This window comes from Microbacterium galbum, from assembly GCF_032464915.1.
GTDB lineage: Bacteria > Actinomycetota > Actinomycetes > Actinomycetales > Microbacteriaceae > Microbacterium > Microbacterium galbum.
This window is the reverse complement of sequence record NZ_JAWDIS010000001.1, coordinates 841,949-899,619: the sequence shown is the minus strand read 5'-3', so window position 1 is coordinate 899,619 and position 57,671 is coordinate 841,949. Positions and strand designations below refer to the sequence as shown.

Below are 57,671 nucleotides of genomic sequence, written 5' to 3'. Positions count from 1 at the left end.
GCCTGCGCATCCAGGCGGCCGTGGCGGAGTACGTCGAGCCGCAGATCGCAGCGCTGCTCGACGACCTCACCCGCTCCCTCGACGCGCCGTTCGATCCGCGCGAGCCCGACGCCCCGGCATCCTGAGCGCGCTCGGTGTCCTGCGGTCACCTGTGCACAACGCGCAGGGCCGATGAAGACTGCTTTGTTAGCATCGACGGGTTGTGCGCTCGCTGAGGTGCGGGCGCGTCGTCCGGGGGAGGGGGCTCGATGCCGCAGCGGCTTCCGTCGTCGCCGCCCATCCTGCCCGGGCTGGCCTACATCCGTCCTCTGGGGTCGGGCGGTTTCGCCGACGTCTTCCTGTACGGGCAGGACATGCCCCGTCGCGACGTCGCGGTGAAGGTCCTCCCCAGCGACGTGCGCGACACCGACCTGCTGCGCATGTTCAACGCCGAGGCCGACGTGCTAGCGCACCTGTCGGCACACCCCTCGATCGTGACGGTCTACCAGGCGGGCATCTCGGCCGACGGGCGCCCGTACATCGTGATGGAGTTCTGCCCGGGCTCGCTCGCCCAGCGCTACCGCGTCGAGCGCATGCCGGTGGCCGAGGTGCTGTCGATCGGCGTGCACATGGCCGGAGCTCTCGAGTCGGCGCACCACGCGGGGCTCATCCACCGCGACGTCAAGCCCAGCAACATCCTCGTCACCACCTTCGGTGCCCCCGTGCTGGCCGACTTCGGCATCTCGTCGTCGCTCGTGCGCCAGGGGGCCGATGAGATGCTCGCCATGAGCGTGCCGTGGAGCGCCCCCGAAGTCGTCGCGGAGCAGACCGCCGGCACGATCGCGAGCGAGGTGTGGAGTCTGGGCGCCACCGTCTATTCGCTGCTGGCGGGGCAGAGTCCGTTCGAGCGGCGCGAGAAGGGGCAGAATTCGCGCGAGCAGCTGCGCCGCCGCATCGCTCGCGCCTCCTACACGGCCATCTCCCGGTCCGACGTCCCGCCGTCGGTGCAGAACGTCCTCGCGAAGGCCATGGCGCGCGACCCCGCCCAGCGCTACCCGAGCGCGCGCGCCTTCGGCGAGGCGCTGCAGGGGGTGCAGGCCGAGATGGGCGTGCCGGCGACCCCGCTCGAGGTCCCCGCGGCCGAGTGGGCACCCGCCGCCCGCTCCATCGACTTCGCCGACGGCACCGTCCGCGGCCCCGCACGCTCGCGCATCGAGCGCGAGATCTCGCGTAAGACGCGGGACTCCTCGGGCATCACCGGGTACGCACGTGACGAAGACACCGACATCCAGGCCCCGGTCTCGACCGCGTCGCGGGCGCTGCCCTGGGTGCTGGCCTCCGCGACCCTCGTCACCGCCGGCGCGGTCGTCGTCGCGGCGCTCTACGCCACGGGGGTGCTGCGATGAAACGCCGCACGCTGGTCGGGCTCGCCTCCACCCTCGTCGCCGCGACCCTCGTCGTGACCGCGAGTATCGTGTGGCCCGGCCTCGACGCGCAGCAGACCCCCGAGGTCGACACCTCGGTGTGGGCGCTGCAGACCGGTGAGGGGCAGCGCTACGCACGCGTGAACACGACGGTCGGCGAGCTCGACACGGTGCGCACCGCGGGCAATCCGAGTCAGGTGGCGCAGGCGCACGACGGTGCGTACCTGTTCACCGACAGCTACAGCAAGCTCACACGCATCGACGAGGCGCAGCCCGTCGACCTGGAGCAGGACCAGCTCGAGGCCGCCCCCGACACCCCGCCCGGCACCACCTCGGTCGCCACGGCGGGCGACTACGTCGTCTACCGCACCGACACGGGAGCCCTCTTCGCGGGGCGGCTGAGCCAAGCGGGTCAGCGCGCCGCCGAGCTCGACCCCTTCGGAACCGCCGGTGACGACGAGGCCGTGTCGTACACGGCGGATGCCATCGCCCTCGACGACCGGGGGATGCTCTTCGCCTACTCCTCGGTGGACCAGTCCGTGATCCGGTACGACATCGACGCCGACGAGGTGCGCGCGCGCGACGCCCTCGACGTGACGGTGACCGCTCCGGTGATCTCGGCGGCCGGCGACACCTGGGTGCTCGTGGATCCCGAGGCCGGCCGCGTGTGGATGCGCGGCACCGACCCGGTCGACCTCGACCTGGGGGACCAGGTCTCGGTCGGCGACGCCGACGCGGGAGCCGATGCCGTCTTCGTCGCCGACGATCAATCGCTCTGGACGATCCCGACCGACGGGTCCGGACCCCGGCGCGAGGTGGGCGGGGGAGGCAACATCCTCGGGCAGCCCGCGCGCCCGCTCACCCACCAGGGCGTCACCTACGCCGCCTGGCTCCTCCCGGGCGACAGTCGGGGCACCCTGTGGCGGTCGGACCAGGGCGAGACCGACCTCGCCTACGACGGAGCCACCATGCCCGACCAGCGGCGCCCGGTGTTCGTCGCGACCGATCACGCCGTCATCCTGAACGAGACGCGTACCGGCTGGGTGTGGACGGTGCCCGACGGCGCCCTCGTGGCATCCAGTCAGAACTGGTCGCTCGACGACCGCACCGAAGAGGCCGCCGTCCAGAGCGAGGAGCAGCTGAGCGTCGTCCTCGACCCCAAGCCGCCCATCGCCGAACCCGATGCCTTCGGGGTGCGGGCGGGGCGGCTCAACACCCTTCCGGTGCTGTTGAACGACCACGATCCGAACGAAGACGTGCTGAGCATCGTGCCCGAGAGCGTCACCGGGCTCGATCCCGGCTTCGGCAGGCTCTCGCTCATCGACTCCGGTCAGCGGCTGGCGGTGCGCGTCGAGCCGGGAGCAACCGGCACCGCGACGTTCAGCTACGCGGTGACCGACGGCACGACGGCCGACGGACTCACGTCGGCACCCACCACGGTCACCCTGACGGTCTCGCCGGCGGAGTCGAACGCCGCCCCCGTGTGGTGCGGCACCGACAAATGCCTGCAGCAGTGGCCGACCCCCGAGGTCGCGCGCGGCGGCACCCTCACGGTCCCCGTCATGCCCGGCTGGGTAGACCCCGACGGAGACCCGCTCCTGCTGCTCTCGGTCGACAACCCGAGCGGCGTCGGCACGGTCGCCGCCACCCCCGGCGGAGACGTCGTCTACCAGCATGCCGACGACGGGTCGGGCGGCGAACAGAGCATCCAGCTCGACGTCACGATCGCCGACACCGCAGGGGCCACCACGACCAAGCCCCTCGCCATCCGGGTGGCTCCCGATCCCACTCTCGCAGTGCAGTCCTTCGCCACCGTCGACACGGTCGGCACCTCCCTCGCCGTCGACGTCGGCCCGCACGTCACCGGCACCGCCGGGGAGATCTCCCTCGGCTCGGTCCGCGTCCTCGACGACGCCGCCGCGACCGCGACCGTGGTCGGCGGCAGCACGGTGTTCGACTTCACGGCATCCGAGCCCGGTGTGTACCGCGTCGACTTCACCGTCAACGCCGGGGGTCGCGACGCCACGGGGACGGCTCGCATCACGCTCCTGCCCGCCGACGCGCCCGCCCAGTTGTCGACCGCCCCCGTCGTGGCCTTCGTGCGCCCGCAGGAGGATGCGACCCTCGACGTGTTCAGCGCGGTGTCCAACCCCACCGGCCGCGTGCTGCTGCTCAGCGACGTGACGCCCGCGGCCGAGGAGGGGGCCTCCCTCACCGTCGACACCGTCGGGCAGAACGATCTGCGCGTCTCGGGCTCCACCGCCGACGGCGGCGCGGGGCTGCTCGGTACCGTCGACTACACCGTCAGCGACGGAACAGACGACGAGGGCTCCCGCGTGAGCGGCGAGGCGACCGTCTACCTTCTCCCGCCGGCTCCCGAGATCGCGCCGATCGCCGTCGACGACACCGTCACGGTGCGCGCGGGGGCGCAGATCGACATCCCGGTGCTCGACAACGACATCTCGCCGGCCGGAGGGCGACCGAGCCTCGACCCCTCCAGCGTGCAGGCTCAGCCGGCGAGCGACGCGCTCGCCTTCGCGTCGGGCGGCGTGCTGCGCTATCTGGCGCCGACCACGCCCGGCTCCTACGAGGTGACGTACCGCGTCTACACCACCGGTACGCCCGCCCTCTGGGACGAGGCGACCGTGCGCATCACGGTCCTCGGCGGCGAGGCCAATCGGGCGCCCCTCCCCGACGCCCTCCAGGGGCGCGTCCTCAGCGGAGGCACGACGACGATCGATTTCCAGGGATTCGGCGTCGACCCCGACGGTGACGCCGTCTCGCTCGACCGCATCGTCGCCCAGCCCGACCGGGGCACGGCATCCGTCTCCCCGGACGGGTCGTCGATCGTCTACTCGTCCGTGCCGGGCGATCGGGGGCAGGTGTCGTTCCGCTACCGCGTGGCCGACTCCTCGGGCGCCACGGGCGAGGGCACCGTGCGCATCGGAATCCTGGATGCCGAGGCCAACCCGAGTCCGATCACCTTCACCGACTACGTGCAGGTGCAGGCCGGGGGAGACCGCACGATCCGGGTCAGTCCGCTCGCGAACGACATCGATCCCACGCAGGGGCGACTGACGCTCACGGCGGTGCGGCCCGACCTTCCCGAGACGCTCGTCGACGGCAGCGCCAACCCGGAGTACGCGCGACTCGACGGGTTCGTCGACAGCGTCAGCGACACCGGCGTGGTCCTGCGCGCGGGCGACGAGCCCGGCACGATGTCGTTCCTGTACGACGTGGAGTCCGATTCCGGCAACACCGGGCGCGGACTCATCGTGGTCAAGGTGACGCGCGAGAGCGTGCCCGATTACCCCGTGGTGACCGACACCGTGCTCACGGTCGAGAACCGCGACGACTTCACCACCGGGGTCGACGTGATCGCGGGCCGCGCGACCTGGTCCGGCGGTGAGGTCGGCGACCTCGAGGTGGCGCTGTGGGGGCAGCCCACCGACGTGCGCCTCGACGGCCGGCGCATCTCGGGCGACCTGCCCGCGACCCGTCGCGTCATCCCGTTCGCGATCACGGGCCGTGTCGGCGACGCCGACGTCACGACCTACGCGTTCCTCCGCGTGCCGGGCGACGACGACCTGACCCTCGCGCTTCGCCCCGGGTCGGCGCAGCGGGTCGATGAGCTGGCCTCGGTGCAGTTCGACATGGCATCCCTCGTCGCCCTTCCCCGTCGGGCCGCGCTCGAGGTCGGCACCGACGTCTCGACCACCGGCGTCCGCGCCGAGGGACGCTGCTCCGTCACCGGGTCGGTCGTGCAGTACGACGCCGGGACGGGCTCGCCGTGGACAGACGCGTGCCAGGTGCCCGTGCGGGTGGCGGGGACGCAGGACTGGACCGTGCTCTCGGTGCCCATCGGGGTGGTCGCCCGCGATCCGCAGCCGGAGCTGCGCCCGGGTTCGCTCACGGTGGGCCCCGGTGAGACGGCCACTTTCGACCTGCGAAACATGACCTCGTGGCAGCTGGGGCGTGAGGACTGGGCCGGGATCCGGTACGCCCTCGACTACAGCGGCTCCGCGTTCCAGGTCTCGCTTGACGGATCGGTCGTGACGGTGGTCGGCGCCGACCGCTCCGTGCCCGGCACCGACAACGCCGCCGTCATCTCCGTCACCAGTCACAACGCCGTCGCCCCCGCGCGGCTCGTACTCCGCGTCGGCGCGGCGCCCTCGACGCTGCCCCAGGGCGGAACGACGTCGTCGCAGTGCTCGCAGGCTCAGGGCTCGAGCTGCTCGATCGACGTCATCGGCATCAGCGGTGAGGTCAACCCGCTGCCGCGGACCCCGCTCGAGGTCGTGGGCGTGCGGCCCACGGCGGCGTGCACGGGCGTGACCTTCGCGGTCGGCTCGGCGTCGAGCGTCGTCGCTTCGTGGACGGCCGACGCCCCCGGCGCCACCTGCAGCGCCAGCGTCACGCTCCGCGACGCCCAGGGGCGCTCGACCGCGTCCACGCGCGATGCCCGTGTCGTGCTCGACCTGCTCGGTTACCCCCGTTCGCCCGCGAGCGTGCGGCAGACGGCTTTCGCCGACGGCTCGCTGACGCTCCGCGTCGATCCGGGCGAGGCCCGTCGCGCCTACCCGGCGCTCAGCGGGTTCACGGTCCGCTCCGGCGGCGAGGTCGTCGCGCAGTGCGGCCCCGATGGCGGGTGCCCCGTGATCTCGGCCCCGAACGGCGAGCAGCGCGAGTACGTGGTGACGGCGGTGAACAGCGTCGGCGAGTCGCGTGGCGCCGTGCGCACGACGGCATGGGCCTACGCCTCCCCCGACAGGCCGAAGTCGGGCGACTTCGCGCCCGTGAACAACGGGGGTGACGGAGGCGTCGCGGATCTCGCCATCCGCGGCATCGACTCCGCCGAGACCGGCTCCCTCGAGATCGTCAGCGCCGCGGGGCAGAAGCGCACCGTCGACATCGGCCGCAATCAGGAGAACATCTCGGTCGACGCGTTCCCGGTCGGGAGCAACTCCTCCACGCAGATCACGGTCACCCCGATCTCGCGCTTCACCGTGCCGCCGGGGCTCGGCGGCTCGCAGAGCGGTCAGGCGCTCGTCTTCACCGCGCACGGCGTCGGCAAGCCGCAGCAGCTCGGCCTCACGCTCACGTCCGAACCCGAGGGCGGCGGCAAGGTGACGATCGTCGCCACCGGTTCGGCGTCGAAGAACGGCGACGGTTCCGAGGTGCGCTACGGCTTCGCCATCGACGGTTCGTGCCGCGTCGGTGACGACGGGCAGCGCCGCGAGTTCCCGGGGAAGGACGACGGGGTGACCTACACGGTCCGCATGTGCGTCGATTCGGTCTACGAGGGTAAGAGCTACGGCTCCGACCAGATCGAGCAGAGCATCGACGCCGCGCAGGACACCTCCGCCCCGCAGGGCTACACGTTCCGCGTGAACGCGCGGCCCGATGTGAGCGGCGACACCGCCCGATGGAAGATCACCCGCATCGAGGCGGGCGACAAGCCGCCGCGCAACAACTCGGTCGTCTACGACAACTGGGACAACGGCACATCGGTCTACGACAGCGACCCGAACATCGGCGTCTACTTCCAGCACAACCTCTGGCCGACGCGTTCCGACCGCGGCGTCGTGAAGCCGGCCTCCGGCAGCGCCCCGTACCAGGTGCAGGCGACGGCTCGTATCGACTCCTGCGTCGCCGGCAGCGAGCTCAAACTCGGGTGGAAGACCAGCAACGGCGAGGCGCGTACCTCCACCGACCGCTCCGGCGTCGTCTACTACGACAAGAGCGGCAAGAAGCTCGACGCGAGCGACCCGACCGTCGTCCCGAAGGGCGCCACCCGCGTCGAGAACGCGAAGGTCCAGGTCAGCTGGTCCGCCAAGGGCTGGGGTCTGGATGACGCCACGCTCGTCACGGGCGGCACCTGCGACCCCGGCAAGGCCGACCCCTCCGAGCCGCCGAAGGGCGACCCCTCGCAGCCGCCCCAGGGCAACGGCTGATCCCGGCATCCATCCATCCCCCACAGGAAGAACGCACCGACATGACGATCACCCAGGAGCAGGCCACCTGGTTCTCCCAGACCTTCTCGCAGATCGCCGACAACGTCGAGCGTGCGGTGCTCGGCAAGCGCCACGTCGTCGAGCTCGTGCTGACCGCGATGCTGAGCGACGGGCACGTGCTGCTCGAAGACGTCCCCGGCACCGGCAAGACCTCGCTCGCCCGCGCCGTCGCGCAGTCGGTGCAGGGGACGAACACCCGCATCCAGTTCACGCCCGACCTGCTCCCCGGTGACATCACGGGCATCACCGTCTACGACCAGAAGAGCGGCGCGTTCGAGTTCCACAGTGGGCCCATCTTCGCCAACATCGTGCTCGCCGACGAGATCAACCGCGCGAGCCCCAAGACGCAGTCGGCCCTGCTCGAGGTGATGGAGGAGGGCAAGGTCACCATCGACGGCGTCTCGCGCGAGGTGGGCGTGCCCTTCCTCGTGCTCGCCACGCAGAACCCCGTCGAGCAGGCCGGCACCTATCGCCTCCCCGAGGCCCAGCTCGACCGCTTCCTGCTGCGCACTTCCCTCGGCTACCCCGACCACGCGGCGACCGTGCGCATCCTCGACGGCGCCCCCGTCGCCACCGCCGACCTGCGCCCGATCATCACCCCCCAGGCGCTGGTGGGCATGGCCGATCTCGCGGCATCCGTCTACGTCGACGCGCTCGTCCTCGACTACATCGCCCGACTCGTGGATGCCACCCGCACGGCCGACGAGGTCCGCCTGGGCGTCAGCATCCGCGGCGCGCTCGCCCTCACGCGCGCCACGCGCGCGCGGGCCGCGTCGCAGGGCCGCACCTACGCGACGCCCGACGATGTGAAGGCGCTCGCCGTGCCCGTGCTCTCGCACCGGCTCATCCTGCACCCCGAGGCGGAGTTCGACGGGGTCACGCAGGAGGCCGTGGTCGGCCAGGTCCTGCTCGACACGCTCCCGCCGACGCAGCGCGAGAGCGCGTGACGCCCGTGCGCCGTGTCCGCACGGATCGGGGGGTGAGCCATGCCTGATCCAAACGTCACCGAGTCGCGGCTCACGCGCACCTCGGCCGCGACCGTGGCTACGGGCTCGCGCACGTCGATCACCTCGACCGCCACCCGCCGGCAGCGCCGTATCGTGCGCGCCGCGGTGCAGGCCGCCGAGACATGGCGCGTCATCACCGAGGCGGTCGCCGCGGCCCTGTCGTGGGCGGGGCGCACCGTCCGTCCCGCCGGCGCCGTCGTCGCGATCGCGGCCACAGTGGGCCTCGCGCTCGGCGTCGTCTTCGGCTGGGTCGAGTGGATGGTGGCGGGCTCGGCGGCGCTGCTGCTGCTGCTCATGAGCGTCCCGTTCCTCTTCGGCGCACGCGCCTACGACGTCGATCTGGCTCTCGAGCACGAGCGCGTCACCGCCGGGAACGGCGTCACGGGCGAGATCGTCGTCCGCAACGACAGCTCGCGGCCGGCGCTGCCGGGGCGTCTCGACATCCCCGTCGGTCGCGGTCTCGTCGAATTCGGGGTGCCGTTCCTGCGGCCGGGGCACAGCAGCACCGAGCCTCTCGAGATCCCGCCGCTGCCGCGCGGTGTCGTGCGCGTCGGGCCGGTGACCACCGTGCGCAGCGACCCGGTGGGACTGCTGCGACGCGAGCACGCCTTCGACGACGTCCACGACCTCTTCGTCCATCCGCGCACGGTCGGCCTGCCGTCCACGAGCGCCGGACTCGTCCGCGACCTCGAGGGCAACGCGACCCGGCGTCTCGTCGACGCGGACATGTCGTTCCACGCCATCCGCGAGTACGCTCCCGGCGACTCGCAGCGCCAGGTGCACTGGAAGTCCACGGCCAAGACCGGGCGCCTGATGGTCCGCCAGTACGAGGAGTCGCGCCGCTCGCGGATGGCGGTCGTGCTCGCCGCCGCGACCCAGGAGTACGCGGATGCCGACGAGTACGAGCTCGCCGTCTCGGCCGCCGCCTCGTTGGGTCTGCGTGCCGTGCGCGATGCGCGCGACATCGACATCGTCACGGGCTCGGAGATCCCCCGCGTGGTGAAGGGCCGGCTCCGGGCGATCCGTCACATCCCGGTGGTCTCCCCGCGGGCGATGCTGGACGGGTTCAGCGCCATCCAGCGCCACGAGAACACCATGCCCGTCGAAGACGTCTGCCGGCTGGCATCCGAGGCGAACGAGCGCCTGTCGATCGCGTTCCTCGTCACCGGCTCCCTCGTGCCCCTCGCCCGCCTGCGGCAGGCGGCGCTCGCGTTCCCCGCCGACACCGCGGTCGCCGCGGTCATCTGCGACGAACGCGCGCACCCGCGGATGCAGAGCGTGGCGGGCCTCACCGTGCTCACCATCGGCACCCTCGACGACCTCTCCGGTCTTCTCGTGCGGGGAGCCACCTCGTGAGCGGCTCGCGCGACCGCGTGCCCCGGCGTCGCCGTGAGGCGTCGTCGGCGCCGCGGTGGACCGCCGCCGCGCTGTACACCGCGGTGTCCGCGGCGCTCGCCGCGGTGGCGGCATGGCCCATCTACACGGCCGTGTCGTTCCTCGTCCTCGTCGTCGCGGCATCCCTCGCCGGGGCGGCCGTGGTGACGCTCGTCGCGTGGCGGCGCGGGAGCGGATGGGCTCTCGCCGCCGGGCTCGTCGCCGCCTTCACGCTCCTGGCCGTCCCTCTCGCCGTGCCGTCGCGCCTGACGTCGCCGCTGGACGTGCTGCGCGGGCTCGGCGAGTCCTATGCCGGCGTGGTCGTCGCCTGGAAAGACCTGGTCACCGTCGACCTGCCGGTCGGTGCGTACCGCAACCTCCTGATCCCCGCCCTCGTGGTCTTCCTCGTCGGCACCGCGCTCGCCCTCGCGCTCGCGGGGCGCACCGACCGATGGGCGGCCATCGCGGTCGTCCCCGGTCTCGGGATGAGCGGTTTCGGCCTGTTCTTCGGCCGCACGGCGACGAGCGCGCCGCTCACGATCGGACCCGTCGTCCTCGCCGCTCCCGTGGAGACGGTGGTGGGCCTGGCGGCGCTGCTGTCGGCCGTGCTGTGGCTGGCCTGGCGCGCCCACGACGAGCGTGCCCGCGCGCTCCGCCGCGCGAGCGAGGTCTCCGCCGCGCAGGTGGCCCCGGGGCGCTCTCGCACCGACCGCCGACGCGCCGCGCTCGGGGTGGCGATGGTCGCCCTCGCCGCGGTCGTCACGGTCGCCGTCGTGCCGTGGGTGTCGCGGGGAGCGGAGCGGGAGGTCCTCCGTTCCGCCGCCGGACCGCAGGAGCAGATCGCCGAGGCCGTGAGTCCCCTCGCGCAGTACCGCGCCATGTTCTCGGACGCCCGGGCCGACGAGGTGCTGTTCCGTGTGAGCGGCGAGGGGACCCTGCCCGAGCGCATCCGGTTGGCCACTCTCGATGCCTACGACGGAGAGATCTTCCGCGCCTCGGGCGAGGAGGGAGCGGGCTTCGTCCGCCTACCTTCGACCCGCGACGCCGGCGAGGGTCGCACGATCGCAGCCGAGGTGGAGATCGTCGATCTCGACGGGATCTGGATGCCGACCGCCGGCCGTCTCGCCTCGGCGACGTTCGAGGGCGATCGGCGCGGCGCTCTGGCCGACCGCTTCTACTACAGTGCTTCCGCCGAAGCGGGGGTGCAGACCTCCGATGGAGGCCTGCGCGTGGGGGACCGCTACGAGCTCTCGGGTGTGGAGCCCGCCCCCGTCGACCTCGGGTCCGTGACACCTCCGGGAGCGCCGCAGGGGGTGTCGGGCGGAGACAACCTGAAGAGGTGGGTCGAGGAGCACGCGACAGGCTCCGACGGCGCGGCCCTGCAGGCCCTCGTCCAGCTGCTCCGGGAGCGCGGTTATCTCAGCCACAGCCTGGCCGCGCCGGGCACCGCCGCTCCCGCGTGGACCGCCGACCTCCCCGGCTACCAGCTGCAGCCGAGCGCCTCGGGTCACTCCCTCGCGCGCATCGACCGCATGTTCGAGCGTCTCCTCGATCGCGAGGACGACCCGCGTGCGGAGGCGACCGGCAATTACGTCGCCGCCGTCGGCGACGACGAGCAGTTCGCGGTCGCGACGGCGCTCATCGCCCGCGAACTGGGCTTCCCCGCCCGCGTCGTCGTCGGCACGCGGTTGGAGACCGCCGACCCGACCCTGTCGGCGTGCGACGCGGGGGAGTGCCGACCGCGCGACCTCACCGCGTGGACGGAGGTCCAGGGCGCCGACGGTCGGTGGGCGGCCGTCGACGTCACCCCGCAGTGGGAGCAGTCGCCGAGCCTCGAGGTCACCCAGCAGCAGGACCCCGAGAACGTCACCGAGGTGCGTCCCGACACCGTCGAAGAGGTCGTCCCGCCCGAGCCCGTGCAGGAGGACGACTCCCGCGACGACGACTCCCGCGCCGACGAGGGCATCGATCTCGCGTGGCTCTGGCCGCTGCTGCGCACCGCGGGCATCGCCGTGCTCGTCGTGCTGGTGCTGTTCGGGCCGTTCCTGGCCGTGCTCATCGCCAAGGCGCTGCGCCGCCGCGGCCGTCGACGCGACCCCGATCCGAGGGGAGCGATCGCCGGCGGGTGGGACGAGTACGTCGACGCCGGACTCGACGCGGGGCGTTCCGTGCCGCGTGCATCGACCCGTCGCGAGGTCGCTGACGCGTTCGCGACGCCCTCCGGCATCCGCCTGGCCGCCGATGCCGATCGCGCCGTGTTCGCCGCCGACCGGATCACCCCCGACGAGGTCACCGCCTTCTGGCGCATCGTCGACGACGAACGTCGCGTCCTCACCCGTCAGCGCGGCTTCTGGCGCCGAGTGCGCGCGGCCGTATCGTTGAGATCGTTCCTGCGGTTCCTCGCCCCCCGGCCTTCTCGGCGGGGGTCGCCGCATCGCGACGAGAGGGGGAAGCGTTCCGCCACGGCGGCGGGGCGCGACACGACATGACCGATTCGACGACGCTGGTCCTGGGAGCGAGCTCGCTCGCCCTGGTCGTGGTGCTGTACGTCTGGCTCGCCCTCGCCCTGGCCGCGATGTTCCGCAAGATCGGCGAGCCGGTCTGGAAGGCGTGGGTGCCGGTGGTCAACGTCGCCACCGTGCTGAAGCTCGGCGGGTTCTCGCCGTGGCTCGTGCTGATCAACCTCGTGCCCCTCTTCGGCTTCATCGCCTTCTACGTGGTCCTCGTCGTGGCGGTCCACCGCATCACCGTCGGATTCGGCGCGGGCGGCGGCCTCACCGTGCTGGGCGCCGTCTTCCTCGTCGTCTGGGCCAGCGTCCTCGGCTTCGGCTCCGCACGGTGGGAGGGCGACGCCGCCCGCGGTGCCGACGAGGACTCCGCCCCCGTTCGCCGCGGACGCGACTTCCAGGGCCCGTACGTCCCGCTGATCGGCGGGTGGACGCCCGAGGCCGAGCCCGCCCCGGACGACCGCCCCGCAGCCGACCGCCCCGCAGCCGACCGCTTCGTCGACGCGGCGCCGCCGGTGTCGGAGCCGGTCGTGCAGCCCTTCGCCGCCCCCGCCGGTTCGTTGGCCGATGCGGTCCCGTCCCCGAGCGACTGGGCCCCGCCGACCGATCTCGCGCCGGCCCGTCTCGACGGACACCGCTCGACGGACCGGTCCGTTCCCGCCGCATCCGGATCGGTCTTCGAGGTGCTCGACGCGCTGCGCGACGGCGCGCCCGCGGGGGCCGACGGGGCCGCGCCGCGAGATCGGGCCGATCAGCAGGCCGGGCGCGCCGACGTCGACAAGAAGCCGGATGCCGAGCAGTCCCCGGCGGGGTGGGTCCCGCGTTTCGCCGAGCCGCCGGCTGAGCCCGATGCCGACGCCCTCGCGACCCGCGCGCTGCTGCTGCCCGGAGCTCCCACCCGTGGCGCGTCACCGGCCGCGCGGCGCACGAGTGATCCCACCGATGTCGAGTCGGCCATCCCCTCGGCGGCATCGGCGTCCCCCTCGGCGGATGCGGCACCCGACCATCCCGTCGACGACGGCCCGTCGCCGTGGGCTGCTCCCGCGCGCCGCGAGGCGGAGGAGCTGGACGAGGCGCCCGCGATCATCCCGGAGGCACCGCTCACGCGGCCCGCGCCGACGCCGGTTTCCGCTCCCCGCGTCTCCCGGACCCCCGCCGACGAGTTCCCCGAGCTCTCCGAAGCGGTCTCGGCCGTACCCGACGCCCCCGACGCGGGCGCTCCGCGCTCGGCCCGCACGTCGGTGTCGGCGTTGTACACGCGCCCGGAGGTCCCGTCGGATGACGACTTCGACGCTCTCGAGCGCACGGTCGTGGCGCGGCGCAAGCGCATCCCATGGGCGCTGATCGCCCCCAACGGCGAGACGGTCGATCTGACGTCGTCGGTCGTCATCCTCGGCCGTCGTCCCGGCCCGGATGCCGCGCACCCCGACGCTCAGCTCGTCCCGATCGTCGACGAGACGCGGACGGTCTCGAAGACGCACGCGCGCCTCGAGCTGCGCGGCGACACCTGGTACGTCACCGACCTGGAGTCGACGAACGGCGTGCTGTTCGCCACGCTCATGGGCACCGAGGTGGAAGCTCCCCCCGGCGAGGAGATCGAGGCGGGCGAACGGTTCTTCCTCGGCGACGCGGAGGTGCGCCTCACGCGGAGGAACGTGTGAGCGGCCCGTTCGACCGAGCCGACGATCCCGACGAGGTCACGCTGTGGGCGGGCCGACTGCGGCCCTGGCCGGCGAATCCGCCGGCCGCGGCCGACGGCGGCTCACCCGCGGCCGCCGACGCAGACGACCCCGACGACGCCACCGTGCGGTCCCACGCGGACGACCTCGACGACGCCACCGTGCGCTCCGACGTGCGGGAGCCGGACGACGCGACGGTGATCGCTCGTCGTGCGGATGCCGTGGGGGAGCCGGACGACGCGGCGGCCGCCGCTCGTGGCGTCGATGCTGCGGCGCAGCGGGATGAACCGACGGCGATCGCCCGTCGTGCGGATGCCGTTGCGGAGCCGGACGACGAGACGGTGATCGCCCGGCGCGTCGACACCGCAGCGGACGCCGACGATCGCACCGTGGTCGCGCGGCCCGCCGCTCCGGAGGCGGAGCTCGACGACGCGACCGTGCGTCGTGCCCCGGTGCAGGAGCGCACGGCGCGCAGCCCGGAACTTCTCCCCGTCGACGACACCGAGCCGGGGCTCCGTGCCCGGCGCTCGTCCGCGCCCGCCGTCGACGAGTCACCCGACGACAGCACTCGACCGCGTCGCGCGCCCGACGGAGTCGGCGACACCCAGGCGGGTGCGCGACGCGCGCGTCGTGCCGATGCGGCCGATGCCTCCGCGAGCCGACGGTCGGCGGACGCGGGACCGCAGGCCGTCGACGGGGCGGTGCGTGAGGCGCGGGTGCCCGCCGCCCTGGGGCGCGAGATCTACGATCCGCGGGTCGATGCGCCGATCCGGGTGGCGCGTTCCGTGCCGCCTGCGCGGTCCGGGCTCCGCGACGATCCCGCCCTCGTGCGGCCGCGGCCGGCTCGACGGGGCGCCTGGCGAGCACTGCTGATCGGTACCGCGGTGGTCCTGCTGCTGGCCGCCGGCGCGGCGGCGGCGGTGCTGCTCCTGGGCTGAGCGGGCGGCATCCTGACCGTCGGCTGGGGGAGACGCGTGCACGTTTGCCCGTCCTCCGGGGAACGCGTATCATTGAGCGGGTGTGCGTTCACGCGCGCCGTGCGTCGTGCCTTCGGGTAGGTCGTGCGGATCAACGCTCGCACCATCTCAGGGACTGGCCTGCGAACAGGTCACCCCCACGGCATATCCACCACAACCGCGTCCGATCATTCTGACGCGCGGTGGATCACACGTGAGCCCGACACGTCACGAATCGCAAGATGAGCGACATGACGGGGGAGACACGACCGCTGTCACCGTGCAGCACCCCGGGCGGCCCGAGAGGAACCGCCCGGCCAATCAAGGAGAGAACGTGCCAACCATTCAGCAGTTGGTTCGCAAGGGCCGCTCGCCGAAGGTCTCGAAGACCAAGGCTCCCGCGCTGAAGTCGAACCCCCAGCAGGCCGGCGTGTGCACCCGCGTGTACACGACGACCCCCAAGAAGCCGAACTCGGCCATGCGCAAGGTCGCCCGCGTCAAGCTGCGCAACGGCACCGAGGTCACCGCGTACATCCCCGGTGAGGGTCACAACCTCCAGGAGCACTCGCTCGTGCTCGTCCGTGGTGGTCGTGTGAAGGACCTCCCCGGTGTCCGCTACAAGATCGTCCGCGGTGCGCTCGACACCCAGGCTGTCAAGAACCGTAAGCAGGCTCGTAGCCGCTACGGCGCGAAGAAGGGCTGAGAACCATGCCTCGTAAGGGTCCCGCCCCGAAGCGTCCCGTCGTCAACGACCCGGTGTACGGCGCCCCCGTCGTCACCCAGCTGGTCAACAAGATCCTCGTCGACGGCAAGAAGTCCATCGCCGAGTCGATCGTCTACGACGCCCTCAAGGGTGTCGAGGCGAAGAACAGCCAGGACGCCGTCGCCACGCTGAAGAAGGCGCTCGACAACGTCCGTCCCACCCTCGAGGTCAAGAGCCGCCGCGTCGGTGGCTCGACCTACCAGGTTCCCGTCGAGGTCAAGCCGCACCGAGCCAACACGCTCGCGCTGCGCTGGCTCGTGAGCTACGCGAAGGGTCGTCGTGAGAAGACGATGACCGAGCGTCTGCAGAACGAGATCCTCGATGCCTCGAACGGCCTCGGTGCCGCGGTCAAGCGCCGCGAAGACACCCACAAGATGGCCGAGTCGAACCGCGCCTTCGCGCACTACCGCTGGTAAAACCCGCGGAGGGTCCGTGATCGAACCCCGGTCGCGGACCCTCCGATGGGCCCGGCATCAACCTCCCAACAGGTAAGGAAGACACCCGTGGCACAAGACGTGCTCACCGACCTCCACAAGGTCCGCAACATCGGCATCATGGCGCACATCGATGCCGGCAAGACGACGACGACCGAGCGCATCCTGTTCTACACGGGCGTCAACCACAAGATCGGCGAGACGCACGACGGTGCGGCCACGACCGACTGGATGGAGCAGGAGCAGGAGCGTGGCATCACGATCACCTCCGCTGCTGTGACGTGCTTCTGGGAAAAGAACCAGATCAACATCATCGACACCCCCGGTCACGTCGACTTCACCGTCGAGGTGGAGCGTTCGCTCCGCGTGCTCGACGGTGCCGTCGCCGTCTTCGACGGCAAGGAGGGCGTCGAGCCCCAGTCCGAGACCGTGTGGCGTCAGGCCGACAAGTACGACGTCCCCCGCATCTGCTTCGTCAACAAGATGGACAAGCTGGGCGCCGACTTCTACTTCACGGTCGACACCATCGTCAACCGTCTGAAGGCCAAGCCCCTGGTGCTCCAGATCCCGATCGGTGCCGAGAACGACTTCGTCGGCGTCGTCGACCTGGTCTACATGCGTGCCCTGGTCTGGCCCGGCGACGCCAAGGGTGATGTCACCATGGGCGCCAAGTACGAGATCCAGGAGATCCCGGCCGACCTCGTCGAGAAGGCGCAGGAGTACCGCGAGAAGCTCCTCGAGACCGTCGCCGAGTCCGACGACGCCCTGCTCGAAAAGTACTTCGGTGGCGAAGAGCTCACCCACGAGGAGATCAAGGGCGCCATCCGCAAGATGACGATCGCCAGCGAGGTCTACCCCGTGCTGTGCGGTTCGGCGTTCAAGAACCGCGGCGTGCAGCCCATGCTCGACGCCGTGGTCGACTACCTCCCCTCGCCCCTGGACGTGCCCGCCATCGAGGCGCACGACCCCAAGGACGAAGAGGTCGTCATCGAGCGTCACGCCGACCGCGAGGAGCCCTTCGCGGCGCTCGCGTTCAAGATCGTGACGCACCCGTTCTTCGGTCGCCTCACCTACATCCGCGTGTACTCGGGTCACCTCGACTCCGGTGCCCAGGTCGTCAACGCGACCAAGGGCAAGAAGGAGCGCATCGGGAAGATCTTCCAGATGCACGCCAACAAGGAGATGCCGGTCGACTCCGTCACCGCCGGTCACATCTACGCGGTCATCGGTCTGAAGGACACAACCACCGGTGACACCCTCTGCGACCCGCAGAACCAGGTCGTCCTCGAGTCGATGACGTTCCCGGAGCCGGTCATCGAGGTCGCCATCGAGCCCAAGACCAAGGCCGACCAGGAGAAGCTGGGTGTCGCCATCCAGAAGCTCGCCGAAGAAGACCCGACGTTCCGCGTCGAGCAGAACGCCGAGACCGGTCAGACCGTCATCAAGGGCATGGGCGAGCTCCACCTCGACATCCTGGTCGACCGCATGAAGCGCGAGTTCAAGGTCGAGGCCAACGTCGGAAAGCCCCAGGTGGCGTACCGCGAGACCATCCGCAAGGCGGTCGAGCGTCACGACTACACCCACAAGAAGCAGACCGGTGGTTCGGGTCAGTTCGCGAAGATCCAGTTCGCGATCGAGCCCCTCGAGGTCACGGCCGACAAGACCTACGAGTTCGAGAACAAGGTCACCGGTGGTCGTATCCCGCGCGAGTACATCTCGCCGACCGACCAGGGCTTCCAGGACGCCATGAACGTCGGCGTGCTCGCCGGCTACCCCATGGTGGGTGTCAAGGCGATCCTCCTCGACGGTGCTTCGCACGACGTCGACTCGTCGGAAATGGCGTTCAAGATCGCCGGCTCGATGGGCTTCAAGGAGGCCGTCCGCAAGGCGAACCCCACCATCCTCGAGCCGATCATGGCCGTCGAGGTGCGTACTCCCGAGGAGTACATGGGCGACGTCATCGGCGACCTGAACTCGCGTCGTGGCCAGATCCAGTCGATGGAAGACGCCGCCGGCGTCAAGGTCGTCCGGGCCAACGTGCCGCTGTCCGAGATGTTCGGCTACATCGGTGACCTCCGCTCGAAGACCTCGGGCCGTGCCGTCTACTCGATGGAGTTCGACAGCTACGCCGACGTCCCGAAGGCCGTGGCCGACGAGATCGTCCAGAAGAACAAGGGCGAGTAACACCGCTCTCACGGATGCCGGGAATCCCGGGTTCTGCTCGGGTTCCCGGCATCCGCACAAACTGAATACCGACTCTCTAGTAATCTGAGAACCATCCCCGCGAAGAATCGGTCGCAATCCAGCGCCCGAGACCTCGCAACCAACGTCCTGAGGAGGACCCAGTGGCTAAGGCCAAGTTCGAGCGGACCAAGCCGCACGTGAACATCGGAACGATCGGTCACGTCGACCACGGCAAGACCACGCTCACCGCTGCCATCTCGAAGGTGCTCGCCGACAAGTTCCCGTCGGCCACCAACGTTCAGCGTGACTTCGCGTCGATCGACTCCGCGCCCGAAGAGCGTCAGCGCGGCATCACGATCAACATCTCGCACGTCGAGTACGAGACCCCCAAGCGTCACTACGCTCACGTCGACGCCCCCGGTCACGCCGACTACATCAAGAACATGATCACCGGTGCCGCTCAGATGGACGGCGCGATCCTCGTGGTCGCCGCCACCGACGGCCCGATGGCTCAGACCCGCGAGCACGTCCTGCTCGCCAAGCAGGTCGGCGTGCCCTACCTGCTCGTCGCGCTGAACAAGAGCGACATGGTCGACGACGAGGAGATCCTGGAGCTCGTCGAGCTCGAGGTCCGCGAGCTCCTGTCGTCGCAGGACTTCGACGGCGACAACGCCCCCGTCGTGCGCGTCTCGGGCCTGAAGGCTCTCGAGGGTGACGAGCAGTGGGTCAACTCGATCGTCGAGCTCATGGAGGCCGTCGACTCCTCCATCCCCGACCCGGTGCGTGACAAGGACAAGCCCTTCCTCATGCCCATCGAGGACGTCTTCACCATCACCGGTCGTGGAACGGTCGTCACGGGTCGCGCCGAGCGCGGTACCCTCGCGATCAACTCCGAGGTCGAGATCGTCGGCATCCGCCCGACGCAGAAGACCACGGTCACGGGTATCGAGATGTTCCACAAGCAGCTCGACGAGGCCTGGGCCGGCGAGAACTGTGGTCTGCTCCTCCGCGGCACCAAGCGTGACGACGTCGAGCGCGGCCAGGTCGTCGTGAAGCCCGGTTCGGTCACCCCGCACACCAACTTCGAGGGCACGGCGTACATCCTGTCCAAGGAAGAGGGCGGCCGCCACAACCCGTTCTTCACGAACTACCGCCCGCAGTTCTACTTCCGCACCACCGACGTGACCGGCGTCATCACGCTGCCCGAGGGCACCGAGATGGTCATGCCCGGTGACACCACGGAGATGTCGGTCGAGCTCATCCAGCCGATCGCCATGGAAGAGGGCCTCGGCTACGCGATCCGTGAGGGTGGCCGCACCGTCGGTGCCGGTACCGTCACCAAGATCCTCAAGTAAGTCCTTCCAGACTTCACTCGGCACAGGCCGGGCCTTCGGGCCCGGCCTTTGTCGTTTCCGGATGCCGTTGACGGCGTCCGTTTCCGACATTCAGGCGCCGTTCGCGGCGCCTGTTTCGCATTTCCCGACCGGTCACTTTCGGACCTTTCGCGGCCGTGATGAGACCTTACCGATGCCGACCAGTAGCCCCCCTCGCGACGATCGCGTGGCGGGTTCGACCGGTTCCCGCTTTTTCGCAAAAGGGGAGAATCGATGTTGGAAGAGCTGTCATCGGACAAGGCGACGATTGCGACGGGTGCGGCGCGGGGGATCGAGCGGCGTACCGTTCTGAAGGGCGCCGCGTGGTCGGTTCCGGTGATCGCGGCCGCTGTCGCGGCTCCTGCGGCCTCCGCGTCGGTGAACAACGCCGCCGTGGCCCTCACGGACGACGTGACGAGCCTGCTGACCCTCAATGTCCTCGACTCGGCGTCTACGGCGACCGCCGGGGTGGCGATCACGGTGCCGACGACGCTCCGGGTCACCAACGGCGCCGGCGCGCTGTCGGGAACCGCGACCGTGACGATCACGGTGCAGCGCCCCGTCGGGATCAACGTCTCCGTCGGACGCGCTCGCGGATTCGGGGTCTATCGGTTCGACAGCACGCTGACGACGCCCGGCCAGCGGACCGCGGTGTACCAGAGCGCGCTCGGATCGCAGTACGGATTCCCGCAGACGTCGTTCACCACGTCGAAGAATTTCAGCGTCGGGTCGAACGGGACCCTCGACATCCCCGTGGTGTGGGGCCTCGCAGGCGTCAGCACGGGCGTCGGGATCAATGCGTTGGCGTCGTTCCCCGTCACCGCGACCATCGTGTTCCCGGGACGCACGCTCGTGGCGTCGTCTTCGATCCTGGTCCCGGTCGGAGCCGGCATCCTCTGACGTCCGCGCCGGATACCGGGGGCTACGGAGGATCGCCGGCGGAGGGCCTGCCGACTACCGACGCGACTACTGACCTGTCTACCGGTATCCGCCAGGGCGGCTGACTGTCGGAAGAAGCTGGCCGCTACCGTGCGGTGGAGGATCACGGCGCCCCGTCTCCCGAATGTAAGGGGGCGGGGGCGGGGCGCCGTGGTGCGGTCGTGCGCAGTGCTGCTCACACCGTCTATCCGTGCAACCACACCCCCTGACAAGCAACGCTGCGATCGAGGCTGGGGGGTCGAATGAGCAGCATCGCATCGTCGACCCTGGCGGTCGATCCGGACGCGGATCGTGCCCCGATCCGTGCGCTGTTGCGGGACCACCTGCGGATGTCGCGCATTCCGCATCCGGCCGGTGTCACCTCAGCCGGGCGCGCCGCGATCACGTTGCACGCGGTCGATCACGGTGATCTGTGGCTGTGGTCGGAGGCCGGCGATACCGGCTACATCGGGATCGTCTTCCCCGTGGACGAGGCGCAGGCGACCGTCGAGGGCGACACCCCGCGCGAGGGGGTGGACCGCGCGCCGATCGTCCTTCGCCACGGATTCCCTCTGCGCCTGGTCTGGAGCCGGGGAGCGGCGGCGACGCTGTGGCTTCCGCGGGCGGCGGTGGAGGACCTCGGCCTCGACATTGATCGCGTCTCGAGTCGGCCGTCCCTCACGACGGCCGCCCTGGCGGCGCGGGCATACGTGACGACGGTCGCGGGAATGCGGCCGTCATTGAGCATGGTCGAAGCGATGGTCATGGAGAGGACGCTCCTCGACATCGCGTTCGCGTTGTTCTTCTCCGCGGGGGAGCGCGAGGTGGTCGCGGCGGCGCGGACCTCGACGTTCAATCGCGTGCGGTTGCTGTTCGAGTCGAGGTTCACCGATCCGCGATTCTCGGTGGCGGCCGCCGCGGCGGAGCTGCACGTGTCGTCGCGACACCTCCACCGCCTCTTCGAGAAACGCGGGACGTCGCCGTCGACGTATCTCCGTTCGCTCCGCGTCGATTTCGCCCGTGCCCTCCTCGAGGTCCGAGCGGATTCGGGAATGACCGTGCAGCGCATTGCGCGGCAGAGCGGATTCGCATCGGAGCGGACAATGCGACGTGCTCTGTCCGAGACGTCGTCCGCCTCGGCATGACGTCGGTCGACGCCGACCTTCTCCGGACGCTAAGAATGAGAGTGTGAATGCGCTCGTTCGTGTTCACGGAGACGCGCGGGCGGGTTCTAGAATCATGTGCCCGAGGCATTCCTCGGAATTCGCGCTGAGACGCCCGGGGGGGCGAGGCTGTCGCGATGACGGCGTGAAAGGGAGTGTGTCCGGTGGAGTTGCAGACGTACCTGCGCATCATCCGAGTGGGCTGGGTGTGGCTGCTTCTCGGCACTCTCCTCGGCATCGGGGCCGCCGCGGGCTGGGTCGCCCTGCAGAAGCCCGTCTACACCGCGGATGCCAGCGGCTTCGTCGCCGTGACGGGCCAGGGTGAAGACACCGGATCCGCGCTCATCGCCGACAACCTCGCGAAGTCCAAGGTCAAGTCGTACATCGATCTGGGCACGTGGCGGTCGGTCGCGGAAGACGTCATCACTCAGCTGGGGCTCGACACCCGCCCGGAGACGCTCGTCGATCAGGTGCGCGTGAGCAATCCCGTCGACACAGTGAACCTCCTCGTCGTCGCGAATGCCTCGACGCCCGAGGGTGCGCGTGATCTCGCGCAGGCGTGGATCCAGGCGATGTCGTCCGAGATCTCGCGTCTCGAATCGCGAGACGGGGGCCAGGCGCTCGTGCAGCTCATCGCGGGGGATTCCGCTCAGCTGCCCCGCTCGCCCAGTTCGCCGAACTGGCGTATCGCGCTGGCCGTCGGCGGTCTCATCGGTCTCGCTGCGGGAGTCTCGGGGGCCGTGGTCCGATACGTTCTCGACCGCCGCATCCGATCTGCAGAGGTGGTCGAACGCGAGACCGGGCATCCCGTCGTCGGCACCATTCCTCTTGAGAAGTCCTTCACCGACACCGGTCGGCTGGTTCCCTTCGACGGGGGGATGAGCGGCGGAGCGCGTGCGAAATTCTTCCGCGTGGCGGAGTCGCTCCGCGAATTGCGCACCAACCTCCAATTCATCGACGTGGACAATCCTCCGCGCGTGATCGTCATCAGCAGCCCGCTCCCCGGCGACGGAAAGTCCACCACCAGCGCGAACCTCGCGATCGTGCTCGCGGCGAGCGGGCAACGCGTCGTGCTGATCGACGGTGACCTCCGACGGCCCATGGTGGCGAACATCTTCGGCCTGATCGACGGTGCGGGCCTCACCGACGTTCTGGCCGGTCGCGCTCTTTTCGATGAGGTCGCGCAGCCGGTCGGCGTCGACGGCAACCTCTTGGTCCTGGGAGCGGGGATGCTTCCCCCGAACCCGTCCGAGGTCCTCGGCTCGGAGCGCATGCGCGATCTCATGCGCACGCTGTCGGCGGATGCGACGATCATCATCGATGCACCGCCGCTGCTCCCCGTGACCGACGCCGCCGTGCTCGGACACCATGCCGACGGCGTGATGGTGGTGGCCAGCGTCGGCAAGACCACGATCGAGACGCTGAAGAAGGCGATGCTCAACCTCGAGAAGGCGAACGCGCGCTGCCTCGGGGTGGTCATCAACCGGGTGCCCGTCCGCGGACGCGGCCGCGGCTACGACGACTACCAGTACACCGGGGACTACTACGCGGCACCGCCATCGGCGACTCCGGAGACGGTGACGGCAGCGGGACCCGCGAAGGCCTCTAAAGGGAAGGCGCGAACGTCAGCGCGCGTGGATGAGGGGCCCGGCATCCGCCGGAGCACAGCGGTGGCGGCGTCGACGACTGGCGACAGTGCCTCGCCCTCGCGGCGCTCCCGCCGAGCGGCCCGCTGACGAAGCGCGCTCACGGGTCCAGCCGACCGGCTCAGCCGTCGCTCGGCTGCACGACGCCCTTCGTAGCGAGTGCATCGATGAAGGAGGCGACCGTCGGCCGCACGTCGGCCTCGTCCGCCTCCCAGACGCGGACGATCTCCGAGACGATCTCATCCTCGTCGCGAAGCCCGTCGATCAGCTCCCAGATCGCGACGCCCACATCGGACAGCCGGATGACGGCGAACGGCGTCATCCGTGCGGGGAGCGCGATGTACGCCGCCGAGCCGTCCCGCGTCCAACCGATTCCGGGTGAGCGCTGCCACACGGGCGTGGAGTGAGTCATTCACGACCTCCGTCGACGTGCAGCTTCGAGGATGCGGAGCAGCTTGGCGGGCGCGGTGACGATGCGCCGCAGGTAGAAGCGGAGCAGGCTGAGCGGATCGTCGGCGACGCCGAAGAACGCTTGAGCGAAGCGTGGGCTGGGGACGAGCTTACGAGCCGCCAGGCGTGCGCGGGCCGGCCAGCTCGCGCCGGCGAATTGCTCGGCAAGGGTCTCGGGGAGGTCGTCCGGCGACTCCACGCGTCGTCGCCACAATGCCGTCAGCCGGTCCGCTTCGGGCGACAGGGCGAAGGTATCGCCGGTGAGCCGTTTCAGGGTGTCGCGGAGGGGTCCGACTGCTCCCGTCGCCACAGCTCGTCGGGAGAGGTCGCCCATGTCCGCGCTCAGGCGCTCGGCTGCCCGTTCCTCGAGATCGAGCAGCTGGACGGCATCGCGGGAGCGGGCGGCGTGGAGAGCGGCGACGAGCCAGTGGTCGGTCGCAGAGGGGACGGGGCACACGCGGTGCGCCAGCTCGATCGTCGAGCGGGCCTCCCACAGGGTGTCGAACACGTCTTGAGCGGGGCTCAGGAATCCCGGATAGTACCGATGGAGGTCCAGGTGACAGGGCCACTGCGGGTGCTCCAGGGTTCGCGCGTGCGGCGCGAGCACGGATCCCTCTCGAGGGAGCTCGACCAGGACGGCCTTGTCGCGATCGGTCCACCCGCTCGAGCGGAGGAGGCGCCACAGGCGTTCGAATGCCGACGGATCGACCAGGACGTCGACGTCCGACGAACCGCGGACCGCGCGAAGTCCCTGATCCGCGAGCACACGACCTTTGATCGTCAGAACGCGGATGCCGTGCAGCTCCGCGAAATCGTTCACGGCCGCGGCGAGCAGCTCGACCGCCACATTGTGGGGGAGCGGGACCAGCTCGCTGGCTGGTCCGGGTGCCCCGGGCGGAGCGGCTGCGGTGCGGCTCCCCTCACGGCGACGTGTGCGTGCCATCAGCGTTCCGGTCGTCCCCACTTCATCCTTCGCGTGAGCGCGAGCCTACTTGAGTCTTCACCCTGGCGCGCAAGCCGCAGCAGTGCCTCGCGGCTGCCTTGCGTCCTCCACCCGGGCGCCGCGGGTGGAACCCGTATGCTGAGCGGGTGAATGATGCTGCCGTCGACCCGAGCCGACGATCCCGTCGGGAAGCACGCGTCGCCAACAGCGTCGAGATCGGCGGCGACTCTACAATCCCGGCGGACATCGGCGGCACGGCCGCGGAGCGGCCCGAGAGCCGGGGCGTAGGCCGAGCGTCTTCGACACCGCGGCGCGGCGCGGGCTTCGCCGGCACGTGGAAGCCCCTTGCCGCTGCGCTCGGGGCGCTCGTCGTCGCCCTCGCTGTCGGCTCGCTCGCCTCGCTCGCCTTCGACGGCGACGTCGGCCGCAGTATCGGTGCTCTCGCCGCAGCTCTCATCCTGGGCGCGACGGGACTCGCGTTGGCGGCCCGGACGCGCTTCGCCGGGTTCTTCTCGCTGCGGGCGCTCGACGTGCTGTGGGCCCTCGTGCTCGGTGTCATCCTGCCGTTCCTCACCGGCGTCTTCGCCGCTGATCTCGGGTTCCCCGCTCTCGCGGCCCTGTCCCCCCGCTGGCTCGTGCTCGGCGTCGCCGCACCCTTCATCGTCGTGCTGGGCCTGACGTTCTTCGCGATCTTCTTCGTCTACCCCGCCGCCGAGTCCTTCGCCGCCACGCGCCTGACGCCGGTGTGGAGCCGGGTCACGGCTGCAGCCGCGTCGACGCTCGCCTTCGCCGTCGTGCCGGCCGTGTTCTCCCCGACGGTGTCGGGGATGCCGCGTGCTCTCCTCATCGGCCTCGGCCTGGCGGCATCCGTCTTCGTCGCCCTGTCGCGTCGGCCGTGGGGGCCTCTGCTCGCCGGTCTGATCTTCACCGCCGTCTGGGTCGCGATGTCGGCCGCCGGTTACCTCCTGGCCTGATCGGCCGCGACGAGGGTCACCGACCGCGCAGCACCGGCACCGCAGCGACGCTCAGCGCCAGCAAAGCCGCGAGCTGAACGGCAGCGACGCCGGCGGCGGCGCCCGCGACCCCGCCGAGGCCCGCGCCGATGAGGACCGCGGGCACGATCAGCACGGCCGCCACGCAGACCGAGGCCAGATAGGCGCCGTCGCGCCCGGATGGCAGGACGACGCACATTCCGAGGGCGGTCGCCAGGGTCATCGCGGCGAGGGCGATGCCACCGAACAGAGCGGTGGGGGGGGCGATCTCGAAGCCCGGACCGAGCGCGATCGGGGTCGCCCAGGGGACCACCAGCGCGAACCCGGCGCCGAGCCCGATCGCGAGCAGCCCGTGGATGCCGACCGCGCGGCGCATCCGACGGAGCCCGGCGGCTCCGGCCGCGGACGACACCCACCCCTGGAACGACGACGTGATCATGTACACGCCGATGTAGCCGTACTTCAGCACGCGATCGAAGGGGGCGAAGCCGATCGCCGCGGGTGAGGTGGCCACGCCGAGGGTGGACAACGGCGCCGTCTCGGAGAACGTCAGCAGGCCGGCGGCCAGCGCCGTGCGCCAGCCCCCGCGGTAGGCCGACCGTGCGTCGAGCAGGGTCTCGCCGACCGCGAACCGCTCACGCAGGCCGATCAGCCACGTGGCGACGACGAACGCCGCGAAGGTTCCGGCCAGCAGGATCACCGGGTAGAGCAGGGGGATGCCGGTGGCGAGAGCCAGAACGGCTCCGACGAGGTTCAGCACGATGCGGGGGAGGGCGTCGAACACGAGCGACAGCAGAGGCCGGCCGACGCCGACCGCGTACCAGCTGAGGGAGAGCCCCTGCAGCGAGAAGGCCAGGGCCGAGACGATCGCGAGCGCGTGATCGTCGGCGTGGCTCGCGAGAGCGGCGACGACGGCCACGACGGGCAGGATCAGCACGCTGTTCGCACCCCGCACGACGATGCTGGCGCGGAAGACGCGCGAGGGGTGCGGCGACCGCGCTGCCTCGACCGGCCCGCGCACGGCCCAGCCGAAGGTGATGAGGGTCGCCGCGAGGGTTCCGAGCGCTTGACCGATCGCGATCTCCGCGAACCCCGTGGGGCCCGCGGCGCGCGTGATGAGCGGCAGCGCGATCAGGGGGGAGATGGCCGAGAGAGCGGACACCCCGGTCAGCAGGGCGACGCTGCGGGCGCGATGGGGCCGGGGCGCCTCAGGAGCGGTCGAGGTCACGCTCGTCCTCGGTCAGGGGCCGCAGCAGCACCGCGATGAGGATCCACGTGATCGCGAACCAGAACATGCTCGTGAGGGTCGCCGACAGCAGGTACGAGGCGAGCAGACCCGCCGCGATCGGCTTGCGCGCGCGAGGGACGCACACGAAGACCGCGACGAACAGTGCGACGAGCAGCCCGAGACCGACGATCCCTCCGTCGTAGAGCACCTGCACGGGCAGCATGATGATGTGCCCGCTGACTCCGGGGGTGCCGGGCTGTTCGTGTCGCAGGCCGAAGGTGTTCGTGCCGTTGCCGAACCACAGGTTGACGCCCTTCATCTCCTGCGCGGCGAGACCGGCGACCTCGAGACGGAAGCCGATCGTGCCGCCCTGGAAGTCGACGTCGCCGATCTTGTTCTGCTGCTCGGGGTTGGTCGGGTCGGGCTCCCGGGTGGGGGCGGGGGAAGGGGTCGCAGTCGGCGTCACGGCCGGGGCGCTCGTCGCGGACGGTGCGGAGGCCGTCGCTTCCGGCAGGGTGCGATCCGCGGGCTCGGTGCCGCCCAGCGCGGCGACGATGCCGTAGGTGACCACGAGCGTCCCGATCAGCACGAGAGCGGGCGCGATGCGCCGGACGCGTTCCCGCCAGCTCGAGCGCAGCGAGAACACGGTGAACACGCCGAACACCGCGAGACCGAGCACGAGACTGAAGACGGCCGTGCGCGTCTGGGAAGCCACGAGACCGAGGGGCACGGAGACGGCGATCGCCGCTGTCTCCCAGCGACCGATGCCGCGCCGGGTGATCGCGAGCAGCGTCCAGAAGATCAGGATCGATGCGTAGATGTTGGCCTCGATCGCGGTGACGCGGGCGACGTAGACCTCGTAGAGATAGTCGAAGTCGGCGCCGAGCGCCACCTGACCGCGGGTGAGGTTCGCGACGACGTAGGCGGCGAAGCCGACGAGCGCCCAGGGAGCGACTGAGAGTCTCCCGAGCCGGCCGGCGAAGTCGGCGCCCTCGGCGAGGGCCATCATCGACAGCAGCAACAGCAGATCGATCAGCAGCCAGATGAGGATCGACGCGCTCCACGTCAGGCTCGGCGAGAAGATCAGTGTCGTGACGATGTTCCACGCGACGAAGGCGGCGAACACGAGGGGCACCGGGTGCCGCAGCGCGCGCAACAACGCCGACCGCAGCACCGGATGGATCAGCATCCATCCCGCCAGCACGAGCGGCACGACCTGTTCGACGCGGACGCGGAACCCGAGGATCTCCGCGTCGTACCGGCCCAGGAACGAGCTGACCACCACCGCGGCGATGAGAGCGATCGTGATGAGGCGGGTCCGCCCGGTCAGCGAGGGCCGCTGGAAGGCCGAGGCGGTCGAGATCGTCACCGGGCGACCTCGTTCCAGAGCTCGTCGCGCATGAGCTGATCGAAGGTGTCGCGAGAGAACAACTGCTCGAAGCGAGCGCGAGCGGCGGACGCGGCGGCGCGCACGGTGTCCTCGTCGAGGCCCTCCAGCGCGCGGGTCCACGCCGCAACGTCTCCCGGGGCGACCAGCAGAGGGCTGTCTCCTGCGATCTCGCGCAGACCGCCCCCGTCGCTGGCGAGCAGGGCACGTCCCGCGCCGAGGGCTTCGATGGCGATCGTCGGCAGCGGGTCGGGCAAGGTGCTCGGCACCACCACGACGTGCGCGGCGTCGAGGTGTGCCCTCACCTCCGAGGTCGGGCCGACGACCGTGATGCTGTGCGGACGGGGAGAGGCCGCGACCAGGGCGGGAACATCGACGGCCTCGCCACTCGGGGGTTTGTCGCCCAGCACCGTGAGGTGCAGATCGTCGCGTCGCGCGGCGTTCCACGCGGCGAGCAGGACGGCGTGGCCCTTCCAGGCGTTCCACCGGCTCGCGATGATCAGGCGGATGCCATCGGTGAAGGGAGGCAGGTCGGTGGGGGCGTCCGCCGAGAAACCGTTGTTCACGACCCGGGTGCGCGCGCGAAGAGGCGGGGGCAAAACGTCGGCGACCGCACGGCTCACGGCGATGATGCGATGCGCGAAACGGAGGAAGGGGACGACGGCACGCGAGCGCTCGTCGATGTGCTCGTGAAGGTGCAGAACCACACGTGCGCCCGACGCGCGAGCAGCGGGTGCGGCCAGGGCCGCAGCGGCGGTGTTGAGGTAGACGAGCCGAGGACGAGCCGCCAGAAGGCGCACACTCGCGGTCAGCGTCCTCCATCCCAGCGCCGGCAGCCGCGCCGGGCGCAGATAGGCCCTGCGCATGATGGGCAGAGCGAGATGACGCACGCGGATGCCGGCATCCTCGAGCGCCCGCGTCAGCTGTCGCTCGGGGTACTCCACGTCGGTGGGCAACCAGACCTCGATGTCGAGATCGTCGGGGGCCGTCCGCAGCACCTCGAGCAGCACGCGATCGGCGCCGTACATCTCGTCGGAGGGGTGGATGACGATGCAGCGACGCGTCTTCACTCGGCGCTCCGCGACTTCAACTCCCGGGCGGGGATGCCACCGTAGACCGCGCCGGCGGGCACATCGCGGGTCACCACCGCGCCGGCGGCGACGACGGCGCCGTCGCCGATCGTCACGCCGGAAGTGATGGTCACACCGCTGGCGATCCAGCATCCGGATCCGATGGTGATGGGCGACCACTCGACGCCCTGCGACTTCACGTCGAGCGAGGGGTCGCTCATCACGTGATCCTCGGCGAAGACGCGCACACCGGGGCCGAGCATGGTCTTCTCGCCGATGGTCACCCCGCCGGAACAGCCGATGTAGCACCCGGGGGAGAGGCTGCTGCCGTCACCCATGACGAGCCCGACGCCGATCGCGCGAGAGTAGTAGCTGCTCGGGCGGATGAGCGACCCCGTCCCGATCGAGACGCCGTCGCCGAACCGGATGCCGTCTCGACTGAGACCCTGGATCTCGGCGAAGTCCTCGACGACCAGGTCACGACCGGCGTGCACGAGGTGAGGGTTGCGCACGCGCACGCCCCGCCCGATCAACGGCAGGCCCCGGACGGATCCGAGACGGGGGGCAAGGAGAGCCCCTCGCGCGGCCATCGGCCCGACCTTCGCCGCGAGTTGCGCACTCACGATGCGCCACCGGTCGCTGCCGGCCTCGCGCAGGCGCTCGCGCTGCTCGTGGATGATCTTCCCGGCGATGCCCATGGCGTCAGCGTTCCCGTTCCTGCGCTTCGTTCTTACGGTCGCCCGCGGGGTTCAGGTGCGCGCGCAGGAGCCGTTCGTACGCGGCGTTGACGCTCTCCCACGAGTACGCCTCGCGGGCGCGCCGCACCGCCGCCGCGCTGAGCTGCTGCTGTCGCTCGGGGCTGTCGAGTAGTCGACGGAGGGAGTTCTCGATGTCGGCCGGAGCCGGGCCGGTGAACTCGCCGGCGTCCGTTCCCAGCACCTCGCGACTGTGCACGGTGTCGCGCGCCACGATCGGCGCCCCCGCGGCCATGGCCTGTACGAGAGCGGGGTTGGTGCCGCCCACGCTGTGGCCGTGGAAGTACGCGCCGGCGTGCTGCCAGAGGCTGTGGAGGCGGTTGTCGTCGTGCACATGGCCGAACCAGTGGAAGCGGGGCAGACGCGTGGCGAGGGCGGCCGCGCGGTCGTCGAGCTCGCCGCCGTAGCCCGCCGAGCCGACAGCGATCACGTCGTGGGTCTCGGCCAGGCGCTCGGCGGCGTCGAAGAACGGGCCGACGGTGTTCTCCGGCACGAAACGTGCGACCAGCAAGGCGTATCCGCGGTGCGAGAAGCCGGGTTCGACGGGCAACGGTGCGGGCACGTCGGCACCGTAGGGGATGAACTCGCCCCCGACGCCGAAACGCGATTGCCACGCGTCACCGATGGTACGTGCGTCGACGACCCGTTCCGTGGACCATCTGGCCGTGACGTGTGCGCCCGCTTTGAAGACGGCTTTCCCCAGCGCGCTCCATTTCTCGCGTTCCCATTCGAGACCGTCCACGTTGACGATCGTGGGGATGCCACGAGCGCGCAGCATCGGGAGCCAGAAGCCGTTCGCGACATTCATGATGAGCGCGACGTCGGGTCGGCGACGAACCGCATCGAAAGTGGACGTGAACCCGTACGACAACGTGCTGAGAGCGCGCGAATCGACTCCCTTCGTCTGCCGTGAGACCACCCGGCGGTCGCGTTCGGGATCGTCGGGTTCGATCGACCCGGGACGCCCGTACACGGTCACATCCCAGCCGTGATCGACGAGGTAAGGAGAGAGCCGGCGAACCGCGGTTTCGAATCCGCCGTAATAGCTCGGATACCCCCGGGTGCCGATGATGGCGACGGATGGCGTGCGGTCGGATCCCACGCGGCTCCTCGTCTTTCGGCGGGTAGGAGTCGAATGAGCCCCCAGGGTGAGCGCTCTGCGCATCAACCGTCTTTCCATTCGACTCCGCTAGCATACCGATTTGCGCGATGGGCCCTGTTGCGCACGACGCCGGACCCTGGACTCGCGGCGTGAACGGAATGTGATGTCGCGTATCTCCCTCACCCGCCTGAGCCCCACGAGAATTGCGTGGATCGCGCTCGGCGTCGTCGCGGCGTTTCTCGTCATCGTCGTCGCGGCGGTCGGAATCGGCGCATTCATCGCGCAAAAAGAATTGCGCGCCGCCGTGCCCGTGGTCTCTCAACTGCAGGACGAGTTCGGGGGCGACGACCCGGCAGCCGTTCAGGCGTCCGTGAAGACGCTGCAGGGGCACGCAGCGGCCGCGCGCGGGGCAGCCGACACCCCGTTCTGGTGGGTGGCGGAGCAAGCACCGTTCGTGGGCCCCACTCTGCACGCGGTCCGAGAGTCGACTGTCGCGATCGATGAGCTGGCGCAAGGCGTCCTGCCCGCCCTGTCCGACATCGACCCGGGTCTCCTGCGCCCGACGGGGGGAGTGTTCGACATCGCCGCGCTTTCTTCACTCGCCGGCCCGGTGTCGACGGCGGCGGATGCCGGAGAGCGCGCGGCCGATGCCCTCTCCGGCGTCGACCTCGCCGACACGCCGGGCATGCTGCGTGGGCCGCTCTCGCAGCTCACGGGCGCCGTCGATGCCCTGCAGCCGGCGCTGTCTCGCGCGAACGCCGTGATGCCGCACCTGTCGACGATGATGGGCGCCGACGGCGCGAAGAACTACCTGCTCCTCGTGCAGAACAACGCTGAGGCGCGCGGAACCGGCGGCATCCCGGCATCCGTGGTCATGCTCCGCTTCGACGGCGGCAAGCTCGAGATCGCCGCGCAGGCGACGAGCCGTGACTTCACGAACAAGCGCGAGACGCCGATCATCGACCTCGACCCCGAGGTTGTGAAGCTCTACGACGACAAGGTCGGTCGGTACTCGCAGGACATCACGTCGACGCCCGACTTCACCCTGTCGGCCGAACTCGCCAAGGCTTACTGGACCGAGTCGTTCGGCACGCAGATCGACGGGGTCATCTCCATCGACCCCGTGGTGCTGTCGTACATCCTCCGGGCGACCGGTCCGATCACGCTGGCGACCGGTGACAAGTTGACCTCGAACGACGCGGTGAAGATCCTGCTGAGCGATGTCTACGCCAGGTACCCCAAGAACGACGACCAGGACGCGTTCTTCGCCTCAGCTGCCGTGGAGGTCTTCGACGCGGTCTCCTCCGGCGACTTCAAGCCTGTCCCCTTCGCAACGGCCGTTGTTCAGGCGGTCGACGAGAACAGGGTCTACTTCCATTCCTTCGACGACGGCATCGAGTCCGCATTCGACGGATCGCGTCTGTCCGGCCCGCTGCCGGAGAGCGACGGCCCCGACCAGACGACGCTGGGTGTGTTCGTCAACGACCTCACCGAGGGCAAGCTGAGCTTCTACACCTGGATGTCCGCCGACGTCGTCGCCGACCGCTGCTCTGCGGTGCCCACGTACACCACGACGGTGACCTTCGTGAATGCGCTCGACCAAGCGACCTCGGACGGTCTTGTGAACTACGTCGACGGCGCGCGGCACTACCCGAAGGGAACGATCGGGACGGACATCCAGTTCTACGGGCCCAGTGGCGCGCGATTCGTGAACGCGACGATCGACGGGACCGACGTCGAGATCACCAATGGTGAACACCTCGGCCGCCCCGTGGGTCGCATGTGGGTCGTCAACGGGCTGCAGCAGGCGCACACGCTGACGATGACCTTCGAGGGCGCGCCCGAAGACGGCGGCGAGGTGTCGCTCGTGCACACCCCCATGGTCAACCCGGTGCGCACCAGTGTGACCGAGACGGCGTGCGGCTGATCGGGTACAGCGGTTTGTCAGGAGCCTGACGACGCCGGTCCGCGGGGTGACTCAGAGCACCGCGAAGAGGTAGGCGTATGCCGCAAGAAGGCCGAGGTTGATCAGTCCCGCGATCGGGGCGAGCACGCCCACCGAGCCGCGTCGCAGGATCACCGCGACGACAGCGAGGGCCAGGCCGAGCACCGCACCCGCGGCGCTCAAGGCGAGGGTGCCCGTGAGCGACAGTGTCTCGACGAAGGCCGCCCACAGGCGCGCGACGACCGCGAGCTGCACCCCGATGGAGGCGAGCGCGGCGAGCAGAGACAAGGTGCCGAGCACGCGGGGGGCGGTTTTCACGGGGCGAGCCTACCCGAGGGGCTTTCGGCGGCTGGAATCGTCCGCGCCGGTGGGAACACGACGAAGTGATAGAGCACGAACCGGATGACGGTGACCCCGCCGATCGCGAACAGGTTGACGACATTGAGACCCACGGGGTCAGCCGCTCCGAATACGGCCTCGAGCGCGCGTGCTCCGAGCCAGACGGCACCCGCACCGAGACCCGTGCAGGCGGCGTTGACGAGGAGGAACTTCACCATCTGCCGCCCGGCACCCGTTCGTGCGCGCGAACGGAAAGCCCATTCGCGGTTGCCGATATAGGCGTTGACGAGGGCGATGAGCGACGCGACGATCTTCGCCGCGACGGGACCCATCCCCGTCAGAAGCAGCAGATTGAAGGCGGCGATCTCGATCGCGGTGCTGATCGCGCCCACGATGAGGAAGCGGGCAGAAAGAGCGCCCGCACGACGAAGATTCCGGCTGCGCCCCACGAGTGTCATACGCTACATGTTCGGGGGAATTGCCGGGTGAATCCGTCCCGGCTGAGAGCGGGGATGCCAGGGTGCAGGCGCAAGACCATGTTGCGGTCGTGATACCGGCCTTCAATGAGGCCGAGGCCCTGCCGTCCTTCCTCGCGGAGATCCACGCCTCGTTCGAGAGCATCGGTGTCTCCGTTTCCGTGATCGTGGTCGACGATGCGTCCACGGATGCCACCAGCGACGCGGCCGCTCCCCTCGCCGACGTCATCCGCTCCCCGCGCAATCAGGGTCACGGCCCCACGGCGCTCGCCGCGTACGAACAGGGCCTTCGCAGCGGAGCCGGGATCATCGTGCACGTCGACGGCGACGGGCAGTTCTACGGAGACGACATCGCCCGCGTGGCCTCGGCTCTCGACCACGCCGAGGCCGATGTCGTGCACGGCGTGCGACGCGGGCGCACCGATCCCTGGTTCCGGCGCGCCTTGAGCGGGCTGGTGCGGTTCGCGGTGTTCCTGTTGTGCGGCAGGTCCGTCCCCGACGTCAACACGCCTCTCCGCGCCTACGGGCAGGCGGCTTTGCGCCGCCTCGTCGACGGTGTCCCGGCGGACGCCCTCGTCCCTCACGTGCATTTCTCCATCTCCGAAGCACGCGAACGGCTGCGGGTGCGGTACGTCTCCGTCGCCAGCATCCCCCGTCGCGGCGCGGTCGCACAGGGCACGATGTGGGGTGGCGGGCGTGCGCGTGCCGTGCTGCCTCCCCGTCGTCTCGTGCGATTCGCCGCCCGAGCGCTCGGTGAACTGTGGCGGGTCGACATCCTCGGCTCCGTTCGGCGCGGGGTTCCGCACGACGCGACCGTGCGCGGCTGATCGTGCGTCACCTGTTCGCCTGGACGGGTCTGGGGCTCTGCCTCGCCGTCGTGCTGGCGGCCACGTTGTCGCCGACACCCATCGACCAGGGGTACGAGAGCGCCATCGAGCGCGTCCTGTCGATCCTGCATCGCAATGGTGTTCCGCAGTGGTTCGGCTACCGCTGGCTTGAGTTCTCGGCGAATATCGCCATGTTCGTCCCCCTGGCGTATTTCCTCTCCCTCGTCTTCCCGACGCGATTCTTGTGGCTGGCGCTGCCCCTCGTGCCCGCCCTGTCGGTCGCGCTTGAAACGCTGCAGTTCTTCGTGCTGCCGGCGCGCTTCGCAACCGTCAACGACGTGATCGCGAACACCGTGGGGGGTTGGGTGGGAGTCGCCGCGGCGGCGGCGACGGTGGCTGCCGTCCACGCCCGGGACCGGCGTGTGCTGCAGAAGTGGCGTGAGCGCAACGTCGTCGGTGTCCGCGAGTCCGTCGGATGACGCGCCTGACCGCGCGCCCCGCGCTGCTCACGGCGGCATCCGCCCTCATCGTGAGCCTGTCTGCCTACGTGCCGATGATCGTCAGCGGTCACATCACGCGTGACTCCGGAGTCTTCCTCTACACGGGAATGGTCGTCTCGCGCGGGGGAATGCCCTATGTCGACTCGTGGGATCACAAGGGCCCGCTCCTCGCGGTGATCGAGACCCTCGCGTGGCGTCTCGGGGGTGGCATCGTCGGTGCTCCGATTCTCGAGGCGATCGTCCTTTTCCTCGGGCTCACCGTCGTGGGCCTGGTCTGGGCGCGGTGGATCCGCGCATGGGCGGCCGTGGTGGTGCTCATCACCGGCGTGACCTATCTCGGGGTTTTCGAGGGGGGCAACTTCACGGAGACGTGGCTGTTCCCGTTCCAGCTCGTCGCTTACAGCCTCGTCGCGGACATCGTGCTGCGCTTCGGGCGGGACGCTCCCGCCCGGATCCTCGTCGGAGCAGGCATGACACTTGGCCTCGCCGCATCCGTCGGTCTGTTCACCCGCATGAACAACGTCGCGGGTCTGCTGGTGCTGGCGGGTGTGTGCGTCGTCTTCTTCCGGCGGCGCCTCGCCGTCGCTGCGTCCGTCATCGGCGTCATCGCCGCGGTCGGCGTGGCGCTGACCCTGTGGTTGTGGACGGGTGATGCCCTGCGGGCGGCGGTGGACCAGTACGTCCGATACAACCTCTTCTACTCCGAGGGCACGCCGCTGGGGGAGCGCGTCGCTTCTTTCGCGACGCTGGCCCAGCTGCTCGTTTCGGGAGCGGTCGTCGCCGCCGCGCTCGTCATGATCGGCGCCGTCCTCATGAGGCGGATTGTCGCGAAGGGCACGTGGTCACCGGCCATGACCGTCATCGTCGTCTTCATCGGGGTCGGAGTGGTCGACGCGCTCTCTCAGATGGCGTCCGGCCGGCCCTACCCGCATTATCTCGTCGTGGCGATCGCCGGATTCGCCGTCGCTATCGCCGGTGGCGGTGCCGAGGTGTCGTCGTCGGTCGGGGAGTGGTGGCGCAGAGAAGCACGCGCTCGGCAGCGTACGACCCGAGCGGTCGGACTCATTGCGCTCGCGGCGATCGTGCTGTCCGGCTCGAGCACGACCGCCCTACAGGGCCTGCGGACCACGCTCGGCGCGGGCGTGTTCACCGCCGGCTCTTATCAGGCGCAGATCGTCGACCGTGTCCTCGCCGAGACGAGTCCCGACGACCGTGTGCTCGTGCACGGAGCCGAGACGTGGATCCTCGCGGCTTCGCAGCGGTTGTCGCCGACGGCGATCACCTACTCGTTGCCTGTCGAGCAGGGATACGGCGGCTTGCCGGCGCAGTACCTGGCAGACGTGACAGCCTTCCCGCCGGCCCTCATCGTGGAGTCGCCCGTGTCGTGCGGGATTTCGATCGCGTGTCCGGCGGATAAGGACCACTTCGCGGGGCTGGCGCCGTGGGTGGCAGGGTCTTACGAATCGGAGGGCGACATCGTGGGGTTCCGGTTCTGGCAGCGGAGCGAAGGCTAGAGCGCGGAGGAGGTCCGCCCTCCGCGACGCGGACGCGTTGGTTCTCCGGACGAGACTGCTTTTCGCCGAACCGCTTCTGCACCCGCGGCACGTATTTCGTACATCGGCGACTTGAGGGTGCCGAGTTACATTATTCTGATTCTGAATTCGCTGGCCACATTCGCCGGCGTCGGAAACGTCTACGGTGCCCCTTACCACCGGGGGCTCTGGCGTGGATACCGCTATAGCTGTCGACCGTTCGGGTGACCGTCGGCAAGTGGTGTCATCTGGGAATGGGGCACTCCCCCAGAGGACTCCCATGAACTCGCAAGACGTCCGCCGCGGCTCCCGCGTGATGGCGATCGGTGTCGCCTTTTCGCTCCTGATCGGCCTGGTTGCACCGGTGGGTGCGGCAACGGCCGCGGGCATAGGGTCCATCTCTGCTGCTCAGGTGACGACGGCCCACCCTCGGTTGCTGGCCGACGGTTCGCGGTTCTCGCTCCTGAAGTCGCAAATTGCGTCCGATGACTGGAGCGCGAGAACCTACGCTGGTGTCGTTTCCGCTGCGGATGCACTCCTCACGAAGCCCGTGCTCACCTACACGAAGCCCGACGGCATCAAAATCCTCGACACCAGCCGAGAGATGGTTGAGCGGGCTTACACGCTAGGGATGGCGTGGCAGGTGAGTAAGGACGCGAAATATGCCGAGCGTCTGTGGAAGGACCTGGATGCGGTCACTCGATTCGGTGACTGGAACCCGGATCATTTCCTCGACACCGCCGAGATGACCCACGGCGTGGCGATCGGCTATGACTGGCTGTACTCCTACTGGTCCTCCGGCCGGCGGTCGCAGCTGTCGAGAGCGATCGTCGAGCTGGGACTCAAACCGGCATTCCCGGTCTTTGACGCTGCCGAAGGAAGCAACGGCCCCTATGCGCACGGCGGGAATTGGGCCCGAAACAACAATAACTGGAACATCGTGATCAACAGCGGTCTCACGGTCGGAGCCATCGCCGTTGCGCAGGACGACCCAGCGACGTCCAGCAAGATCCTTGCCGCGGCGATCACGAGTGTGCAGCGCGGTATCGGCACTTACGCGAATGGTGGCGGCTACGCCGAAGGGCTTAGCTACTGGGATTACGCGACACGATATCTCGTGGTGATGTTGCAAGGCCTCCGTTCGGCTACCGGAGGCGACGTCGGTCTGTCGTCATTGCCGGGTCTTGATGTCACCGGACTCTTCCCTATTTATATGTCCAGCCCGTCCGGGGATCGGTTCAATTTTGGCGATAGTGAACGTGGCGTGAGTCGCGGACCCGTACTAGCGGGCCTGGGGAATGTGTACAACAACGCATCGTTCCGGTACGCGGGGATCGACGAAGGACGTGGCGGGAACTCGGTGCAGCGCTTGCTTTGGTACGAGCCCGGAAAGACCTCGGCCTCGCCCACGGCAGCGGCGCTGCCGATGGATCGCAATTTCCCAAACGCGGCGGTAGCCAGCTTCAGGTCGTCCTGGAGCGACCCGAATGCGACGTTTGTCGGCTTCCGGAACGGAAGCCTCCCCGACGCGAGTCACCAGCACCTCGACGCCGGTACCTTCAATCTCGACGCTTTGGGCCAGAATTGGGCCACCGAATTGGGGAAAGACGACTACGGGTTGTCGGGATACTTCGACGAGGGCACCTCCGGCAGCCGGTGGGACTACTACAGGCTCGCCGCAGAAGGACAAAACACCCTCGTCATAAACCCATACAAGCCCCGCCCGACCACCCTCGCAACGACCCCCGCCGCGCGGTTCGAGTCGAACGTGACATCAGCATTCTCGATCGCCGATCTTTCGGCCTTGTACCCCGGAGACGTGACCTCCTGGAAGCGCGGGGTCAAGTTGTTCGATGGGCGGCAACAGGTGATCGTGCAGGACGAGATTCGGTCCAGCAAGCCGGTGGAAGCGCTATGGTCCATGCACACTGCGGCGGCCATTCAGATCGCGGGCGACGGTCGTTCCGCGACTCTGACGTCCAACGGCAAGCAATTGCTCGCGCGCATCATCTCGCAAAGCGCAACGGCAACGTTCGTCGACACGGCAGCGGCCCCGCTGCCGACGTCGCCCCATCCTGCTCAGCAGAACGGGAACTCAGGTATCCGCAAGCTCGCAATTCAGGTCTCGACGAAGGGCAACACCACTCTCGCCGTGCAATTCACGCCCTTGACCAGCGGGCTTTCGGCCCCATCGTCAGCAGGTATCGTCGCGCTTGATGATTGGAAGCTCGAAGCTCAGGGAAGCTCGCGCGCACAGGGCATCCGGGTAGGCGGCACGGAGCTCTCGGGCTTCTCTCCCAACACCCTCGCTTACACGACGCAATGGGATCCTGCATCCGCCGTCCCGACGGTCGCCGCGTACAAGAGCGGTGCCACCGTGGCGAGCCGCCTTCCTACGAGCATTCCGGGCGTGGCGACCACCACAATCACAGAGCCGGGTAAGACGCCCACGACCTATCGCGTATTGATCGAGCGAGGGCCGATGACGATCAAATCGGCGGCGGCGACGCGCACGACCGAGGGCTCGCCAGCGATGACTTTCGACGGTGACCCCGCCACTTACTGGACGACGTGGCTAGACAACTCGATCACTTACACACTCGACCAGCCCCGATCGATAAAGTCTCTTCAGATCGACTGGCGGGCCAACCGATCGCGGCACACCAAATTCGAAGTACAGACTTCTTGGAACGGCTCGACGTGGATCACTCGGTACGACGGAGCGTACGACGGATCCACTGGCTCGCAATTGATCATTCCGACGACGAGCGCGTCGTCCAAATGGGTGCGGATCATCGGCCATGGCGACCAGGGGACTGATCCAAAGACGTCCATCAGCGAGATCAAACTTTACAGCTACGCGGTCACGGTCCCGTCGGTGGCACCAGCTGTCTCACGGCTCGACTCTGTAGGCGTCACCGGCGTACCCGCCACGATGACGAAGGCGCAGACAGCCTCCATGGCTTTCGCAGCCAAGAGAGCCGACGGACGTTCGATTGATCCAGCGAGCCTCACCTCGGTGCGCTACCTCTCAGGCAATCCGGCCGTGGCCCGGGTCTCCGATTCGGGAGTAGTGACGGCACTGGCGGCAGGAGAGACGTCTATCGGGGTGGTGGTCACGATGGCGGGGGTGACGGCATCCGCGTACGCCGTGGTCAAGGTCGATGATCCGCAAAGGGTGCGGATCTATCCTGACGCCGACGCCTGGGTGAGGGGCGGAACCTCCGCGGGCACGAACTATGCCAAGGACACGCAGCTCGCCGTCAAACCCGCCAACACGGGATCCACGGATGAGTCTTACACCCGACTCGCGTATATGGGCTTCGACATCTCGGCACTCAGAGGGAAGGAGATTTCTTCGGCGATTCTCACAACTACGGCTGCGGTGACGGAACCGTCTGCGGATAGGGCGCGAGTCGATGCTCATGCCGTCGAGGGCACCTGGACCGAGAGTGGACTCACGTTCTCGAATCGACCGAGCTTGGGAGCCACGGTGGGAAGCACCGCAGTGGATACGACGTTCGCGGAGAGACAGACCGACATCACCTCCTACGCGGCTTCCAAGGCGGCGGCCAAAGCGGATCGTCTATCCCTCGGGTTTACCCAGGACGGCCCGTTCCTCACCGGTAAGCCCGTGATCACTCAAATCAAGAGTCGAGAATCCTCGACTCCGGCGTACATCGATGTGGTGCTCAAGCCTGAACCTGCGACGAGGCTAGCCCCCTACCTCAGTACCGTAGAACTGAGCGGGGTGGGTCCGACCGTCGGTTTGGACACGACACCGCAGCTCTCCGTTACAGCGAAAAGTACGACTGGCGAATCGATTCCCTCATCGGCTCTGCAGATGACGTACTCCTCCAGCGACCCCGCGGTGGTTGAGGTCGATGGTTCAGGTGTGTGCAAGCCGAGGGCGGTGGGGGCTGCCACGGTATCGGTAGAGGTCACGACCAACGGCTCGACGCTCACGCAGAAAGTCGATGTGACGGTGACGGATCCGTTGAAGGTACGCCTCTTCTCGAGCGGGGACGCTTACGTACGGGGTGGTGACGTCGCGGACACCAACTACGCCTCGGAAACAAAGATGCCCGTCAAACCTACGACGGGAGGATCCACTGACGAGTCGTACACGCGTCTGACCTACATGGGGTTCGACATCAGCGGGTTGAAGGGGAAGAAGATTGCATCTGCGACGCTGTCGCTCAACGCTGCCATCACTGAGGCGACGGGCGATCGTGCAAGACTCGACGTCCGAGCCGTTCAAGGGGCCTGGTCGGAAACGGAGGTGACCTATCGAAACCGTCCGGAGATGCTTGCGCCGGTGGGTGGCGTGGAGGTGGGTCGCACCTTTGACTACCGCACCATCGACATCTCGGATCACCTTCGCGAGTTGCTTGCAGCCGACTCGAGCAGCATGTCACTCGGATTCACCGAAGATGCGCCTTTCTTGACGCCGAAACCGGTCATCGTTCAGGTTCGGAGCAGAGAATCCGCGGCACCTCCCTACCTCGACATCGTGTTTGCGCCGTGAGATGCGGCCGGCAGAGTCCGCGTCCGCTCGCGGCAGGTGAACGTACGGGAGTCATTACCATTGATCTGTTCGGCGCTCGACGAGCCGAAACGACCCCGAAACCCGTCGATCGATACGATGTACAAGTTGTCAGGTCGCGAGGGGAACGTTGATGTCACGTACGGCTGAGCCCGGCCTCCGGCCGTCGAAGCAGCGCAGGAACCTCCTGATAGTCGTAGCCTTCGTCTGCTTCTTGGTCATTCAGGGTTTCTTTTCGTTCCGAGTCTCGCCCGAGCCATACCCCATCATTCGGATGCCGGGCTTCCAAACGGCGGCGAATTCAGACGGAACGGTTGGGGCGACCTTCGTCGATGCCGAGGTCGACCTCGCGGATGGAACGTCAACGCCCATCGACCCTTCTGCACTGATGGAGCCGTTGAGATTCTCTACGGCTGGGCCGACCCTTGATTACATCCTCGGGCCGAAGGCTGAGACGACCCTCTCGGAGGAGTCCATCAGTTGGTTGCGCGATCGCGCTCGAATCGTCTCGGGACGCGAAGATGTCACGGGCATACGGCTCTGCTGGGTATCGACAACAATCAGCATCGAGGACGCGAGGGTCGTGGAGTCGCAGCCATGCGCGTGGAAGACGGTGGCGCTGTGATCACGTTCCTTGAGCGCACGGTTGCGCGCGCGGCGGCTTCGTACCAGGCGGACGGCCGCTTTCTCGCCGCGCTGCGAATTGCTTACGGCGCCTGGATAATCTTCCTTCCTGTAGACATCACCTGGATCGCGGGTCTCCCGGACGATTTCGTGAACCCTCGTCCGGGGCTCTTCGGATTCATCCATTCAGTACCTCCCATCGAATTGCTCGTCGCCATTTCGGTCGTGAGGTTCGTCCTCGCGGTTCTTCTGGTGATCGGCATCGCCACCATTCCTGTCTCGTTGTTCCTGACGCTCACGATCATGGCGGCCGCGGGGCTCTCGTACTCGTTCTCGAAGGTGGACCACTTCATCCTGTTCGAACTCGTGCCGGTCTTCCTGGGCTTGGCCGGGTGGGGTTCGCGATGGTCGCTCGACGCCGTCATCCGCCGAAGGCGCGGGCGGACGCCGGCGGTAACCCGCGGGGTGCCGATCCTGCTCTTCGCCTTCACGATCGGGTGGGGGATGCTGTCCGCGGCTGCTCCCAAGATCGCGGGCGGCTGGCTCGACCCAACCCGCGACGCGACACGCGGATACCTGGCGAAAGACATCGCCGCCGACGACAAACTCGGTGCTCTCGGACCGTGGATGCTGACCTTCGACAACCACCTGTTCTGGAAGGCGCTGGACTATGCGACTATTGCCGCCGAGGGACTTCTGTTCTTCTTCGTTCTAACGCCGTTGCTTTTTCGGTGTTGGCTGGCGCTACTTTCCTGCTTCCATATCGCAGTGTTTCTGACGCTGGGCATATCCTTCATCGACTACACGCTTGTCTACGCTGTCTTCTTTGCCCCCGCAGTGATGTGGGTCGTGCGCAGGGCGTCTATCGGGCGGGCAGTCGAGCCGTCGCAGGAGCTACGTGCCTGATCGGGGTCGATCATGAGAGTAAGCGTCGTCGGCAGCGGACCGAATGGACTCGCTGCCGCGGTCATCATGGCTCGGGCCGGACACGAGGTGACGGTGCACGAGTCTGCGGCGAAGGCTGGAGGTGGGCTTAGGACCGACCGGTTTGAAGCATTCGACGGGATTTTCGATGTGTGTTCCGCAGCGCACCCGATGGCGCTGGCGTCGGTTTTCTTCCAGTCCTTCGAGATAACACGAAGAGTCGATTTCCTCACTCCTGACATCTCCTACGCCCATGCTATGGAGGGTGTATCCGCGGTCGCGTATCGCAGCCTGCAACGAACTATCGACGAATTGGGACGCTCCGGGGCGGGCTGGGGGCGGGTCATGAAGCCGCTCCTCCTGAACATTGAGGCGGTGCGGAGGCTGGGCGGCATGGATCTGCGCGCGCGTCCATCGACAATCGGTGCCGCGGCCGCGCTGGCAGCTGCGGTGGGTGGGTTGTCCACACTTCGAGAGGATGCGCGCTCGCTCGCTGCGGGGGTGACGGCGCACGCCGCGGCCCCGTTTGGCTCATTTCCCGCCCGTTTTGTCGGTGCCGTCCTCGCAGCAGAGGCACATGCCTCGGGATGGCCTATTCCGCGTGGAGGCTCTGCCGCTATCGCGGAGGCTCTCGTGTCTGACCTTGTCGCCCACGGGGGCGAAATCAATGTCGGACATCACGTTGATGACCTGCGCGAAGTCTGGAGACCTGGAGACGTCGCAATCCTGAACATCGGTCCGCGAGGTTTCGCGCGCCTGGGTCGTGGATTGCTGCCGGCTTCGTACTCGAGGCGCCTTTCGAGATACCGGTATGGCAACGCAGCGTCGAAAGTCGACTTCGTCCTTTCCGCGCCCATTCCCTGGGCGGATTCGCGCCTCCGCGACGCCGGGACGGTCCATATCGGAGGACACGAGGCCGACATTTCGCGGGCGGAGAAGGCAGCACGCGCAGGGGTAGTTCCGGTGGATCCCTACGTGCTTCTCTCGCAGCCCACTCGCCTCGATCGATCGCGTCTCCCCGAGGGGTCATCCGACGAGATCGTCTGGGCTTACGCTCATGTCCCGAACAACTCGGAGATTGATGCAAGCGAGATGATAGCGCGACGCATCGAATCATTCGCCCCCGGGTTCCGTGAGCTGATCATCCATCACGAAGCCCGTCCTGCCCCGTTCTTCGCGGCGACCAATGCGAACTTCGTCGGCGGAGACATACTCGGGGGGCGGGTCGACGCGGGGCAGTTGCTCACTCGCCCTACGCTGACCACACGGCCGTGGCGTACGCCACTACCGGGTGTATACCTCGCGTCTGCCTCTACCCCGCCTGGTGCCGGCGTTCACGGCATGGCGGGCTGGCATGCCGCCCGCCTCGCCCTCCGGGACCTCGATCAGACATTGCCGGACCTGGGCGTCCGCTAGGCGGGAGGCGGGCAGTCGTGCTCTCAGGCGTCCGCCTGGTGCCACATCTTCCACTCGCGCCGTTCGCGGATGAAGTCTGCGGGGGTGTAGTTCGCGAGAGCTCCGAAGAGGTGGAAGGTCCTGCCTCTGAACGTCGTGGCTGACGCGCGACGGATGCGGTGGATGGTCAGACGCAGCTTGCGAAGATCTCGGCGCGTAAGGTGCTCACGGTGCTTGGCGATGTACAACTCCGTACCGTGGGCACGTCGTTCATTCTTCGTGGTGAGTTGTCCAAGACCGTGTTTGCGCTGCCTCACGAGCTGGCTGGGTACGACGGTATAGGCGAACCCCGCGAGAAGGTATCGGAAGAAGAAGTCAGTGTCGTTCTTGACCGGTAGCTGGGAGTCAAACCCCCCGATCTCGTGGAAGGCTCGACGACTGACGATCATGTTGCTACCGGTCGTGCCCAAACTCGCTGCCGCGACATCGGCGGAGGTCAGGCCTTCGACGATGCGGGGCCCTTCATGGGACTCAGATTCAGAGAATATCTCTCGATTGACGGCCACCAGGTCGACGGGATTCTCTTGAAGAGCGCGTGCGACGGCGTCGAGTAATGAGGGCTGCCAGAGATCGTCGTCATCCAAGAAGCCGATGAAGTCAGCGGTCGCTTCCGAGGCGCCACGGTTGCGGGAAGCGGAAGCTCCAGAACCGGCGGACGGGTCGTGCACGAAGAGGACCCCGCGATGCCCTGCGGCGGCGGCAAGTTCCGCGCAGATCTCTGCTGCCGTCGCGTCTTCGATGTCGGAGACGACGATGATCTGTTCGGGCCGCACGGTCTGTTCGAGCACAGATGACAAAGATTCGCGAAGGAAGTGATGTCTGTTATGCGTCGGGATGACACAAGCGAAGGTTGAGGCGGACATCAGGCTCCGTTCGTTTTGCGACGGTATTCGACCAGGTCGACGTTCAAGACGTTTCCGACCATACCGAGACCATGCGCCAGCATGTTCCAGCTGCGTGCCATGGGCTGTCGATGGACTGCGAAATCGAACGCGATGAAAGGCAGCCCGACCCCGATGCGGGCGATGCCGCCCATGAAGGCTGCGGCCCGCGTCCTATAGCGCGCATTGATATTCCCGATACGGATCGCGCGGCGGAAGAGCCACTTCGCGTTCGCTCGCTCGGGAATGACGTGTTCCGACACGACGGCTTCAGCGCACCAAAGTACCTTCAGGGGAGAAGCTGCTCTCAGCGATCGGAAGAACTCCGTGTCGCTCCCGCCTTTCATAGACAGCGCTTCGCTGAAGCGCGTGGGGTTGGCCCGCCACGCAGCCAAGCGTAAAAGAGTGTTGTTGGTCGCGACAGAACCCGGCGTGCTGCCGGATAAGCCGTTCTGCCGCCGCCAGAAGCCGCCTCTGACGATCCATCTCGGGACCGAGTCGGTAATGATCGGCTCCACCGGGCCGGTGACGATGTCCGCCCTGTGTTCGACCGCATAGGCCAACATCTCCCGTAACCATCCCGGCGCCGGCACCTCGTCGTCGTCGATGAAGATGATCGCATCATCGTCTTCCGTGGTCGCGTCGAGACCACGATTTCGCGCGGCCGCGATTCCGGGTAGGGGTTCGTGGATGTATTCGACGCCGGGGAAGAACGCTACGGCCTCGCGCGCAGACGCAAGCGGATCGTTGTCCACGACGACGATCCGGACTCGAGCGTCCACCTCCGCGGTCTGGGCGGCGCACACGTTGAGTAACTGACTCAGAAGTTGGGGCCGGCGGAAGGTCGCGATGGAAATGGCGACGCAACGAATGTCGTGATGCGTGGGCGCCGGCGATTCGTTGACGCTCATCGGGCTCCGCCGCCTGAGATGAGCGCGTTCATTGCTGCCGACAGTTCGCGTAGTTGGGCGCGCGCGTTCTCGACCCGGGTCACGAGCATGGTTTGCTCGGCGACGAGCGTAGCCACCCGTTCCACCAGGCGTTCATCACTGGGACTGACGTGATGCTCAACGAGGCCGGCCGCGGCCATCGTACGCGGGATCTTCGACGATTCGACATTGGGGAGGTAGAGCGGCACGGCTCCCTCCGTTGCGGCGAAGATGAGTACGTGCAGGCGGTCGCTCACGACGACTCGAGCGCGCCGGTAGACCTCCCGCAGGTCGGCCTCAGCCGCAAGATGATCTCCGGCGTGCCACGGGTGCACGTTCGCGCCGAGATCGGCGCCGATCTGGTCTCCTCGTTCGACGTCGCGTTCGACCTGGGAGACGATGACGAGCTCGAGGTCTAGGCCAGATTGGAGTTCCGCTACCGCTTCCCTCCATTCGGCGGTGAGATCGGCGGTGTCCCCACGCATCGAGACGACCAGCAGAGCGCGACCGTCGGGTTTCAGATCGTCACCACTTGATCCCAGCGCGAATGCCCAGTCAGGACGTACCGAACCCGAGCGAGCGAAGCGGCGACTTTCTTCGTCGCGCCAGGTCGTGATCTGGCAAGCGCGTGAGAGCGAGGTCAGCATCGCCGACGGACTCCCGGACGGGTTGCGAACCCCCAGACCTGTCGTGATCGCTGCGCCGCCTCTCAGGCGGATCAGGCCGACGAGGAGCCTATCGACACGGTTGATTCTCAGGCGCCTTCGATTCAGCTGTATCTCACCTGCGTTCGAGACGAAGGCCGCGCGTCCGAGGAGCGCGTGCCGAAACGCGGCGAGCTGCCATTCGCGCCTGCTCTTATACGTCACGTCGTCAGCGCGTAGTCCGAGCGCGTTGATGTACGCGTGTGAAGCGGTGCCGACGAGGATGTGCCGGCGGCGTCCGAGCGCGAGGCCATCGAGCATGGCGCGCCGGAGTGCCGGGTCACCGACATTATCGTCTTGGCCGTGAGCGGCTATGAATACATCTGAATTCTTCACGGGGTGATCCGTCTCTCGATGCCACGGGGGCTCGGGTGGTTATCCATTAGGTCGGCGACCGATCGCGCGGCGTCCGAAGTCGATGAGTTGAGCTGCATCCGCCCGAATACGGGGGAAGATCGCGAAGGCGAGCGCCGCCCACAACATCGCGGCCAGCGAGCCGAGGACGACGACCAGGATGGGAGCGCCGCCCCAGTTCTCCACAAGGAGCCGCACTCCGAATGCCGCCGCCGCCATCGGGATTGCGACAAGCCCCAGCGCCGACAGCGCGTCGGTGTACAGCACCCCCAACTTGAGCTTCGTGACCCGGCGGACCCACGCGAGCGATGTGATCCAGAACAGGCTGTAGCCGATCGACACGGCCACCGCTACACCCAGGGGCCCGAAGGGCACCCCGCACGCGATGACTCCCACGAGCAGCGGTTGAGCGACGAGATAGAAGCGCAACTGAGCGGTCGCGAGCCCCTGGGACATGTAGACCCAGTAAGCCACCTGAACGAGAGAACGGAAGATTCCGCTCACGGCGAGAACACTCAGAATGGGTCCGGCGGGCTCCCATTGCTGCCCGAGCACGGCGACGACCAGGGGTGTTCCGAGTGCAAAGAGCACGGCGAAGATCGACGACGTCACGTAAAGGGCCACCAACTGGGCGCGTCGCAGATACGAGACGAAACGGTCGCCTTCCTCGGCGATGCGGGCCAGGACCGGAACGGCGACGCGCGACATCGGCGTGTTGATCTGCGTCAGCGGCAGGACCACCAGGTTGTACGCGCGGTCGTAGTAGCCGAGGGCGTTGGAGCCCCATACTTTGCCGATGAGCAGACTGTCGATGTTCCTTGTCAGGTAGGAGATGATCTGAGTGCCCGCGAAGCTCGCGCCGAAGGAGATCAGTCCGTCCATTGGGACTCGCCGGGGGAGCCCCGGCCGCCACTTCGTGAGTGCGAACGAGAACAGAAGTGTCCCGGCAGCAACGATCAACTGCTGGGCGACGAGCGCCCAGAAATTCGCGAAAATCGCCGCTATCGCGATGGCGCCCCCGATGCCTAGGGCGTAGGGGAGGAGATCAGCAACAGCCAAGGCGATGAACCGGAGGTCGCGATTGATATGCACTTTGAATTGCGTAGACAGCCCGCCCAAAACGAAGGTGGCGGACAGTGCCTGGGTGATCATCGCAACTTGAGGCTGACCGTAGAACGCCGCCAGCGGGTACGACACTGCGAAGAATACAACGCCCAGCACGAGTCCTACGGCCGAGTTGATCCAGAACAGGTTGGACTGTTGCGCTTGACTGAGGGATTTCGCCTGCAGAGCGGCCATCGATAAACCGAAATCGCGGAAGATCTCCCCCACTCCGACGACGGCCACCACCATGGCCACCAGACCATAGTCGGTGGGGTCGAGGAGGCGCGCGAGAACGACCGTCGAACTCAGCATCAAGGCGACCTTGACGACCTGCGCGACGATCGTGATCCCACCACCGCGAGCCGCAGCCGACGCCAGAGAACTCAAGAAGATCCCTCGATACGGCTCGCGGGACGGGTACAGGTCACTCCCGGGGTGTGCGGATCACGCATGCGGGCGTTGTCCCCTCCGAGCCAGGCGGCTGAGGAGCAGGAAAGGCTCGATCAGGTAGCGCTTTGCGAGCCTGCGGGGCGAATGGGCGAGCCGGTACAGCCATTCCAGGCCGAAGCGGCCCATCCAGCGGGGCGCGAGCCGCTGCGTCCCGGCGAAATAGTCGAAGCACCCGCCCACATTGGCGACGACTGCGCCGCCCTTCATCAAGGCGAGATGGTCGAGGATCCACTGCTCCTGTGTGGGCATTCCGAGTCCGACCAGGACGACATCAGCCCGCGAGACCATGTCTCGGATCCCCGTCTCGGACGATGCCTCGGCGGCCGGGGCGAAACTGAACCCGTCGAAGTGCTGCCATTGCATGTTGCTCGTGCGGTCGTTGACGTAGCTCGTCATTCTGGTGGCGGTTTCAGGCGTCCCGCCCACGGCGACCACGGCGATTTCAGGGTCGCGTCGCATCAGCTCCGAAAGCCAGTCAGTGCTTCCGATGCGCTCGCGCGTCGTGGGCCATCCAAACTTCGGCGATGCCATCTTCGCGAGGAGAAGAATCGGCCAACCGTCGACCAGCGTGACATCGCTACGAGAGGTCAGCGTGTGAACAGGGCCGTCCTCGAGAGACAGATGCAGGGCATGAAGGTTCAGATTACTGAGGATGCGCGGACGTGACAGGTCCTCTGCGGCGCCGAGGATCCAGTCGCATGCTTCCGAGGCGTCGAGTGGAGTGACCAGCCCCAGGTCCCACGGCAGCGAGACAGTTCTCACGTGAGGGTCGGCTTTCCCTCGGCAACTCGATTGAGAAGCGGTCGTATACGGGCAGTCCAGCTGTGAGAGCTACGGACTCTTTCTTGGTCGCGCACCCCCGTTTCCAGGAGCTCCTGCAGCTTCGAAGAGACGGTGAGCAATGCGCGCTCCAGATCGCTGTCGGACTCATCGAACACTTCGACGGCGTACCCCTCCGATGCGAGTCGGACTGTCGCGTCGTGACGCGACGCGAGAACGGGGCGCCCGGCGGCGAGATACTCCCAGAGCTTTAGAGGAGAAAAATAAACTCCCTCAGCACTGCCGTGACCCGCGTAACAGACATCCACGGTCTTCAGAAACGCAGGAACCTGATCCGGGTGAACGCGGCCGAGAAAGGTGACCTTCGTGCCCAGATTCAGTTCATCGGAGAGACGTCTCAGCGCGTCGAAGTCGGGCCCTTCGCCAGCGATTCGGACATTCCAGTCGGTCTCGCTTCTGCTAACTGCTCTAAGCAGACGGTCCACGCGCTGCCATGGGTAGAGGGTCCCGAGGAACCCAATCGTGGGGACGGCCTGCCTTTCGACCGACGCGTCGTCGTGTCGGGCCGTATCCACACCGTTCTCCACGACCACGATCCGGTCGAGTGGGATGCCATAGATGTCGTGGATTGCGAGCTTGAGCTGTTCGGTCACCGCCACGATGAGATCTGCCCGGCGGAAGGTGCGCTTTTCAAACCAGGACGCGATTCTGCGGCTGGAAGTCGCCCGCCGATCCGACGTGGACTCGATGGCGAGCAAGGCGTTGACTTCGAGAACCCAGGTTGCACCTTTACGTTGCGCCGCTCTGCCCAGTTCCTGCATGAGTGCATATCGCTCGTAAGCCATAGCGGGGGGTGGTGCGATCTTCCGCAGCATGCGCCGCACTTTGGCCACGGACCGGACTCGGTAGACGAGACGCCCAAGGTCGGCGGCGACGAGTCTCACTGCAGAGGCCGTCATCCGGGCCTCGCTTCCCGAGGCATGGAAGGACTGCGGCACGTCGTCGCCTACGACGAAGGCGTGGACTATCGATCCGCTCTCTCGAAGGGCCCCGATTACGCCGAGAATGTGGGATCTCGGGCCCAGGCTCTCCGTTGTTGGCTTCGTGGACAGGCGGGGGGCGCCCGATAGATAGAGGACGTGCGTCACGATGCGATTTGCGGCGACATTCGAGGGCGAGCTCGGCGTGTCAGTCAAGATGTCTCTCTCTCGGAAAGATTGAGCGCCGCATCCACCCCGCATCTTTGGGGGTACGCGGAAAGACGCCTCAACGTATCAGCACAATGATACAGGGGGATGTCATGCGATCATCGGACGCGTCGTTGGTCTCGGGCACCCGCGGGGGAGGCGCGCCGTCGAGCCTTCTCGATCGCCCCTGTCGAAAAGAGCGTCGCGAAGAGGAAGAGTGGCACGACCTCGGTGTAGGCGTACGAAGGCACCAGGTACATGACGAACCCTGCAGCGGCGGCCGTCAGCGCGATCGCGAACGTACCCGCGGCGACGGAGCTCCCGAGGGCGGCGCCATGCTTGTAGGACCGCAGGAGGACCTTAAAAATGACGACGACGAGGGCGACGAGGCCGACAACGCCGAAATCGACCGCGGTCTGAATGTAGGTCTGGTGGAAATGCGGAACGTCCCAGCTGCGGAACTCCGGGATAGAGTACGCAACCGCCGCGGCCTCGGGGGTCTCGAAGTATGCGCCGTATCCCCACCCGAATATGGGGCGTTCCGCCCACGTTCGAAGCCCCCAGTCCCACAGAGTCGTTCGACCGGTCAGGGTGGTGTCGCGGGAGAGTAGTCCGAGTACATCGGACCACGTCCAGGCCATAAGGAGACCGCCGACGATGGCGGTGATGATCAGGGACGCGATCCACGCGCGAGCGCGCATCCCGCGCTCCAACGCCCGACGCGTCAGGAGGTAGATGGCGATGGCGAATGGGAGCAGGACCAGCGCGGTGGAGGAACTGGACAGGACGATGACCGCCAGGAGACAGAGAACGGAAAGGACCTTGCCGGCACCTGGGCGCGAGGTCGCCATGATGGCGACGATGCCCGTGGCCGCGTAGAAACCGGCCACGATCTTGTGCGGGAAGAGTCCCTTGAAAGGAAGAGTGCCGAGAAGATTCGCCCGGTTTGCGGCGTCGACGTAGATGGCAATGTCGGCGCGCATTACGTAGAGCAGCAGACCGACGACCGACAAAGTAACCGTGACACGTGCCAGCAGTACGAGAATGCCCCGCATGCCCATGTCCACCGACATCAGATACGCGACGCAGAGAACCCCGACGAGGGTGGAACCGTACTGGAGGGAAGTTTGAGGCGCAACCGACCACGTGGAGGAGGCGAGGATGTAACCGCTGAAGAGGATCACGGTCAGCAATGCGGCAGGACGTTGCCGGGCTGCAGCGAGCACGAGGAGCACGGCGAAGCCGTTGATTGCCAGCCACGTCCAGTAGAGGGCGGTGTCGGACGACACCCCGAAATACCGCGCTGGGGACGAGACGATGGTCGGCGCCATCATCAGCAGGGCCACGTAGACGGCGTAGAAGGCGATTCGCAGTTGCCATCCGGCTGTTCTGGGCGGCGCGGGGACGAGAACCTCCGCGGACGCGTCCGGAATGTTCTTCACCGCGCCGCGGCCATATCCACGCGACTCACTCAATGTCCCCACGCGCAGATACTACCTCGCAGCATTTCGGAACATCGTCGGGGATGGCTCCGTCCGGACGTCATACCGAGCGCGCGAGCTCCTGCCAGTTTTCGCCCACACACACGAGGGTCACGCTGGATCCTTTGTCGGGAACAAAATCTCCCCGCATTCGCACGTTTGAACTGCCGACGATGCCTCCGCTGCTCGCGTCATCGAAGATGAGGGTGACCACGCGACCCGGCCGGCTCGGCCCCACTTTCGTCACTGTTTGAGACCCCGTCACGCGTATGACGTCTCCCCAGGGCGGCAGAGCGACAGTCGTAGCGGCACGGATCGACGGCGCGTCGTCTTCCCCGAGATCTGAGCCTGATACCCGCAGGAGCGCGGACTCCGTTTTGATGGACTGCCCGCTGAGGTGTTCTTCGGCGCGAAAGATCGCTCCGGTTATGCTTGAGCGGCCCTGGGAACCCGTTTCGACGTAGGCGAACGTCTGACTCATCCCCGCCCCGCGGCGCGGGATCTCCGGCGTCGTGGAATCCTCCGGCACCCACACAGCGGATAGCTCTCTAGAGTCGTCCCAGGCGCTGCAACCCGTGATCGTCCACGCGTCACCACCCTCATTGCGGATTGCCGCCGCAGAAACGGCGTCATCGGCTGCCGCATCTCCGACGTTGATCCGCCCGTTCCTGGTGAACGTCGACCCGATGAGTGTTAGATGACCGGTGCCCTCGCCGACAAGTCCCGACCCGCCGTTCTCCCAGACGCGACATCCGCTTACGACGCTCCCCTCGCCTCCACCGGAATCGAAGTGGAACCCATCGCCCAGGTTTTTCTCTGCCTGGCACCCAGCAAAAATGTGCGTGCGCGAAGCGACCCGAAAGCCGTGCTGGTCTCCGTTGTCCCCTCCGCGAACACCCGATTGCCAAACATGCACGTTGGACATGTTCTGCGAGGACGATTCGAGAAAGATGCCCGAGAGGCCGGACCGGCCAACATCCACGTTGGACCACAGACCGTCGGTCGACCCGGTGTCGCTAGCCTTCGCCGTGCCATGAACGCGGATGCCATAGGCGCCGCAATCTCGAACGATAATGTTTTCGAGCACATGAGCAAGGGACCGTCCATGCCTGCCCACGGCGATTCCGGTGGCGGGAGAGCGGCTGATATTGCAGTTGCTCACGCGGTTGTATCCGGCGTTTAGCACGAGCAGATCGTTGTCACCGGTCGTGCCGCCTCCGTCGATCTGCAGGTTTTCTATTGCCGCGAAGGTCGCGTTCAAAGCGACCAAGGCGTCCGAGTTCTGTGCTTCTTCCCTGAGCGAGATTTGTGACGCATGCGCTCCGTCGCCCCGGATGGTCATCGGGTGCCCGGCCGGTACCACCAGAGTTCCGGCTCTCACACTGTAGGTTCCTTGCGGGAAGTACAGCGTGGCGGGTTGGCCGCTGGCCTGGGCGGACCTCAGCGCGCGCCGCACCGCCGTCGAATCATCCGCAGCGCCATCTCCGATCGCCCCGTGGTCGCGCACGTTGATGGCGGCGTAGGCCTGGGCTGGTGGCTGCTCTTCGGGTGCCCACGACCCGCGAGTCGCTGCGACAGCGCCCGCAGCAGCGACACCCGTCATGAGGATCAGGTCACGGCGGCTCGGCGACACCGGTTCATTCATCACGATCGGGACCCTAGCTGCATTCGCTCCCGGCGAGAGCGGTCGACGGTGGCCTCTGATGCGATTCTGGGCCGACGAATATCTGTGCGAAATATGCGTGCATCCGCGCCCATCAGGCGCACGGACACGGCGAGCATTCGCGCGCTGGATCAGGAGGCGACAGCGATATCGGCAGCAGTCCGCAAGAACGTCGCGACTCTCCGTGCCGCCGGGGCGAGCTCTTCGAATGAGCGGCGATAGGTCTCGTCCGAGCGTCGATACGGGTCGACGATATCGAACTCGTCTGGCGATGCAGGAGGCGGAACCGTGCCTCGGAGCGTCGACGCGAGAGCGACGGCGGCGCGCATCCCCTCGTCCGCGGAGGACGCACCCGCACCGCGCACGGCGTCGGGGAGGGACGGTTCCGCGATGGCGGCGATTCGAGCGAGTTCGCGGAGGGTGAATGAACGACGCATGGCACCCGGGAACGTCTCCACGACGATCCTTCTGTGCTCACGCGCCATCGCGACGATGAGGTCCGCCTCACGGAGCATTGCCATGTCGTATTGACGCGCGACGTGCCCTGAGGGGTCTAGTCCGGCGGTCGCTGCGAGCTGCTGGGCTTGGTCGGGGATTCCGCTTCCGACGAGTGCGCCCGTGCCCGCGCTCGAGACCTTCACTGTCGAGAGCGATTCGAGTTCGCTCGCGATCAGGAGCTCTGCGACCGGGGACCGGCAGATGTTCCCTGTGCAGACGGACAGGATAGAGAACGTCACTGGTCCTCCGAATTCTGCCGGCGCGCCCGTCGCTCTCCCCTACCGGGGGAGACGGACTCCTCCTGGGCGCTGTACGAATACGCGCCGTACCCGTAACTGTCCGGGCCCTTCGCCGGCAGCATGGTGACGATGACGCCGAAGAGCCGGCTACCGATAGCGTTCAGCTTCTCGACCGCCGCGGTGAGCTGCGGCTTCTTTGTCGTGCCAGATGCCGCGACCATGAGCACGCCGCTCGTGAAGCGCGAAACCACTGCCGCGTCGGTCACAAGAAGAAGCGGTGGAGCGTCGACCAGCACATAGTCGAAAGCTCCCGCGAGCTCGGCCAGGGTGCGTTGCATTGCCTGGCTGCCCAGGAGTTCCGAAGGGTTGGGAGGCGTTCGGCCAGAGGGAAGGACGAAGAGCCGACCTGTGCCCCACTGCTGAAGGACGTCGACGAGCTCAGCACGGCCGATGAGGACATCAGTCAGACCGACACCACCTTCGATACCCATGTAATCGGCCACTCGCGGCAGTCGAAGGTCACCATCCACCAGTGCCACGCGAGCTCCGGTTTCAGCAAGCGCGATTGCAAGGTTCGCGGTTGTCGTGGATTTTCCCTCACCGGGACCGGCGCTGGACACGACGAAGGATCGCGACGCTCCATCGACGTCGATGAACTGAAGGTTGGTCCGAAGACTGCGGAAGGATTCTGCGCGAGGGTTCCTCGGGTCGGCGTGCACGATCAGGGGACGCCTCTTCGCGTCAGGGTCCAGCGCAATGCCGCCGAGCACGGGCGACTCGGTGGCGGCCTCGATGTCGTGCAAGGAATGGATGCGAGTGTCCAGAATCGAACGCAGAATTGCGAATCCGAGTCCGAGTCCGAGTCCGATGATGATGCCCAGAATGATGTTGATGGGTGTGTGAGGTGCAGCCGGAGAGGTTGGCACCAGAGCCGGCTCGATGGTCTCAACCTTGACGAGGCTGGCGGTATTGCCGTCCGGCTTCTCGAGCTGGTTGACGACCACGTCCGCAAAATTCGTGCCCACCGAGTTCGCGATCGACGCAGCCATTTCGGCATTCGGGTTCGACGCCTTGATCGAGATGATTACCGAATTAGTCGGGGAAGAGGCATCGATCGACCTAGCGAGTTGCTGCGCACTCTCGTCCAGGTTGAGGTCGTCGATAACCCGGTCGAGCACGAGAGCGCTATCGACGACGTCCACGAAGCTGACGACAGCCTGTCGTGCGAAGTTCGTGCCCTGCGCCAGTTCGCTGACGCCCGAACTCTCCGAGCGGACAGAGACGTAGAGCTGGGTGCTCGCCTCATAGGACGGCGTCTGCAGCAGCGAGTACCCGTACGCGCCTGCGCCTCCGAGAACCGTCAGCGCCAGAATGAGGATCCAGTTGCGATGCAGGATCCGGAGATAGTCGCGCAGTTCCAAGCCTCGTCCATTCGCCTGTTGTGTAGGGAAGTGGGTGCGAGGCGGATACGCGAGATTTCTGCGGCTATTGTTGCCCGAGACAATCCGCGCCGTGCCCGGCGCCCCCTCGACTACCCTACGACATTCGCAGAACGGCGCCGAAGATGCGCCGAGGAGACGCCATGAACGATCTCAGAAAGCTCGTCGGATCCTCGACCGAATCGGATGGCAACGCACGTTCGGTGGCGAAGGCCCCGACGGAGAGCAGCGCTTTGCGCGATCTGGTGGGCGCTGCGGCCGCTGTTTCGGTCGACGCGCGAGCAGCATCGGAATCGTCGCAGTTGCGCGCCCTCGTCGGAGAGAGCGCCTCGCACGCCACGTCCTCACGGTCGAAGGATCTCCTCGACCTGACCGGCGGGTCGGCGCAGGCGTCGTCCGACGATTCTCGGAGCGCGTTGACGGCGCTCGTCGGCGGCTCCCGCCCCGCATCCACGCCCGACTCTCGCGCCGCCCTCTCCGCGCTCGTTGGCGCTGGCGGCAAGTCCGCCGAGGATGCCGGCTGGCAGGCCCCGGAACTGGCGCAAGTCGGCAAGAGGCCCTTGTTCGGGGGACGACGCAAGGCCGGCGCGGTCAACTATCTGAGCGTGGCAGCCGCTGTGGTCGCGGTGCTCGCCATCGTCGGCACGGCGTCCTTCGCGGTCGTACAGCGCGCGACGGCGAACCCCGCCGACGATGCGATGGTCAGTCTGCGCGAGCGCGAGGCGGAGTTGGCCAACGACACGAAGGTGCTGCAGACCGCTGCTGACCTCTATGACGCGTCGGTGACGGAGGCCGTATCGCTGGCGCAGGCCAGCGAATCGGTCCTCGTCGCGCTGCAGGGGCGCGTAGACGGAGCAGCCCTGGGTGCGGCCGAGGCGGCGCGCGGCACGTTGCTGCAGGCGTCCGCGACCGCGACGTCCGTCTCCATCCCGGAGTATCAGCGCGCATCGATCGACGAGAAGTCGCTCGCTGACGTGGGCAAGGCGATCGACGGCGTCCGTCTCGCCCGTGAGTCTTTGCCCACGTTGATCACCGACGCACGCGATGCCCGGTCGCAGATCACCGCGGCGGTGTCGGCATTCAAGTCGCAGCTCGCGACCCTCGGATCCGCGATCAAGGCGGAGGCCGACAAGCTGGTCACCGAGAACGACTCTGCGGCCCAGAGCTTCCGCGCGGCGGTCACCGACGCGGCGGGACGTGTGACTGCTGCTCAGCAGGCGGGGGGAGACGGTCTCGCCGAGATGCCCGTCTACGCCGCGGCCGTCGACGCCCTTCGCGCCGAGAACCAGCGGGTGCTCGCGCTCGAAGAAGCCGAACGCGAGCGGACGCCCACCCAGCAGCCGACGCGCAACCCGGGCTCGGGCGGGTCGAACTCGGGAGGCGGGTCGACGAACCCGGCGCCGTCGCCGTCCCCGTCGCCCTCGGAGTCCACCCCTCCGACCCAGC

General features: G+C 67.8%; 44 protein-coding genes (2 of these 44 running past the window's edge). 25 read left to right on the top strand and 19 right to left on the bottom strand.

Annotated features, from left to right (window positions below; genetic code table 11):
- The 15 genes from RWH45_RS04315 to RWH45_RS04245 form a co-directional block, all read left to right on the top strand.
- Nucleotides 1–125: the final stretch of a spermidine/putrescine ABC transporter substrate-binding protein gene (locus tag RWH45_RS04315; RefSeq protein WP_315993657.1), read on the top strand. The gene continues 538 nt to the left of window position 1, outside the view; the window shows 125 of its 663 coding nt (coding positions 539–663); its start codon lies beyond the left edge, outside the window; it ends in the stop codon at nucleotides 123–125.
- A gap of 123 nt (nucleotides 126–248) precedes the next feature.
- The gene (locus RWH45_RS04310; protein WP_315993656.1) at nucleotides 249–1,385 is read left to right on the top strand and encodes a serine/threonine-protein kinase; all 1,137 of its coding nucleotides are present in this window, start codon (nucleotides 249–251) and stop codon (nucleotides 1,383–1,385) included.
- The gene (locus RWH45_RS04305) at nucleotides 1,382–7,357 is read left to right on the top strand and encodes an Ig-like domain-containing protein (protein ID WP_315993655.1); all 5,976 of its coding nucleotides are present in this window, start codon (nucleotides 1,382–1,384) and stop codon (nucleotides 7,355–7,357) included. The genes RWH45_RS04310 and RWH45_RS04305 overlap by 4 nt, the downstream gene beginning before the upstream one ends.
- 41 nt (nucleotides 7,358–7,398) lie before the next feature.
- Nucleotides 7,399–8,364 carry an AAA family ATPase gene (locus tag RWH45_RS04300; protein ID WP_315993654.1) on the top strand — a complete coding sequence of 322 codons (966 nt, stop codon included), beginning with the start codon at nucleotides 7,399–7,401 and terminating at the stop codon, nucleotides 8,362–8,364.
- A 39-nt stretch (nucleotides 8,365–8,403) separates the two neighbouring features.
- Nucleotides 8,404–9,780: a DUF58 domain-containing protein gene (locus RWH45_RS04295; RefSeq protein WP_315993653.1), complete on the top strand. Its 1,377-nt coding sequence runs from the start codon at nucleotides 8,404–8,406 to the stop codon at nucleotides 9,778–9,780.
- Nucleotides 9,777–12,287 carry a transglutaminase domain-containing protein gene (locus tag RWH45_RS04290; RefSeq protein ID WP_315993652.1) on the top strand — a complete coding sequence of 837 codons (2,511 nt, stop codon included), beginning with the start codon at nucleotides 9,777–9,779 and terminating at the stop codon, nucleotides 12,285–12,287. Before RWH45_RS04295 ends, RWH45_RS04290 begins: the two co-directional genes overlap by 4 nt.
- Nucleotides 12,284–13,966, top strand: a complete 1,683-nt coding sequence (locus RWH45_RS04285) for a DUF5684 domain-containing protein (RefSeq protein ID WP_315993651.1) — start codon at nucleotides 12,284–12,286, stop codon at nucleotides 13,964–13,966. The genes RWH45_RS04290 and RWH45_RS04285 overlap by 4 nt, the downstream gene beginning before the upstream one ends.
- Nucleotides 13,963–14,922: a hypothetical protein gene (locus RWH45_RS04280; RefSeq protein WP_315993650.1), complete on the top strand. Its 960-nt coding sequence runs from the start codon at nucleotides 13,963–13,965 to the stop codon at nucleotides 14,920–14,922. Before RWH45_RS04285 ends, RWH45_RS04280 begins: the two co-directional genes overlap by 4 nt.
- A gap of 352 nt (nucleotides 14,923–15,274) precedes the next feature.
- On the top strand, nucleotides 15,275–15,643 hold the full coding sequence (gene rpsL / locus RWH45_RS04275) for a 30S ribosomal protein S12 (RefSeq protein ID WP_013584051.1): 369 nt from the start codon (nucleotides 15,275–15,277) through the stop codon (nucleotides 15,641–15,643).
- Between the two features lie 5 nt (nucleotides 15,644–15,648).
- Nucleotides 15,649–16,119 carry a 30S ribosomal protein S7 gene (gene rpsG / locus RWH45_RS04270; protein ID WP_013584050.1) on the top strand — a complete coding sequence of 157 codons (471 nt, stop codon included), beginning with the start codon at nucleotides 15,649–15,651 and terminating at the stop codon, nucleotides 16,117–16,119.
- An 87-nt stretch (nucleotides 16,120–16,206) separates the two neighbouring features.
- Nucleotides 16,207–18,321, top strand: a complete 2,115-nt coding sequence (gene fusA / locus RWH45_RS04265) for an elongation factor G (protein ID WP_076673646.1) — start codon at nucleotides 16,207–16,209, stop codon at nucleotides 18,319–18,321.
- A 161-nt stretch (nucleotides 18,322–18,482) separates the two neighbouring features.
- Nucleotides 18,483–19,676, top strand: coding sequence for an elongation factor Tu (gene tuf, locus RWH45_RS04260; protein ID WP_076673648.1), 1,194 nt, complete (start codon nucleotides 18,483–18,485; stop codon nucleotides 19,674–19,676).
- A gap of 252 nt (nucleotides 19,677–19,928) precedes the next feature.
- Nucleotides 19,929–20,594 (top strand): hypothetical protein, encoded by a 666-nt coding sequence (locus RWH45_RS04255; protein ID WP_315993649.1) that lies wholly within the window; start codon nucleotides 19,929–19,931, stop codon nucleotides 20,592–20,594.
- 281 nt (nucleotides 20,595–20,875) lie between these two features.
- A complete protein-coding gene (locus tag RWH45_RS04250) occupies nucleotides 20,876–21,757 on the top strand; it encodes a helix-turn-helix domain-containing protein (RefSeq protein ID WP_315993648.1) in 882 nt (293 codons plus the stop codon).
- Between the two features lie 182 nt (nucleotides 21,758–21,939).
- Nucleotides 21,940–23,511, top strand: coding sequence for a tyrosine-protein kinase domain-containing protein (locus RWH45_RS04245; RefSeq protein WP_315993647.1), 1,572 nt, complete (start codon nucleotides 21,940–21,942; stop codon nucleotides 23,509–23,511).
- 31 nt (nucleotides 23,512–23,542) lie between these two features.
- Here the strand turns inward: RWH45_RS04245 and RWH45_RS04240 are convergent, their stop codons facing one another.
- The gene (locus RWH45_RS04240; RefSeq protein WP_315993646.1) at nucleotides 23,543–23,833 is read right to left on the bottom strand and encodes a PqqD family protein; all 291 of its coding nucleotides are present in this window, start codon (nucleotides 23,831–23,833) and stop codon (nucleotides 23,543–23,545) included.
- Nucleotides 23,834–24,814, bottom strand: a complete 981-nt coding sequence (locus tag RWH45_RS04235) for a nucleotidyltransferase family protein (protein ID WP_315993645.1) — start codon at nucleotides 24,812–24,814, stop codon at nucleotides 23,834–23,836. It abuts the gene before it with no gap.
- Nucleotides 24,815–24,960: 146 nt separating this feature from the next.
- On the opposite strand from RWH45_RS04235, the gene RWH45_RS04230 reads away from it, so the two are divergent.
- Nucleotides 24,961–25,788: a hypothetical protein gene (locus RWH45_RS04230; RefSeq protein WP_315993644.1), complete on the top strand. Its 828-nt coding sequence runs from the start codon at nucleotides 24,961–24,963 to the stop codon at nucleotides 25,786–25,788.
- Between the two features lie 16 nt (nucleotides 25,789–25,804).
- Here RWH45_RS04230 and RWH45_RS04225 read toward each other — a convergent pair whose 3' ends face one another.
- Genes RWH45_RS04225 through RWH45_RS04205 form a run of 5 tightly spaced genes read right to left on the bottom strand, consistent with a single transcriptional unit; the run spans nucleotide 25,805 to nucleotide 31,348 of the window.
- Nucleotides 25,805–27,034, bottom strand: coding sequence for a polysaccharide biosynthesis protein (locus RWH45_RS04225; RefSeq protein ID WP_315993643.1), 1,230 nt, complete (start codon nucleotides 27,032–27,034; stop codon nucleotides 25,805–25,807).
- A complete protein-coding gene (locus RWH45_RS04220) occupies nucleotides 27,015–28,403 on the bottom strand; it encodes an O-antigen ligase family protein (RefSeq protein WP_315993642.1) in 1,389 nt (462 codons plus the stop codon). The genes RWH45_RS04225 and RWH45_RS04220 overlap by 20 nt, the downstream gene beginning before the upstream one ends.
- A complete protein-coding gene (locus tag RWH45_RS04215) occupies nucleotides 28,400–29,491 on the bottom strand; it encodes a glycosyltransferase family 4 protein (RefSeq protein ID WP_315993641.1) in 1,092 nt (363 codons plus the stop codon). The genes RWH45_RS04220 and RWH45_RS04215 overlap by 4 nt, the downstream gene beginning before the upstream one ends.
- Nucleotides 29,488–30,189 carry an acyltransferase gene (locus RWH45_RS04210; RefSeq protein WP_315993640.1) on the bottom strand — a complete coding sequence of 234 codons (702 nt, stop codon included), beginning with the start codon at nucleotides 30,187–30,189 and terminating at the stop codon, nucleotides 29,488–29,490. Before RWH45_RS04210 ends, RWH45_RS04215 begins: the two co-directional genes overlap by 4 nt.
- 4 nt (nucleotides 30,190–30,193) lie before the next feature.
- Complete coding sequence (locus tag RWH45_RS04205; RefSeq protein WP_315993639.1) at nucleotides 30,194–31,348, bottom strand: glycosyltransferase; 1,155 nt, start codon at nucleotides 31,346–31,348, stop codon at nucleotides 30,194–30,196.
- A 163-nt stretch (nucleotides 31,349–31,511) separates the two neighbouring features.
- Here RWH45_RS04205 and RWH45_RS04200 point away from each other — a divergent pair, with 163 nt between their 5' ends.
- A complete protein-coding gene (locus RWH45_RS04200; protein ID WP_315993638.1) occupies nucleotides 31,512–33,275 on the top strand; it encodes a DUF4012 domain-containing protein in 1,764 nt (587 codons plus the stop codon).
- Nucleotides 33,276–33,326: 51 nt separating this feature from the next.
- On the opposite strand, the gene RWH45_RS04195 is transcribed toward RWH45_RS04200, so the two are convergent.
- Nucleotides 33,327–33,611, bottom strand: coding sequence for a hypothetical protein (locus tag RWH45_RS04195; RefSeq protein WP_315993637.1), 285 nt, complete (start codon nucleotides 33,609–33,611; stop codon nucleotides 33,327–33,329).
- Entirely contained in the window at nucleotides 33,608–34,090 is a 483-nt protein-coding gene (locus tag RWH45_RS04190) for a GtrA family protein (protein WP_315993636.1), read from the bottom strand. The genes RWH45_RS04195 and RWH45_RS04190 overlap by 4 nt, the downstream gene beginning before the upstream one ends.
- A 62-nt stretch (nucleotides 34,091–34,152) precedes the next feature.
- Between RWH45_RS04190 and RWH45_RS04185 the strand changes: the two genes are divergently transcribed.
- The 7 genes from RWH45_RS04185 (at nucleotide 34,153) to RWH45_RS04155 (ending at nucleotide 44,477) form a co-directional block, all read left to right on the top strand.
- Complete coding sequence (locus RWH45_RS04185; RefSeq protein WP_176776565.1) at nucleotides 34,153–34,935, top strand: glycosyltransferase family 2 protein; 783 nt, start codon at nucleotides 34,153–34,155, stop codon at nucleotides 34,933–34,935.
- A 2-nt stretch (nucleotides 34,936–34,937) separates the two neighbouring features.
- On the top strand, nucleotides 34,938–35,414 hold the full coding sequence (locus tag RWH45_RS04180) for a VanZ family protein (RefSeq protein ID WP_315993635.1): 477 nt from the start codon (nucleotides 34,938–34,940) through the stop codon (nucleotides 35,412–35,414).
- The gene (locus RWH45_RS04175; RefSeq protein WP_315993634.1) at nucleotides 35,411–36,949 is read left to right on the top strand and encodes a hypothetical protein; all 1,539 of its coding nucleotides are present in this window, start codon (nucleotides 35,411–35,413) and stop codon (nucleotides 36,947–36,949) included. The genes RWH45_RS04180 and RWH45_RS04175 overlap by 4 nt, the downstream gene beginning before the upstream one ends.
- A 298-nt stretch (nucleotides 36,950–37,247) precedes the next feature.
- Nucleotides 37,248–41,495 (top strand): CBM96 family carbohydrate-binding protein, encoded by a 4,248-nt coding sequence (locus tag RWH45_RS04170; RefSeq protein ID WP_315993633.1) that lies wholly within the window; start codon nucleotides 37,248–37,250, stop codon nucleotides 41,493–41,495.
- Nucleotides 41,496–41,646: 151 nt separating this feature from the next.
- The gene (locus RWH45_RS04165) at nucleotides 41,647–42,138 is read left to right on the top strand and encodes a hypothetical protein (RefSeq protein WP_315993632.1); all 492 of its coding nucleotides are present in this window, start codon (nucleotides 41,647–41,649) and stop codon (nucleotides 42,136–42,138) included.
- Nucleotides 42,135–43,043, top strand: a complete 909-nt coding sequence (locus RWH45_RS04160) for a hypothetical protein (protein ID WP_315993631.1) — start codon at nucleotides 42,135–42,137, stop codon at nucleotides 43,041–43,043. Before RWH45_RS04165 ends, RWH45_RS04160 begins: the two co-directional genes overlap by 4 nt.
- A gap of 12 nt (nucleotides 43,044–43,055) precedes the next feature.
- Nucleotides 43,056–44,477, top strand: a complete 1,422-nt coding sequence (locus RWH45_RS04155) for a phytoene desaturase family protein (protein WP_315993630.1) — start codon at nucleotides 43,056–43,058, stop codon at nucleotides 44,475–44,477.
- A 23-nt stretch (nucleotides 44,478–44,500) separates the two neighbouring features.
- Here the strand turns inward: RWH45_RS04155 and RWH45_RS04150 are convergent, their stop codons facing one another.
- The 10 genes from RWH45_RS04150 to RWH45_RS04105 form a co-directional block, all read right to left on the bottom strand.
- Nucleotides 44,501–45,379, bottom strand: a complete 879-nt coding sequence (locus RWH45_RS04150; RefSeq protein ID WP_315993629.1) for a glycosyltransferase family 2 protein — start codon at nucleotides 45,377–45,379, stop codon at nucleotides 44,501–44,503.
- Nucleotides 45,379–46,308, bottom strand: a complete 930-nt coding sequence (locus RWH45_RS04145) for a glycosyltransferase family 2 protein (RefSeq protein WP_315993628.1) — start codon at nucleotides 46,306–46,308, stop codon at nucleotides 45,379–45,381. Before RWH45_RS04145 ends, RWH45_RS04150 begins: the two co-directional genes overlap by 1 nt.
- Nucleotides 46,305–47,366 carry a polysaccharide pyruvyl transferase family protein gene (locus RWH45_RS04140; RefSeq protein WP_315993627.1) on the bottom strand — a complete coding sequence of 354 codons (1,062 nt, stop codon included), beginning with the start codon at nucleotides 47,364–47,366 and terminating at the stop codon, nucleotides 46,305–46,307. The genes RWH45_RS04145 and RWH45_RS04140 overlap by 4 nt, the downstream gene beginning before the upstream one ends.
- Nucleotides 47,367–47,405: 39 nt before the next feature.
- On the bottom strand, nucleotides 47,406–48,875 hold the full coding sequence (locus RWH45_RS04135; RefSeq protein ID WP_315993626.1) for a lipopolysaccharide biosynthesis protein: 1,470 nt from the start codon (nucleotides 48,873–48,875) through the stop codon (nucleotides 47,406–47,408).
- A gap of 57 nt (nucleotides 48,876–48,932) precedes the next feature.
- Nucleotides 48,933–49,700, bottom strand: a complete 768-nt coding sequence (locus tag RWH45_RS04130) for a WecB/TagA/CpsF family glycosyltransferase (RefSeq protein ID WP_315993625.1) — start codon at nucleotides 49,698–49,700, stop codon at nucleotides 48,933–48,935.
- Nucleotides 49,697–50,866 carry a glycosyltransferase gene (locus RWH45_RS04125; protein WP_315993624.1) on the bottom strand — a complete coding sequence of 390 codons (1,170 nt, stop codon included), beginning with the start codon at nucleotides 50,864–50,866 and terminating at the stop codon, nucleotides 49,697–49,699. Before RWH45_RS04125 ends, RWH45_RS04130 begins: the two co-directional genes overlap by 4 nt.
- Before the next feature lie 158 nt (nucleotides 50,867–51,024).
- On the bottom strand, nucleotides 51,025–52,389 hold the full coding sequence (locus RWH45_RS04120; RefSeq protein ID WP_315993623.1) for an O-antigen ligase family protein: 1,365 nt from the start codon (nucleotides 52,387–52,389) through the stop codon (nucleotides 51,025–51,027).
- A gap of 58 nt (nucleotides 52,390–52,447) precedes the next feature.
- Complete coding sequence (locus RWH45_RS04115; protein WP_315994590.1) at nucleotides 52,448–54,031, bottom strand: right-handed parallel beta-helix repeat-containing protein; 1,584 nt, start codon at nucleotides 54,029–54,031, stop codon at nucleotides 52,448–52,450.
- Between the two features lie 149 nt (nucleotides 54,032–54,180).
- Nucleotides 54,181–54,786, bottom strand: a complete 606-nt coding sequence (locus RWH45_RS04110) for an arsenate reductase/protein-tyrosine-phosphatase family protein (protein ID WP_315993622.1) — start codon at nucleotides 54,784–54,786, stop codon at nucleotides 54,181–54,183.
- Complete coding sequence (locus RWH45_RS04105; RefSeq protein WP_315993621.1) at nucleotides 54,783–56,207, bottom strand: tyrosine-protein kinase domain-containing protein; 1,425 nt, start codon at nucleotides 56,205–56,207, stop codon at nucleotides 54,783–54,785. The genes RWH45_RS04110 and RWH45_RS04105 overlap by 4 nt, the downstream gene beginning before the upstream one ends.
- Nucleotides 56,208–56,368: 161 nt before the next feature.
- Between RWH45_RS04105 and RWH45_RS04100 the strand changes: the two genes are divergently transcribed.
- Nucleotides 56,369–57,671: the 5' portion of a hypothetical protein gene (locus RWH45_RS04100; protein WP_315993620.1), read on the top strand. The gene runs 113 nt beyond the window's last position; only the first 1,303 of its 1,416 coding nucleotides appear in the window; it begins with the start codon at nucleotides 56,369–56,371; its stop codon lies beyond the right edge, outside the window.

Excerpts from the sequence above, each read along its gene's own strand:
- RWH45_RS04310 (WP_315993656.1), top strand. The coding sequence starts at position 249 with ATGCCGCAGCGGCTTCCGTCGTCGCCGCCCATCCTGCCCGGGCTGGCC.
- RWH45_RS04305 (WP_315993655.1), top strand. The coding sequence starts at position 1,382 with ATGAAACGCCGCACGCTGGTCGGGCTCGCCTCCACCCTCGTCGCCGCG.
- RWH45_RS04300 (WP_315993654.1), top strand. The coding sequence starts at position 7,399 with ATGACGATCACCCAGGAGCAGGCCACCTGGTTCTCCCAGACCTTCTCG.
- RWH45_RS04295 (WP_315993653.1), top strand. The coding sequence starts at position 8,404 with ATGCCTGATCCAAACGTCACCGAGTCGCGGCTCACGCGCACCTCGGCC.
- RWH45_RS04285 (WP_315993651.1), top strand. The coding sequence starts at position 12,284 with ATGACCGATTCGACGACGCTGGTCCTGGGAGCGAGCTCGCTCGCCCTG.
- rpsG (WP_013584050.1), top strand. The coding sequence starts at position 15,649 with ATGCCTCGTAAGGGTCCCGCCCCGAAGCGTCCCGTCGTCAACGACCCG.
- RWH45_RS04255 (WP_315993649.1), top strand. The coding sequence starts at position 19,929 with ATGTTGGAAGAGCTGTCATCGGACAAGGCGACGATTGCGACGGGTGCG.
- RWH45_RS04250 (WP_315993648.1), top strand. The coding sequence starts at position 20,876 with ATGAGCAGCATCGCATCGTCGACCCTGGCGGTCGATCCGGACGCGGAT.
- RWH45_RS04240 (WP_315993646.1), bottom strand. The coding sequence starts at position 23,833 with ATGACTCACTCCACGCCCGTGTGGCAGCGCTCACCCGGAATCGGTTGG.
- RWH45_RS04235 (WP_315993645.1), bottom strand. The coding sequence starts at position 24,814 with ATGGCACGCACACGTCGCCGTGAGGGGAGCCGCACCGCAGCCGCTCCG.
- RWH45_RS04210 (WP_315993640.1), bottom strand. The coding sequence starts at position 30,189 with ATGGGCATCGCCGGGAAGATCATCCACGAGCAGCGCGAGCGCCTGCGC.
- RWH45_RS04200 (WP_315993638.1), top strand. The coding sequence starts at position 31,512 with ATGTCGCGTATCTCCCTCACCCGCCTGAGCCCCACGAGAATTGCGTGG.
- RWH45_RS04190 (WP_315993636.1), bottom strand. The coding sequence starts at position 34,090 with ATGACACTCGTGGGGCGCAGCCGGAATCTTCGTCGTGCGGGCGCTCTT.
- RWH45_RS04175 (WP_315993634.1), top strand. The coding sequence starts at position 35,411 with ATGACGCGCCTGACCGCGCGCCCCGCGCTGCTCACGGCGGCATCCGCC.
- RWH45_RS04170 (WP_315993633.1), top strand. The coding sequence starts at position 37,248 with ATGAACTCGCAAGACGTCCGCCGCGGCTCCCGCGTGATGGCGATCGGT.
- RWH45_RS04165 (WP_315993632.1), top strand. The coding sequence starts at position 41,647 with ATGTCACGTACGGCTGAGCCCGGCCTCCGGCCGTCGAAGCAGCGCAGG.
- RWH45_RS04155 (WP_315993630.1), top strand. The coding sequence starts at position 43,056 with ATGAGAGTAAGCGTCGTCGGCAGCGGACCGAATGGACTCGCTGCCGCG.
- RWH45_RS04150 (WP_315993629.1), bottom strand. The coding sequence starts at position 45,379 with ATGTCCGCCTCAACCTTCGCTTGTGTCATCCCGACGCATAACAGACAT.
- RWH45_RS04145 (WP_315993628.1), bottom strand. The coding sequence starts at position 46,308 with ATGAGCGTCAACGAATCGCCGGCGCCCACGCATCACGACATTCGTTGC.
- RWH45_RS04115 (WP_315994590.1), bottom strand. The coding sequence starts at position 54,031 with ATGAATGAACCGGTGTCGCCGAGCCGCCGTGACCTGATCCTCATGACG.